The organism is uncultured Clostridium sp. (assembly GCF_900547735.1).
GTDB lineage: Bacteria > Bacillota > Clostridia > Lachnospirales > Lachnospiraceae > Otoolea.
Window position 1 is genome coordinate 1 of record NZ_URHZ01000046.1, and the last position, 42,896, is coordinate 42,896.

Consider the following 42,896-nt stretch of genomic DNA (forward strand, 5'->3'; position numbering starts at 1 on the left):
TTTTCTCCTGGATTCCCCCTCACCACAACCTACAAACCGGGACTGAAGACTCATAAATAACCTCCCACTCCCCCCGTCCGCCGTCTTACAGAGGCGTCCTCGCATCTCAACTAAATCATGCCCCGAACAGAAGCCCCACCGGCCCGGTAATAATTCCCGGAACCAGAATGAAAATACACAGCGCCACCGCAATCAGGATAATCCATGGAATCGACGCCTTTATAATCTTCTCAAGCGTCAGGCCGGTGACATTTTGGGCCGCGTACAGACACACTCCGACCGGAGGCGTAATCAGTCCGAAGGACAGGGTAATGACAAGGAACACCACGAAAAACAGCGGTGATACGCCTACGGAAATTACGGCCGGTAAAAGAATCGGAACCAGGATGTAGATAGCGGCCGTAGCATCCATGAACATTCCCACGAGAATCAGGAATGCATACAGGATAAACATAATGATAATACGGTTGTCGGAAACTCCAATAATCATATTGGCCACGCGGCTGGGAAGTCCGTCCATCTCAAATATCAGGGAGGCCGGTTTGGCTGTGATCGCCACAAACAGGATGGTACCTGTGGTCCTTGCATTTTTACAGATAATTCTCGGTATATCGCTCCACTTCAGATCCTTGTAAACATAGATGGAGACAAGGATTGTATAGCCCACGCCTATGGCCGCGCCCTCGGTCGGTGTATAGAATCCGGTGAACACGCCGCCCAGCAGGATAACCGGGGTGAGCAGGGCCGGTATGGCCGTGAGAAATGCCCTTCCCAACCGTTTCAGCTCAAATTTGGAGCGGTCTCCGATGCCGTGTTTCTTACAGTAGATAAAGTTGTATACCATGAAGATAAGTCCGATGATAATGCCGGGGATCAGGCCTGCAATCAGCGCCTGGCCGATTGATACATTGGCGGTGGAAGCCGCGACAATCATCAGGATACTGGGCGGAATAACGGAGGCCAGCATGGAGCCGGACAGGTTAATCGCCGTCGCATAGTCCTTTGGATATCCCTTCTTTGAGAGGGCGTTGATGCTCATTTTACCGATGGAAGCAATTGCTGCAACGGAAGAGCCAGACATTCCGGCAAAGAGCATATTAACCACTACCGAAACATGGCCGAGACCGCCGTAAATCCAGCCCACTCCGGCATCCGCCAGCTCATAAATCCTGTCTGCAACGCCTCCCTCGTCCATCAGGGAGCCGCAGAGGATGAACAGCGGAACCGCAACCATGATAAAGCTGTTCATCGACGTAAACATGGACTGCACCGCCATGCTCAGGGGCAGTTCCGACATTGTAATAATCGTGATAACGGAAGCCGCGCCCAGGGAGACTGCAATCGGCACTCCCAGAAACATCAGCACCATAAAGAGTACAAGAAGCACTAAACTCATGCCTGGTCACCCCCTTCTTTCACCTTCTCGGGAATCGATATGTTACCCCTGTATTCCAGGAAACTCTGGACCGTTCCGGCAATTCCCAGCACGCCGGAAAGCGGGACGCAGAAGCCTACAATCGTCATCGGTATGCGCAGGGCCGTTCCCATCTCATTCAGCATCTTCTGCTGCATTACCAGTTCCCACCCGTAAATGATCATGAATCCAAAGAATCCGATTACTATGACCGCATATAAAAGCTCACTGAACTTTTTAAGCCATTTCGGGCCCATATTTAAGAATAAAACAACTCTCGACGACTCTGCCTTATTGAAGCCGGACGCCAGGGCGATAAACATCATCCAGATAAACAGGTAACGCGTGGTTTCTTCTGTCCATGGGAACGGATGTGCCACCAAACGCCCTATAATCTGTGCCATGATTGTAAAAAACATGCCAATGAGTGCAACCCCAACAATAACATTCTCCAAAAAGTCAACGCAGTCAAAAAACTTATAAAGCGGTGATTTTTTCCGTTCCATTATGTAATCCCTCCGTTATGATACGCAGCCGTTTCCGTGCGTCACCCCCACAGCCCCGCATGTTATGCGGGCCATGGGACGTAACATCCTTCTGCCTTACTGTTTTCCACAGAACCCGGCGGTTGCGTTAAATAATTCATCATCCTCAATCAGTTCCTTGAATACCGGATAGCAGCTCTTGGAAATGTCAATAAATAGCTGACGGTTTTCAGAGGAAACCTCATTATATTCCATGCCGTTGTCAAGCAGTGTCTTAAGCGCTGTCTCGTCTTCTTTTGCCATAAAATCCACATTCCACTGCTGTACTTCTTCTCCTGCCTTTGTAAGGGCGTTTTTCTGCTCATCCGTCAGTTTGTCAAACTTTGCCGTGTTGAAGCCAACCAGCCATGCGTCCGCCATGTGATCCGTCTGGGAGATGTATTTCTGCACCTCGTAGAATTTGTTGGAATACGGTACATCAATCGGGTTTTCCTGGCCGTCCAGAGTCTTAAGCTGAAGGGCATTATAAACCTCGCTGAAGTTCATCGGTGTACAGGTTGCGCCGCATGCCTTGAAGAATTCCACATAGAGGGAGTTGTTCGGAACGCGGAGCACGAGTCCTTTTACATCGTCCGGCGTATTGACCGGGTGTTTGGAGTTTGTCACTTTTCTAAAGGATCTGGTCCAGCTTCCAACCGTGGTGATTCCCATCTCTGAAACGCTGTTCATCAGCCCTTTTCCTGTGTCGCTGTTTAAGTAGTCGAGAAGCTGTGTCTGATCGTCGAACATATAAGGTACTGAAATTACGTTGAATCCCGGGTTGAAGCTTGCGTATACGGAAGTTGCCAGGATAACCATATCAAGAGAACCTGCTGAAAGCTGTTTGATTCCTGCCGCCGTGTCTCCGCCGTAAAGGGAGCCGTTTCCTGAAATTGTAAATGTAAGTGTGCCGCCCGAATACTCTTCCGCACGTTTTGCGAATTCCTGTGCCGCCTGATAAATGTAAGAGGCCTCCGGATCCGGTACGCAGATTGTAATCTTGGTCGCCTCTGCGGATGCCTCTGCTTTGCTCTCCCCTGCCGGCGCCGATGTTGTTCCCTTGCTCTGACATCCTGTCAGTCCCATACATGCCATAGCTGCAGCTAAAACCACTGCTAAAATTTTTTTGCTCATAATGAACTCCTCCTCATTCCAGTTCTTACTGGTGTTACTGTTCTCTCTTTTTATTTGCTTTTATGAATCCCTGCGGGATTGTGCGGGCGGTCAGTATAAATTGCTGGTCACCCGGTAAAGATCTTTAATCTTCGGATATAATTCCGTGTATACACGGTATCCCCTCTCATAAACTTCATCGTTCTCATGGGAGGCCGTAACCACCCGGCAGACTTTTTTCTCCACCTTTTCCGACGCCTCATAGACATCCTTAAAGATACCGGCTCCGACGCCGCCCAGCAGAGCGGCTCCGATTGGCGCCATATCATTTAAGTCCAGGACTTTAATGTTTACCCCCATGATGTCCGCCTTAATCTGTGCCCAGACCTCGCTTTTGGCCCCTCCGCCGATGGATACGAATTCCCCGATACGTTTCCCCGTCACCCGTCCGGCTATGTCGGCCAGTTGGCGCAGCCCGTATCCGCAGCCTTCCATAATTGCACGGTTGAAGTCACTGCGCGTGGTCTGAAGGGAGATGCCGAAAAAGACGCCTCTGGCATACGGATCCCAGATCGGGCTCCTCTCCCCCAGCATGTAGGGCAGGAACACAAGGCCGCCGCAGCCCGGTTTTGATTTGGCCGCCTCCTCGTTCATCCTGATAAATACATCCTGATGGGTCAGTTCCGACTCATCCTGGAGATCCCGGCAGAATTCATCTTTGAACCACTGGTAAGCAGAGCCTGTATGCGACATTGCCCCCTGGTAGATCCAGGTGCCGTCCACCACGTGGCACCGGTTGATAAAACCATGGTCAAATTTAGGCTGATCCACGCAGACGGTCAGGACATTGGTGGTGCCCACCGACTCACAGACGTCGCCCGCTCCGGTCACGCCTACCGCCAGAGAGGCGCATGCCGTATCCCCGCCTCCAATCACGACCGGTATTCCTTCCCGAAGGCCCAGCCCGATTAAATCGCGGTTGATAAGCGTTCCCACCACATCCGTTGAGTGAAGGAGCGGAGGCAGTTTTTCGATATCGATTCCCACCTTGCCGCAGATATAGGAGGACCATTTAAATCCGCCCGTCGTCTCGAAAAAGTTACTGTAGGAAGCATTGGAATAGTCTATGGCAAAGTGTCCCGTCATCCGGTGGGCCATCAGTGTGTTGACATGGCCGAAGTACTTTGTTTTTGCATACTCTTCCGGCAGATTTCTCTTAATCCACAGCATGGACGTCCCCGATGTAGCTCCCGCCATGGCAGTATTGGCCGTTATCTCAAACAGCTTTTCACTGCCGACTGCTTCAAGAATCATCTCCGCCTCTTTGGTGCTCCTTCTGTCGGAATACAGAATCGGGTCCACCAGCACTTTTCCGTCTTCTCCGAATGCGGCAAGGCCGGGGCAGAGGCTTGAAATTCCGATTCCCGCAATCTGTGACAAATCAAGTCCCTTGCCCTCGGATACCAGTACCACGCATTTCAGAAAAGCGTTCCACATGTCCTCCGTATCGATCTGCTGAAAGTCCGGATTCGGTGTAATCAGGCGGTATGAACTTTTACTGATTCCCAGTACCCCGGCGTTTTCGTCGATCACCGCCACCTTTACGCTGGTGGTACCGACGTCAACGCCCAATAAGTATTTCCCCTCCATATACATTAACCTCTGTTTTTATTGTAGGCCGGAGATTTAGAAATCTCCGTAATTTTTGTCGTTCTCAAGCTGTGCCAGCAGCTCTTTTGCTTCTTTTACGCTGTAGCCGTTGTGAATCATATATCTCAGTGCAATAACAAGAGCCGTCACATCTTTATAGTCCCATACGAAACGTCCCATTGTAACGCCGCCTACGCCGCAGTCCATTGCTTCTCTCGTCATAACAAGGTAGTCGTCCAGTGTCTTGCATGCGTCGCCGCCCTGGATTACGACCCTGAAACTGGAAGGCACACAGGCAATTGCCTTTGCCATGCTGTCCGGATCTCCCGTATAAGTAGTCTTTACAATATCCATTCCGAGTTCGCAGGCGCTTCTTACGCAGTATGCGATGTTTTCCCATGCCGCTCTCTTGTCTGCCGGAACGCTCTCGCCCTTCGGATAAACATGGCCGATTAACGGCATTCCTTTTCTCATGCACTCTTCGGCGATTCTGCCGATTGCCTCGAACTGCTCGCCCTGGAAATCTCCCAGTGTCATGCAGCCCATGGAAACGGCGTCCGCACCCATGCGGATTGCTTCATCTACGGTACCGAAAATCGTATCCTTGGTCGGAGCTACCGGGGAGTAGTTGGAGATTTTCATCAGAATGGAAACCTTGCCTGCGTGCTGGTACATGCATCTCTCGGCAATTCCCTTTGTCATTGTCATTGCATCCGGTCTGCCGAGAATAATTTTATCAATGGCGGACTGGACATCCTGGATTCCCGTCATCGGTGCAATTCCCCTGGATGTGGCGTGGTCTACCGTGATTGCCATCATTTTGTTGCTCTTCTGGTTAACTAATCTGCTCATTCTTACTTCTTTTCCTAACATTGCCATAACTGTTTTCCTCCTGAAATCTTGCTTGATTTTACTGTTTGCTATTGTGATTTTTTTATTTTGATTTTTCTATTATGATTTTTCAGACACGCTCTAAGGCTCTATCATGACCTTCAATCCCTGGCCGCTCTTACAGTATTCAAATGCCTCTTTAAAGTCATCGAGTTTAAATGTATCCGTCGCTATTCTGTCAAGGTTGATCTTCTTATTTATAACCATATCGGCTGCCTCAAGGTAATCAATACGTTTGTATGCCGTGCTGCCGTTTACATTGATTTCGTTGTAGTGGATGGTGTTCACCTCTATCGTGCACTCGCCCGTACCCGCAAATCCTGCAAAAAGATTGACCGTTCCGCCCTTTCTGCAGAGCTTCAGCGTCGAATTCACCAGCGCCGGCACTCCGATTGCCATTACGATGACGTCCGCTCCCATGCCGTTTGTGGCATCCATAACGATTTTATGTAAATCCTCCGTTGTCGGGTCAACCGTCAGGTCGGCTCCCAAATCCAGGGCCGCTTTTCTTCTCATCTCGTTGGGCTCGCTGACAATCACCATCCTGGCGCCCGCTATTTTGGAAAGCTGCATATGCATCAGGCCGATTGGTCCGGCCCCTGCAATCAGGACCACGTCGTTAAAACCTGTCCCCGCATTCTTAAGACCTCTGATACAGCAGGCCAGCGGTTCAATCAGGGCGCCCGCCGTGTAGGAAACGTCCTCGGGTAATTTCACCACATTGCCGCTCTTCATCAGAATCTCAGGAAGGAGCACGTACTCTTCAAAACCGCCGTTAAACTCATATCCTATTGCTTTTCTGTTCATGCAGGCATTTTCCCTGCCTTCCAGACAGGCCGGACAGGAACCGCACGGTATCACGTTGGCAATGGAAACTCTGTCTCCGGCTTTAAAGCCTTCCACATCTTTTCCAACCTCGCAGATATCTCCGCACATCTCGTGGCCGACAACGGAAGGATACCTGATTCCCTTTGTCTTCGTGCCTGCGAAAATTCTCATGTCGGTTCCGCAGATAGCCGCCTTTTTCATCTTCAGGAGCATCTCGTGATCTCCGATTACCGGCTTTGCTATCTCTTCCGTCGCAAAGTCATTCGGTCCATGAAGAACTACTGCTTTCATTTTAACCCCTCCTATTTTGATTGTTTCCAAATTGGATTTTTTTGTAGTTTTATTACACTAGGATAATATCATACTTGTAATTTTATTTCAATATGTTTCATTAATTTTTGTAAGTTTATTTCAATTTTTGTTAATTTTATGGTATTAACAAGCTTGAACCGCTTTATAAAACGACACCTTATGTGCATTTTGCATATTTTTGTTTTTTGTTTTTTTGAGTGTCATTGAAATATTATTACAGTTTCTTTACAGGTATGTTCCGAAAATCCTGACAAATTATTTCAGAAAGGGCAATATGCTCCCAGCAATTCAAAAACCGGGCCGGATCGTCTGCATAAGCAGGCTGATCCAACCCGGTTTTCCCGTGCTGCCGTCTATATTAAATTTCAATCCCATACTTTCTGAGCCGGTAGGACAGGCTCTGTCTGCATATTCCCAGCGATTTTGCCGCATGGGATATGTTATTTCCATAGTACTCCAGAACCTGCCTGAGAAGCTGCGCCTCATAGTCTCCAATCAGATACTCCAGTTTCGTATGGTAAATATCGGTTCCCGGGCTTATCCTGACCGCCTCGGTCCCGGCGGCCGCCTTCTGCGTCAGATAGACGGGGATACATGATAAATGAATTTCCCCGCCCTCCATCACATTCATGGCATAGTCCAGCACATGATACAGTTCCCTCACATTTCCCGGCCAGTCATATCCCCGGAACAGCTCCATGACCTCATCCGAGACATGGGCGATGGTCTTGGCAAAATGACGGCGCTTCAGGCTGATATAATGTTCAATCAAAAGTTCCAAATCGCTGATTCTCTCCCTGAGCGGCGGTATGATAATCTGGACGGACGACAGGCGGTAGAATAAGTCTCTCCGCATTTTCCCTTCCTCAATCGCAGCGAAGGGATCTTCATTGCAGGAGGAGATGATCCGCACATCCGCATTGATTATCCTGCTGCCGCCGATTCTGCGGAACGCTCCCTCCTGTATCACCCTGAGTATCTTGGACTGCATCATCAGGCTCATGGAATTTAACTCATCCAGGAAGAGCGTTCCGCCATGAGCCTCCTCAAACAGTCCGGCGCGGTTCTCGCTGCCCGTGAACGCTCCCTTCGTCGTCCCGAAAAGCATGCTTTCTATCAGTGTCTCCGGCAGGGCCGCACAGTTCACCGCCACAAAATTTTCCCGGCTGCGCAGACTCTTCCGGTGAATGCTCTGGGCAAACATCTCCTTCCCCGTCCCGGTCTCTCCAATCAGAAGAATATTGCAGTCCAGCGGCGCGAACTTTTCAGCCAGCTCCACCGCATTGCGAAAGTTCCCGCTCTCTCCGATAATCTGCTCAAATGTATAGCCGGAAAGATGGGCCGAAGGATTTTTTCTGACGTACTCATCCAGGGCATCCGTCATTGCCTGGAACTCCTTTTTTCTCTTTTCAACCGTCACGGCATCCCTCTCAAAGAGGACCGCCCCCTCTATCTTCCCTCCGCAGGCCAACGGATAGGCCGAGTTGACCGTCGTGACATCGCCGGCCGATACGGAGGCAAAGGTGTCCACCCGGTTCTTTACGGGCGCCTTTACCTTCAGGCACGACAGAACGGCGCTTTTTTCTTCCTCCACCTTCCATATATCCAGCATGTGTTTTCCGATAATGTCCATCGAATCCGGTATGGTAGAAATTTTCCGGCTGTTCTCATTACAGTATAGAAGATACCCCTCCTGGTCATAGATCTGGATTCCCTCGTCAACCTCTTCAAACGCTTTTTCAAACAGCGCCTGCCGCCTGTCTCTCCTGGAAAAAAGCCATACCGTCTCACCGCCCGAGAGCGCAAGCTTCTGACAGGCGTAAGTCTCGCCGTCGATCTCCGTATCCTCCCGCCCGTCCGCGCCGGATTCCGGCCATATCTTCCTGAAGCTGTCCTTCCCGCCCGTTTTCCACTCATACCCATACCGTTCCCGGAGCACGGGATTATTCCAGAGTACCTCCACGACCTCCCCGTCCGGTCCGGTTACAAATGCAAAATCGTATATTCCCATGGCCGCCCCTCCTCTCAACACACTTTATCTTTCACCGAAGTCCACGATTTATCATCCGATATAGTGCCAGTCTACCACATTTTCAGGTTCCGCGACAGAGCAGATGCAAAATTTTTTAACAGTACGCAAAAAATATTAACAGTTTTTGTGTTAGAATATTTTGTTCATATCAGAATTTCCCTTGAAATACGGCCTTTCTGAAGTTGGCACAGTAATTGCTTATATAAAAAGCATAAACGTAATTAACAAACAGAGAGGAGAAATCAATGAAACCGATTGTAATGGGGGAAAAGATAACGATTGAGGACGTGGTAAATGCTGCCCGCCATCATTTCCCGGTGGAATTTTCGGAGGAATACTGCAGCCGCGTTGAGAAATGCCGCGGTTTTGTAGACAAATTCAGCAGGGAGGGGCAGGCTATTTACGGTCTGACAACCGGGCTGGGGGACAACTGGCGGAAATTTATTCCGGAGGAGGACCGCATTGCCATCCAGAGGAATAACATTCTGGCCCACACATGTTCCGTCGGCGAACCAGTCAACGAGGAATGCGCCAGAGCCATCATGTTTGTCATGCTGGCCCACTTCGGCAGCGGCCATACGGGAATCCGTCTTGAAACTTTAAATCTGCTGAAGGATATGCTAAATTATAATGTAATACCAAGGGTGCCGGGCCATGGCTCCGTCGGCTACGTCTCCCTGGAGGGACATATCGGCATGGTCATGATCGGAGAAGGCAAAGCCTGGTACCGGGGGAAGCTCCTGGACGGCGGAACCGCCCTGGCCGAAGCCGGCCTGAGGCCGACGGTCCTGTCTTCCAAGGAGGGGCTGACCATTATCTCCGGAACCACCTCGGTCACCGCCCTTGCGGCCCTGGCCCTCTATGACGCCGTAACCCTGACCCAAACCGGGGACATCGCGGCGGCCCTGACCCTGGAAGTCCTGAAGGGAAATCTGATGGCCATGGATCCCCGCATCATGGAGGCGCGGCCCCACCCCGATCAGGGATACACCGCCGCCAATATCAGAACAATCCTGAAGGACAGTCCCATTTTGGAGGCGTACAGAGGGCACAGGCTCCAGGACGCGCTTTCCGTCCGCTGCGTCCCACAGCTTCACGGGGCCGTCAAAAAATACATCAAGGACGGAATCGATGTCCTGAACATTGAGCTGAATTCCTCGGTGGATAACCCGCTCCTGTTTGAGCAGGAGGACGGAACTCCCATCGCGCTGATGGCCTGCAATGCAGACGGCACTTACCCGGGAATCACCTCGGATATCCTGCTGATCGGCATCACCGACATGTGCAAAATGGCCGCCAGCCGCATTGACCGGATGCTGAACCGGCTGGTCAGCGAGCTCCCCGCCTTTTTAAACAGGAATTCCGAATATAATAACGGCCTTATGATGATACAATACGCCGCGGCCGGTCTTCTGGGCGAACTGAGGATCCTGTCGCACCCGGCGGTCGTCGACAACCTGGTGACCTGCGCCAACCAGGAAGATTACGTCAATATGGGTTATAATGCGGCAAAAAAGGCATACGACGGCGTACATCTGGCAAAATATATCTGTGCCATTGAATTAATCTGCGGAGCGCAGGCCCTCGACTGCTACGACGGCCTGGAACCCGCCCCCGCAACAAAAGCCGTTTACAGCCTGCTGCGGAGCGTTGTCCCGGTAATGGAAAACGACTCGGCGCTGGAACCGTTCATGGAATCGGTCTCCTCACAGATTATAGGGCGCGGATATATCGACGCCGTGGAGAAAGTGACGGGGACGCTGCTGTTTTAATAATATGATTACATTAAGGAGGAACTCAATATGCTTACCGCAATTGATAACATTGTATTACTGGCATGTGTCGCAGGCGTCCTGCTGATCGGCAAGTACTTTTCAAAAACCTCGCAGAATATGGACAGCTTCTACCAGGCGAATAAATCCCTGCCCTGGTCCCTGGCCGTCGGCACCCTGGTTGCATCCTGGTACGGCGGGGCGGGCGTCATCGGAACGATCGGCTATTCCACCACAATGGGTATTTCCGCATTTTTCATCTGGTCCCTGTGCGTCCACATGACGCGGTTCCCGCTGGCCCTCTGGGTCGCTCCCAGGATTTCCATCAAGGTCAACACAACGATGACGGAGCTTTTAAACCGCTACTACGGCAGAGCCGCCTCTTTCATCGGAGCCATCGTCCTCGTGGTATCCTGTCTTTCCATTGCCGAGATCGCCGCCACCGGTTACGTCGGCGTGGCTGCGTGGAACATCAATAAATTTGTCGTCGCCTTCGGCGTGGTTCTGATAGCCACCGTCATCACCTGCCTCGGAGGGCTGATGGGCGTTGCCGTCACGGACATGATCTTTTTCTTCCTGATGATAGCCTGTGTAACGTCCGTATTTCCAAAGATCTTCTTCAGCGTGGGCGGTTTTGCGGGCATCGAAGCGTCGTTACATTCCGTCGCGCCCGAGGTGCTGACTCCGCTCGGAGGCACTCCCATCGGCAGGGCCATCTGTCTGATTGTACTTTGCATCAATGTATATAAGGATCCAGCATTCTATCAGCGTTTTACCGCCTCCAACTCGATAAAGACGGGAAAGCGCGCCATGCTGACCTGCCTTTCCATCTGGATTTCCTTTGATGTGGTGCTGATTTTTACAGGTATTATCCTGCGGGCTATGGATCCGTTCTCAACTGCTCAGCCGGAGGTCGCCTATGTGCAGTTAATCCTCTCCTACCTTCCGGCAGCCGTCCGCGGACTCTTCATCTTCGGCCTGATGGGAGCCATCATCTCGACCATTGACTCCTACTTTCTGATCGGCGGTGAGATTTTCTCCCGCGACATTATCGGAGCGTTCAGGAAAGAGCCCCTGACCGACAAGCAGAGTATCGGGATTACCAGAGTCTGCTGTATCGTATTCGGCGTCATCGGTCTGTTTACGGCATTTAAGTTTCCGCTGGTTTACGACGCATTCCTGTTTATCAACAGCCTCAGCATGTGCGGCCTCTTCGTCCCCGTCCTCGCCGCGATCATGTACAACGGCAAAAAGACAACCACGGCCGGCATCCTGAGTATGCTCACCGGCACGCTGTCCTGGATCTATTTCACCACATTCCCGGTATCCTGCGAACTGCTGGGAGGAACCGTCGACGCCCTGCTGATCGCCCTTCCCATTTCCTTTATCGGATATCTGATCGGAAACCGGTTCGGCAAGGTACTTTACATTGACAATGGAGGAAATTATGGAAAAATACAATAAAACCACCCCCGCGGCTCCCAATGCGGAAGACGACGGAAAGAAAACCCCCGAAGTAAATGAAGATATCCGCGTGGAATGGTTCGGCGCCGACGGATGCCTGATCCTGCTGTACCTCGTCCTTGCCGCCATGTACACTTACGGCATTCTCTGCCGCGTAGATATCATAGTCGGAGTGATTGCCCCGGGCATCGCGTTCGGCATTACCGCCGCTATCTTTGTCCGCTACTGTTTTGAGGTGTTCCATTTTACCAAAGGGGCAAAGAAGAACGGGAAATAGAAAAAATTATGGAAACATGCAGATTACCTTCCGGGGCTGATTTACCGCGGCCCGGTCCGGACGATACAGGAGGATGACAGAATGGAAATTATGGCTTTGCCGAAACTTATGACAGAGGAAGCAGCAATGGAAATCGCAGAAAAGCGGGGAAATTTTCTCGGCAGGCTGCTGCTGAAGGAAAAGAGGATTACATTGAAACTGATGTACCTTGAAAGCAAAGAAATCATTTACAATATGACCTATCAGTCCCTGCCTCTGATGAAAAAATCGCGTCTTTCATCAGGCGGGCCCCAGGCACAGAAAATCCGTATGATGGTCGAAGGCACCCGGTGCACTCCTGCCTTTCTGGACGAGCCGTTAAATACGGTCAAGGTACAAGTTGATGAGGAAGACCAGCTTCAAAATACGGCCTTTCCGGAACAGAAACTGATTGAAGAAGGCAAATACCTGGCCAGGCGCATGGTGCGCAGGCAGTCCGGCAGAAACGTCTGCATGGAAGCAGAGTCCATACATTCCGTTTACCGGCCTTATTATGTAGCTTTTTATGGGGATATGGTGGAGGGGACCCGCGTGCGGTATCTTCCGATCCCGGCGGACGGGAATGAAATCAGGAGAACATTTTAGGCTGGGAAAGAAAAATCCCGTTTATACCCCCTACCCGGTGTGTTAAGATAGTATTTAACAGACGGTTCTCCTGATTATGAACAGGACGTTCTCATCTGCATCAATTCCAGGAGAACCTGTACACCGGAGGGGTTTTATGAATCAAACAACGCTTATTATCTTTATTGCAGTTGTCACAATCTTTTGTTTTGCGGGTTCCGCTTTTATTTTAGCCTTTGTTTTCAGGCGTAAAAGGGAGCGTGAGCGAAAAATGAACAGCGGAATCATCCGCAGGGCGGGATGGACGGATCCCCGTCTGAAAGTGCGGCCCGGCCCTATGATTCTGTTCTGGCTTGTCTTCTACTGCGTCATCGGAGCCATCATCCTGTGGCAGGCCGGACGTGGGATACCCAACCGGTATTATGCGGACATCTCAGCCGTTCTTGTTCCGCCTGTGTTCCTCGCCATAGGCGCCGCCATGAAATACAGTTTTGACAAAAGACGGCGGCTTGCAACGGCCCCGGCCTCCGCAGAGGTGGTTTCCATTGAGAGAAAGGCGAGCAGCGATGGTCACGTTTCCTATGCTCCCGTATATGAGTTCTTTGCCGAGGGTTCCGTATTTAAGGTGACCTCGCCCTCCTCTTTCTCAAAAAGTCCTCTGAAGGCCGGAGACCATGTTGATCTCTTTTTTACACCGGATCTGCCGTCTTACATCTATGTTCCGGGCTATGAGAATCCTCCGACTCTGTTTATTGTTTATTTACACATAATCGGAATCCTGTTTCCCCTGATCGTACTGGCCGGCCCTGTTCTGAGACCGTGGCTGGAATAAGGCGTCAGCCGCTACCGGATTTGTTCCAGAATACTTGGGTCTTTAATCTTCGTATCTTCCGCAAACAGCAGTATCTTTGACAAAATCTCCGCCGTTTTCGGGTCATCGTCAATAAACGGAAGGAAGATACGTCCTCTCTGCTGTGAATGGACCGGTACGACAAAGAGCATGGCATTGCCCATCTGGTGGACGACGCCGCTTCCCAGGTGTACCGTGTACTGGCCCAGTTTTCCGTCGATAAAGGCGTGGCTGCCTTCCAGGCGCACATTTTTAATCTTAAACAGCTCCAGATTGCATTCCACAATGGCTTTTCTCATCTCAACGGTAGAGTGGCTGGTCTCCGGATCCACGCCTCCGGCATGGGCAACGCTGACCGCCAGATCCACATCCCTCATAACCTCACTGTAAAGCACATCGGGAATTTCCCTGATTTTGAGGGGCCTGAACGTTTTCCTGTCGGAGAACACCACCCACTCAAGGGTAGGAGCCTCCACGTCACTCGGTGAAAACCAGTCGGCCATCGCATAAATTCTGGCTACGATATTCTCTTTATAGTAAATCTTCTGCAGCCCATCCTCATAATCGGCAACCCAGCGGCGGCTCCGCAGCGCGCCTACCGTCTTCTGCGGCTGAATCTGATTGCCCGAGAACATCCTGGAATCATCCTTATCGAGTTCCTCCGTGAGTTTCACATACAGCTCGCGGAACACCTGCTTAAACGGCTGCTTTATCTGCCTGTCGAACAGCATCTTCTGGTATTCGTGCCAGTGCCCCTCCCTGTAGAGATCGGACGGGTGGGCAATCAGAATCTTCTCATCCGGTTTCAAAGGCGTTATGGCGCCGGACCAGTCCTCCAGCCCCTCCTCTTTCAGAAAGCCCAGCCGGATTCCCGCATCCGGATTTCCTCCGTCTCCTGCGGCGGCATCCTCTGCGGCCATCATCACAAGAGGCGTTACTATCGGCCTTACCACCGGATTCTTAGCCAGCTCCAAAAACTCCCACACCTCGAAGGACGTCCTGTCCTCCATGGCCTGTTCCATCATCTGTCTGGTGCGGCTGTACTGCTCCTTTAACTTCTTGTTGACCTCCTGATATTCCAGAACCATCTCATTTTTCTTATATTTTGCGGGGAGCGATTTGAGCAGTTTCCCGCCTTTACCGCACTGTAGACTGCTCTTGCCGTTTTCATCCACCAGGATCCTCAGTTCCACATCATCAAGGCGGTTCCAGTCAAAATAACGGTCCATCGTCTCTACCAGGCGGTTTTCCATCCTGAGCGTCAGGCGTGTCACATCCGTGAATCCCGCATTTACACTGAGGTTCTGAAGTGCCAGAGCCACGGCGCGTCCCTCACTGGCCCGGCGCTGCGCGCCGAATTTCCTGCTCTCCTTATGGAATTTCTGGATAAACTGGTAGCGGTCCAGGAGATCTTCTTCCCGTTTCTTTTTATCGCGTTCTGAGGTTTTCCCCCTGGCACTCTTTTCATTTCCAGCCAGTGGCAGGAGGCCGATGCTCATCAGCAGATCTTTATTTCTCTTATCCGTAATTTCCGCTTTCAGCGTCTCTTTATCCACTTTTCCGAGCGCAGCGTCGGCATACTTCCTGGCGCGGGCATGGGCCGCTCCCGTGGAGGAATACTTTGCCGCATCGTACAAAAGTTTAAATTCTTTGTCACCCAGTTTATCATAGGCCTCAAAAAACCAGTGAATGTCAAAGGCCCCGTCCCTCAGTTCCTCCGGAGTCAGGGGAGTGTATTTGGCAATCATGGATGTGGTAAATTCATCCAGACGTTCGCCGGTGTGGGCCATAAAGTAATAACATCCGCTCTGGAATCCCGGAAGTCCCAGGTACTCCTCCAAAAGCGGTATCCACTGCTGGGCATACATCGCCAGTTCCACCAGACGTTTTTTCGTGATATCCGTTCCCTTCAGCGCCTTTTTCAGATCCTTCGCCGTCTCTTCGGGTTTCGGACGGCACACTTTCAGCAGGTGGCTTAAAACCATCTTCCGGTCGCCGATATTGGAATAATATCCTCCGGCTCTCTGTAATGTCTCTTTGCCCAGCGCCGTCAGAATCTGAATCATCAAATCAATGCCGTAAATCGCACGAATCGAAGAGACGTATCCGGAAAACGGCGTCTCCTGCTCCCCGCGTTTTAACTCCACCTTAAGAACCAGAGGAACCGTCTCATGGTAAATCTCGTGCGCCAGCTTCATTGCCGGGATTTCATCCCCAATCTGGTCGAAGTGATATTTTCCGTCCACCGGCTTTATTACACCCTGCCCGAAGAATGCGTTCAGTTCTCCCACACGGGCATCCCTCGACGAAACGGCTCCTTTTTGCTCCACCGTGCTGACCGGTCCCAGCAGGCTCTTCATGTCCAGGAAACTGAATACGGATTTATAGAAAAGGTCCTTGTCCCAAATCCCCTTAACATAGCACTGTACATAGTCGGACAGGCCCAGATAGCCGGTCCTCCCCCTGTCGTAGCGGCGGAACTTTTCACTGTCTTTAATCTTTCTGTAGAATTCCTGAAGCTTAAAACGGAGCGTGAAGGCGCTTCCCCAGTCCTTTTCATCCACCAGGGACAGCCACCAGCGCATTTCCTCAAACACAGGGAGATCCGCGGCCCGTTTCGTATACTTTTCTTTCGTGCCGTTCCACGCTTTTTCCTCGCACTCGTACAGGGCATTGGATTTATCCAGGACAGAAAGGAACTTCGCCGTCCCGATAAGGCCAAAGCGGGCTTTGAGTCCGTCCGGCACAAACTGGGAATATAGTGTGTCAATTACCGTCCTGGCCTGCGCGCCGCATCTCAGTCCCTGAATCAGGTCCTTAAACGGCGGTTTCTTTATCAGGCCGCTGCCGAAAACCTTCTTATAGATCTCAATGTTCCTCTCATAAGGTCCTCTCTGGGCGCGGCACTTCTGATAAAGGTAAAGCTCCAGCAGCATTTCCGGGGTTTTAATTTCATTTCTGTAAAATTCTTCCCACATTTCCCGGAACGGCAGGGCATCCAGGGGTTTTGCATCGGGATCCCCGTGGATCCACCGGCAGTTTTCCAGCTTTGTGCCCAGAAGCATCTCCACGCCCCAGGCCGTTGTGTATTCCAGCTCTTTCTTTTCCTCGATCAGAGCATTTAACCGGTTCAGAATACGGATGCAGGCGCCTTCTCCATTTGCAAACAGCTTTGAGGCCTGTTTTTCATCTACGTCCACGGGCGGCAGAATCCATTCTTTGTCCGTATCGTAGAGCCCGTATCCAGGCGTGTTTAAGATATCCTGAGCTTCACTTTTCTCCCCCAGCAGTTCGCCGAGCAGCACCTGCTCGCGCCCCGTAGGCTCCGTGAGCTCCTGCAAAAGCGGTTTGACGGCGGGAAACTCCGCGGGCTGTTCTTTCTTTATTTGAAGAGCGAGGTCGAGAGCTCCCATGCGGCATTCTTCGGACCCGGTCTTAATCAGCCTGCCGACGGAGGCCTGCAGCGCGGCCGGTTCCTGCTTTCTGAGAAGTTTCAGCACTCCGGCCCTCCCCTTCTTATATTTCAGGTTTTGTTCGATCTTCAGGTAATCCTCCGCCGTCAGTTTCATATCCTCCACCAGAAGAAACGCCGACTGCATCGTGTACTCCTCCGGGTTGTGGAGCAGTTCAAAGAGGACGTCACGCCTTACCTGGGACTTCGGCCGGTACAACAGCACGCGGGCGGCCGCAGCGCGGGAAGCGCCGGACGAACTGCCCTGGCCGACCGTCGGGATCAGGCCCGCCGCCTCGTCCAGGTACGCCTCATCCTGCAGCATCCAGGCAATCAGGCACATCCTGACCGCAATGTCTGACTGTGTCATGGTTACACGGTACCAGGGAAAAATACACGGGTTTAAATCCAGCCCCTTTTTTGGGAGCCGCCCAAGAATATCCCGGAACAGGCCGTAAATCTTTCTGGCCTCCTCCTCATTCTCAAACAGATCGGTTACCGGCTTCACGTCCGGTTTTCTGACTTTGCCGTCGCGGAGCTGGAAATAGGATCTTTCGTCCTTCTCCTCGATCAGCGCCCGAAAATCGCCGTATGTATTGTCCATAAAGCCGGGCAGGAAACAGGCCACCAGTTCCAAATCCTCCGGCCAGCTTAAAATGGCCTCTTTTGCCGCTTTTCTCTTCAGATGTGCATACTGCAGGGAGCGGTTAAAATAGGAGGCCGTCATCTTCTGGTTCTTCGTTCCTTCCCGGATCAGTTTCTGCATCGCTTCGACCGCCCGGTCCGCGTCGTAGAATCCGAGCGCCCACAGACCGCAGCTAATCGCCACGGAATCGTTGCTTTCGAGCTGTTCCCTGCAAGCCGCCTCATCTCTCAGACAGCTCCCCATCAGACGCACCAGTTTCTCCGTAATGCGATCAATGCTTTTTTCATCGAAAATGCCGATCCAGGCGCTGACAGCCCGCTTGATGGAAGAATAGCGGACCAGATCATTTTCCTCAATTACCGCAAACAGGTGCAGGAATGCCTCGGGACGGCCGGCATCCATGGTTTCACAAACCGCCTGCCTCGCTCCCTCCTGAAGCCGCGCCGCCAAAAGAAATTTACCGAGCGCCTCATAAAGTCCGCTGCTTTTACTCATGACGATTCCGCGGATCAGTTCATGGCTGATCATCAGAGTGTTTCCTTCGCCCATCAGAATATCTTCCACGGCACGGATTATTTCCGCATCTCCCCGGTCAATTCCGGCCGCCAGTATTCCCGCGTAACTGAAACGCTCCGATCTGGCATGGTCGTAAATCTCCGGATCCACCTGCCCGGTCAGAACCCCGGCAAGCGATGCCCCATAAAAATCCAGCCTCGAATAGGCCCAGAGGAGCTGGATGCTCTGGAATACAAACGGCAGGTAGCTCTTTGAACGCACGCTGCGCCTGTACCATCCGGCCGTCATCTGGAACTGGTTCATCTGATCCAGGGCATAATAAAATTCTTCGGTCAGATGTTCCGGCACGCAGACCGCCACCAGTCCCCGAAGTTCACTTTTATAAAGCCCGCTGAGGGTTTCGTATCTGCCGCTCTGCAGTTGTTCCCTCATCCATCTCTGCGGTTCCTGGGGCACGGAATAATATGCCATTCCGGGAAGCAGTTGTTTCTCCCTGTCGGAAAGGGCGTGCGCCTTCGCCTTAGCCCCGTCGATCCAGTTTTCCGTCATTTTGCGTCTTGTCTGATATGTATAATCTGCCATCTAATCCTCCCTCTTCCTTACCAGCCCGACAGCATTGTAAGTCTTATGAATGTGAATACGGGTTCCCCTTCTCCGCCTGCTCCCCAGGGAACCGCCTGCTCCAGGCCGGTCAGTTCCTCCTCACCGGCAAACACGCGGTATATTCCGTCTTCAAAGCACTGTACCGCATTATCCACCGCCTTTTCAGGATCCGCGTCACTGCCTCCCCGGAGGCCGAAGGAAACCTTCCCCGCCGCGGCCTGTCCGCTGATTTCCTCCTTTGTCAGGTAAGAAAGTACCTGCCCCTCATCCTTCCGCTCGTTATACTGCCTTACGGAAAGACTCACCAGCTCCGTGAGAAGTTCCCGCACCGTGTCCGGCTTTCTTCCCAGTTCAAAAGGGACCGGACGCAGATCTTCTTTTTTCTGTTTTCCCGCCCTTTTCATCCTTGCATAGATTGTGTATGCCATATGACACCTCCCATAACAATTCTTATTACCAGTTTAACGTTAATGGAGGGAATAGACAAGCGGTTATCACAACTACTTTGTGTGGGTGGAGGGAGGAAGTAACAGTTCAGATAGGTCTGCGCATTTACTGCGCTGACCGTACAAAAAGGTAGTGGCAGCAAGCATTCGGCTCATCGCGCAGCGATTTCATTAGCCGAATGCCGTAACAGTTCATGCTGTCTGAACTGTTACGGGAGGAATGAGAACGCCGTCTTTCAGAGGTATCCTCTCTTCTTAACTTAAAAACTCAAACGCCGCCAGTGCCATTGCCCTGGTTGCCAGTTTGATATATGTTTCATCCACCATGAATTGTCCGCTGTGGGCCGGAGCGAAGTTCCCCGTACCAAGCTGCAGATAGCAGGAGGGCGCTTTTCGGGAATAAAAGCCGAAATCTTCGGCTGTCAGCGCCTGGCGGTTTCCCGTCAGCACAGCGGGCTCTGGAATCTGCTCCATGATTCCGCCGTAGAGTTCGGTAGTATACTTATCCATCAGCGACGTGACGAATTCTGTCAGGGGGCCGTCGTTGTATATGGCCGGATAGCCGGGATTGATGTCCACGTCGCATGTTCCGCCGGTGGCCGCCGCTATCCCCGCACAAATCTCCCGTATCTGGCGGAACATGACTTCCCTTGTCTCTTCTCTTGCGTTCCGCATCATGCAGAAGAGTTCGGCACGGTCGGCCACGATATTGCCTGCCCTGCCGCCGGAAATCCGGCCCACGTTCAGGGTCGACTGCTGCATGGGGCTTATGTTTCTCGACACAATGGTATTCAGCGCCATCACAATATTAGCGGCAATCTGGATTGCGTCGACTCCGTCCTGGGGCGCGGAGGAGTGAGCCGCTTTTCCGTGGACCGTGATATGGCAGCCGTCCGAGTAGGAGGTCAGATACCCGGTGCCAACCAGAAACTGTCCTGCTTCGGTCGGATTAACATGCAGTCCGAAGCAGGCATCCGGCAGTTCGTCCATCAGTCCCTGTTCTATCATTCTGCGGCCGCCTCCGCCCCGTTCTTCCCCCGGCTGAAATACGAGTTTTACCCGGCCAGACCAGAAGTCCTTCATTCTGTTGAGAATCTCTCCCACGGCCAGAAGGTTGGCCGTATGCACATCATGCCCGCAGGCGTGCATGATTCCTTCCTTTTCCGATTTAAAAGACAGTTCTGTCTCCTCACCGATGGGCAGCGCATCCATATCCGCCCGCAGCATCAGAAGTTTTCCCGGCCTGCCGCTGTCGATACACGCCACAATACCGGGTTCCACCGGGCTTTTCTCATAGGGTATTCCCATGCGTTTAAGCTCTTTTGCCACCAGTGCGCTCGTTTCGTACTCCTCAAAGGCCGTCTCGGGGTTCCGGTGAATCCTGCGCCGGATGGAGATTGTGTTGTTTTCCAGTTCATCTGAGAGTTTTATAATTCGTTCTATCGGCTCCATAAGCCATTACCTCCTGCTGCCAGTAATATTGTAGTAATCTTGTAATAATCAACAACGAAAAGTACGCTTCGCGAACTTTTCATTGCCACTCAATAAAAAGCGGGTGCCCATGTTCAGACATCCGCTTTTTTACAGATCGTTCAGGTTGTTTTCATCAACCTTTGTTGTCGGAATCCTCTGTCTAAATCATAGCAGGATTCCCTTCTCTTATGCAAGGGGTAATGGGTTCTAAGGGTAAAGGTTTCTAAGGATAAAGGATTCTGGGGGTAAAGGATTCTGGGAATAAAGCATTTCTCTCCCTAATACAGTCTGTTGTAAATCTCCAGAACCTGCTCCCGGTTTATCTCCACAAAATTATTGGCCATCAGCCTGCCCTGGTTTTCCATAACGGAGTCGGCAAATTCCACCAGTTTTTCACGCCGTACGCCGTATTCATGCAGGGCCTTTTTAGGCAGAAGAAATCCCAGCAGTTTTTCCAGTTCCTCATATACCTCCCCTTCCCGGCATTCCAAAATATCGGCCAGAAAACGGTTCAGCACTGCAATCTCCCCCTCCGTCCTTCGTTCCATATAGTGATTCATGACCCCTGTGAAAACAGCGTAGTTGGACTCCCCATGTGCAACGTGAAAAGCGGCTCCCAGAGGATAGCTCAGCGCATGGACCGCGGCGCAGCCTGCATTTCCGAATGCAATTCCGGCAAAGCAGCTTGCTGTCAGGAAATCGTCCGTCAGCTCTGTCCTGGCTCCCTCTCCTTCCGCGAGAATTTTTTTATATCCCTTCAGAATCATTTCCATTGCCCTATATCCGAAAAGCCGGGTAAACTCATTCCCCTTCGGGGACAGAGTCGACTCCACCGCATGGATCAAGGCGTCGATTGAGCTGGTTGCAAATACATAAGGCGGCAGCTTTTCCAACAGTTCCGGCACCAGCACTGCCCGATCCGCATACATTGCATCATTTGCCAGTCCCTTTTTCGTTCCTTTCGAGATTAAAGCAAGAATGGAGATATTGGTCATCTCGCTCCCCGTACCGCAGGTTGTAGGAACAAGTATCAGTTCCCTTGCCTTTTCGGGCCGGATTACGCCATCGTAAAGCTCCGAAACAGGAGTCAGCGTTTTCAGGGCAAACAGTTTTGCAATATCGATTACGGTTCCCCCGCCGATTCCAATAATACGTTTATACTCGCCTTTCCGGTCGCGGGCCATGGCCTCCACCATCTCATCCGACGGCTCTCCCGCGCCGTACCGTTCCTGATATAATACGTCGCAGTTCAGCTTCAGTTTTTCAAAATAAGGGCGGTAGACCGGTTCATTTGTGAGGATCAGATCGCCTTTTCCAAGTTCCAGACCGGCGGCAAATTCCTTTGCGGTCCTGTATTTGCAGATCGCCGGTCTTACTTTAAATTCTTCTATTGCTGCTTTCATACGCTCCTCCTGTCTCGTGTGTATTTTGTTCACACCTTTTGGGGCTCCGCTTTCTGTTTCCTCCCGGTTCTTTATTCACCTCTGCTGCCAGTCCCTGATTCCGCAGGAGTTACGCAAGGCCAATCTGAACCGCGATAAAAATGGCGGCAGCTCCGACTAAAAACCATACCATAAAAAGCGGAAGGATCCATTTCAGCCATTTGCTGTAAGGCACCTTAGCCACAACAATACATGACATTAAAAGGCTGGATGTCGGGAAAATAATATTGGTAAATCCATCTCCATACTGAAACGCCAGTACCGCCACCTGCCTGGTAAGACCCGCTATGTCGGCCATCGGAGCCATAAGCGGGATGACTATTGCCGCCTGGCCGGATGCTGAATTGACAAAAAAGTTAAACATCAGGTTTACAACATACATTCCAATAGCAGAAATGGACGGAGGCATGCACTTCAGCGGCTCGCTCATAAAATAAATGATCGTATGAATGATATTTCCATTTGTCATAATCACCGAAATTGTTGTTGCAAATCCTACAATCATACAGGCGAAAGAAACATTCTGTACTCCACTGATAAAGCTGTCCGAAATTGCCTCGTTATCCATACCTCCAATATACCCGGATATAATTCCAACCGCCAGCATGACCGCCGCCAGATGAGCCGTAGTCCAACCATAATTTAAAGAACCCACAATAAACACGATAAGGCCTGCCGTCATTGTCATAAGCACTGCAAAATGCCTCCCTGTAAAGGGGATATCTATTTCTTCCACCTCTTTCGGGAAATCGGTATTATCAAGAATGCTGCACTTTTTATCCTTCTGCACCCTCAACGCGTATCTCATCGTATATGCTACACTGATCACAAACAGAACCGCCACTACCGACGTCCTGAAACCCAGTCCCGAAAACATTTTAATCCCCGCCAGGGACTGGGCCAATCCCGTTGAGGTCGGTGCCAAAGGTGCGGCACAGAATCCGATATAATCTCCCAGAAAAACAATAGCCACACCGACCATGGGATCCATCTTCAGTTTCTTGGCGACCATCAGCCCCAACGGCATAAAGACGACCACAGCCGCTACTATCAGTCCCGTTGCTCCCAGAATTGTGAACAGAAGCATCATAACAGGAATAATCAAAATAGCCCTGTCCTGAAGCCGGTTAAATATCACAGAAAACAATGCGTCAAAGGCTCCCGTATCCGTAACTACTTTGATATTGCCTCCAACGAGAAACATCATAAAAATAATAGCCGCCTGGGACGTAAAGCCTTTGTGAAATGAAAGGAAAAAGTCCACAAGGCCGACCGGACTCTGTTCTACAAAATGAAATGAATCCGGATCTACAACCTGTCTGGTTCCCTCCGTTATAAATTCATACTGCCCCGCCGGAATCAAATAGGTCAGAAGTGCAACAATTACCGCCAGTACCATAATAATGGCAAACACTCCCGGCATTTTCAGTTTTTTTACACTGCTCATACCAACCGGTCCCCCTTTCGCTAAAAGTCATATCTGGCGAATAAATAAGACCAGTTACCGGGCTGCACAATCGGATAATCGCAATAGCCATAAACTACACCGTCAAACGGTGCTTTCACCTGTTCCACCTGATTGCCGAACAAATCCTTAACAATGGCCAGCACTTCTCCCTTTTTTACCTTTTCCTCCGGCTGCTTCACCGGAATATGGAAGCCTCCGAATTTTGCATAAATATAGGTTAAAGAATATTCCGAATCAATATATTCATCTAAACACCTCGGAGAGCCCTCCATCATATCCATTTCCCTAAGAACGGAGCAAATTCCCTCTGCTGCCCTGTTTATATTGATAAACCGCTCACTGTGGCGGCAGCTCTGGCTGCCAATTTCCACCGTGATGGAAGGAAGGCCCAGCTTATAGGATTCGCTCCGCATTGTTCCTGCAAAAGCTGAGTTTTTCCCGCCGTAGAGACATTTAAAACCAATTGCCTTTGCCATCCGGTGGGATATTTCCCCCGTTGCGTTTGATGGATCCTGATAACCGACCTGAGGCGTAACATACAGTACATTACCACCTCCGTGGAAAGAAATTAAAAAATCAGCTTTACTCAGCACATGATCCAGATAAAACTTTGCAATCCGCTGCGTAATGTAGGCATCCTCATTCCCCGGAAAAATCCGGTTCATATTACCATAAGAGTAATCCATATGATTTTCTCTTTTCCCATAGCTGAATGCCTCCAGATTCAGACCGGGAATTCCGATCCATGTTCCACGGAGTTCGGAAGTTTTCACTTCTTCAGCAAATTTTGAAATAGCCTCTGCTCCCTCGTACTCATCCCCATGCGTACAGGAATCCACCACGCATACTGGTCCGTCTTTTTCTCCGTTTACTATGATAACCGGTATCTTCACCCAACTGCAATCTGCTTTCTGCGTAATGGGAAGAAATCCATAAACCTTTTCTCCCCTTTTTGCCATTTCTGCTTCTAAGTCATATATTAACTTCTCTTCCATGATTTGTTCTCCCTGTTATTTATTATTTTCTCCATTTTCCGGAATAGGATTTTTGTATCTAAAGCATATTACAGAGTATTCTTTTCGTCAAATCGATGATTTTTACAGAGAAACGGGAATTTTATTCGATTTGATTGCTTTATATAAATTTTTTCTATATAATAGGATAAAATTCTTTATAACAGTGCTTTTTACATTGAATTTATCAGGAGAAAAAATGAACATTGAGAACATTCTATCTTTTATTTACGTCTATCAGTGCGGGAGCCTGCAAAAGGCCGCCGCAGAACTTTACATTACTCAGCCTACCATAACATCGCGGATTAAGGCTCTGGAAAGAGAACTGAACTGTACTCTTTTTGTGCGGAATAAAAATGGGGCAACCCTCACAGAGGACGGGAATACACTACTTCCCTACGCCCTTAACATTATCGAGAACTATAATAAGGCCAAAGCGGCTTTCAGTGCCGTTCCGTCACTGCTGACCGTCGGTTCCATCATGTCCGCCGCATCTTCCCTCCTACCGCAAATTGTCGGCACCCTGCACAGCAGAAATAAGCAGCTTTCCGTCAATGTTGTCACCAATTTCAGCGACACGCTCCTCTCCTGCGTATCAAATGATACCTGCGCTTTTGCTATTACAAGGACGTTTTCTGTTCTTCCGGAGGGTTTGACTGCAGTTCCGGTCTATCTCGATCCCGTTTCTCTCATCGTAGGTTCAAACCACCGTTTTCTTTCTCCGCGTTTTCGGGTCACAATGGAGGATATCGCCGCCGAGCCCCTGATTTGCTATGATCCCTCCTCTGACTTCTGGAAAAATATCCAGGCATTGTTTCGTGCTAACAATCTTCCTCTCAACGTAACCTTTTCCGTTGACAGTATGCAGGCCTGCAAATCCATGATCCTTCAAAAAGGGGGCGCATGTTTTATGCCGGAACTTTCCCTGGAGGATGAACTGGCTTCGGGAAAACTTACCCGTGCCGGTCTTTCATTTAATCTGAATGTGTACCGCACCCTGTGCCTGGTTTACAAGGAGAAAAACGCTTCAGAAATTACGGATTTTTTTGCAAGAGAACTGAGAAAAAGTTCTCCAATTCCGGTTACCGGATAAAATCCCAAACCGTACCGCATTTGCCATTCTGATAAGCGGCCGGCCACGGCCGTGATTTCCGGGAAATACCGCGCCTCAGATAACCCCATCCTCCTCAAGCCTTTCAATCTCTTCCCCCGTAAGTCCCAGCAGTTCCCGGTAAACCTCGCGGTTATGCTGCCCCAGCGCCGGGGGCACCCTGTATATATCCGGCTCTGTCTCAGACATTTTTACCACAGGCCCGTTCATCGTGATCGTACCGTAAGCGGGATGTTCCACCCGGCGTATTGCTTTCCTGTAAAGGAGCTGCTCGTCCCGGACCATCTCCTCGATTGTATTCACCCTCGCCGCCGGTATCCCATACAATTCACAGCATCGGAGGATCTCATCCATTTCCTTTGTTTTTGCCCACGCCTCCACCATCTCATCGCATTCCCTGATGTGACGGCACCGTCCTGCAAGCAGGCGGTATTCCGGGTCCGCAAGGACTTCTTCCCTGCCAATCATCTTGCACAAACCGGCAAAGGCCCCATCCTGACCCGCATGAATAAATGCCATCCTGCCGTCCTTTGTCCCATAAAAATTGGCGGGATAGGAAGCCCTGTCCTGGTTTCCGTTGCGTTTCATCACTTCCCCCAGTTCATAATAGTTGATCACCGCGGAATGCGTCAGTGAGCTGGCCGCATCAAGCAGGGATACATCCACCACCTGCCCTCTTCCGGTCCGCTGCCTTGCCTGAAGGGCGGCCAGAGTCCCGATCGCCCCATACAGCCCCGAGGTAAAATCACAGATATAAGTCCCTACCATCGTTGGCTTCCCATCCGGTTCTCCTGTGATATCCATCAGGCCGCTGATTGACTGGCCCACAGCATCAAAGCAGACACGGTTTTTATAAGGGCCGTCCTGACCGAATCCGGAGAGTCTCGTGATAATCAGCCGGGGATTTATTTTCAGCAGTTCCTCCGGAGCCAGTCCCATCTTTTCCAGCGTTCCCGCGCGGAAGTTTTCCACCAGCACATCGGCGCCTTCCAGAAGTCCGATGAGAATTCCATGTGCCTCCGGTTTCCTGAAATCCAGGGTGACGCTCCGTTTATTTCTGTTGTGGGTCATAAAATACGTGCTCTCACCGTTGAAATATGGTGCATAGCCCCTGGCCATATCCCCCTCGCCCTTTTTCTCTATCTTGATGACATCCGCGCCAAAGTCACCCAGGATCATGGAACAATGCGGTCCTGCAATCACTCTCGACAGGTCAATCACGCGTATGCCGTCCAATGCACCTTTCATAAGTACTTCCTCCCTGTTATTATCTCTCCTGTTATTACATTCCACGTTGCCATTTTAACCATCATTATTCCAACTGCTGTTATCTAAACCTCTAGTATCTAAACCTCTGTTCTCTATGCCTCTGTATTCCAAGCCTCTGTTACCTAAGCCTCTATTATCTCAACCTCTGTCATCTAAGCCCCTGTTTTCGCTCTCAGTTATCCCGCCTTCTCAACTTCCGTCTTCCCCGCCACCCGTCTGATAAGCGGCACCAGAAGCGGCGAAAGCAGAGAAATGGCCGCCACAATCAGAAGAACACAGGAAATCGGCCTGGTAAAAAAGATTGCGAAGCTTCCGTCCGAGATTGCCAGCGATTTTGACAGATTTGTCTCAATCTTGGTTCCCAGTATCAGCCCCAATATTACCGGCGGCATGGCAAAATCCAGCTTCAGAAGGATAAATCCGGCTATCCCCGCAATGATCATAAAATAAATATCGTTGATATTGTTATTGAGCGCATAGGTGCCGACAAAACAGAAAATAAACACAACCGGAGTCAGAATCACCGACGGGATGGAGGATATTTTCGCAAAAAGCTTCAGTCCTCCGTATCCCAGGAGGCACATCATAATATTGGCAAAAATCAGGCCGATAATGATGATGTAGACCTTCTCCGTCTGCTCTTTAAAAAGCAGCGGACCGGGAATAATTCCCTGCATCATCAGCGCGCCCAGCATGACCGCAGTTCCTGCGTCCCCCGGTATTCCCAGAGTGAGGAGCGGAATCAGCGCGCCACCCGAAACCGCGTTGTTGGCGGATTCCGGCGCCGCTATCCCCTCCGGAGCCCCCTTGCCGAATTCCGCCCTGTGTTTGCAGAAACGTTTTGCCTGTGTATATCCAAACCAGGAGGCAATGTCGCCGCCCGTTCCCGGTATTGCCCCAATGATGGTGCCGATCACACTGCACCCGAGGATCGTAGGAAACGTCCTCTTAATATCACTTTTGTTTGGAAGGACGTGATCGAGCTTCACCTTTCTCCCCACCGAAACGCTGTCCTCCCCGGACTGCATATTTTTAAGTCCCTGGGAAAAGGCATACAGCGCTATCAGAAGAGGCACAAAACTGATTCCGCCCGTCAGATACGCGCTGCCGAATGTAAAACGCGGCGTACCCGTGATGGCGTCGATTCCCACGGTTCCCAGGGCCAGCCCGATTACCGCTCCGATCAGCCCCTTAATCACCGACTTGGATGATATTCCCGTCACAATACTGATTCCAAACACTGCAATGGAAAAATACTCGGGAGAACCGAACTGAAGCGCCACTTTGGCCAGGAGAGGCGCGGTAAAAAACAGGGCCGCCGCACTGAACAGCCCCCCAAAGGTGGATGCCATAGTGGAGATTCCAAGAGCTCTTCCCGGCTGCCCCAGTTTATTCGCCATCGGATAACCGTCCAGACAGGTGGCGGCAGAATTGGCAGTTCCAGGTGTATTAATCAGAATTGCGGTGATTGAACCTCCATAAATACTGCCGCAAAAGATGCCGAGCAGCATCAAAAACCCCGAATTTCCGCCCAGGGAAAACGTAAAAGGCGTCATGATTGTCAGGGCCATAACCGATGAAAGTCCCGGCATGGCTCCTGCCGCGATTCCGACAAAGGTTCCCGCCAGCATGACAAGCAGGTTCAAAGGCTGAACCGCTTCCCCCAGCGCTGAAATAAAAAACTCCATTCTATCCCTCCTCTACATCAGAAAACCGCGCGGCAGTCCGATCTGCAGCAGCGCGACAAAGACCACATACACAAACAGGACTACCCCTGCCGTGATTACGAAAATCTTCTTTTTATTCCTCTCCCCAAACACCCACATACACGACGGTATAAAAAATGCAGCCCCGCAGAAAAATCCCAGGACCTTGATAAGAATGGCAAAAACCAGCAGAATTCCGCACATGCCATAGACGCGCCGCAGCCCCTCCGATTTAAAATCAATGGAAACCGGTTCCTCCTTACCGCACAGCGTTTCCACCGCGTAAGCCGCCGAAAGCAGTATCATCAGCACCCCCAGAACCCGCGGCCAGAATCCGGCTCCGATTTCAGACAGGCCATTATATTCAAATCCTCTGATTGACACGATCATCCCCACGCCAACCAGTGCAAAAACAGCCGCGGCAATCAAGTTATATTTCTTCATTCAGTCACCCCGCATTTTCAGTTTCGGGGCTGGAAATCCAGCCCCGTCCTATCCGGCACTCCGCAGGAACAGGTTATCCTGCCTGTCAGTCTTCCGCCAGTGATTTGTACAGCTCGTACTGTTCCTTTACAAAATCAAGCATCTCCTGCTCACTGCCAAAATCAGAGGCCTCCATATAGAAATTCTTTCTGGTCCCGGCAAACTTGTCGGAGGTGATCGCCTTTGCAATGGCATCCGACAGGAAGCTTTTGGCCTCATCCGGAATATCCTTCTTGGCAGCCATAAACACCCACACCGGTACCTTGATTCCATCCAGCTCCGGAAAACCTTCATTCCATGCAGGAACATCGGGCATGTAGCCGCTGCGCTCCGTACTCGTCACGGCAATGGCCTTGATCTCTCCGGCCTGGAGCTGTCCCATGGCTGCCGGTGTCGCACAGATAGCCGCCGGGATTTCCCCGCTCACCACCGCAATTACACTGGGAGCCGCACTGTCATAGGAGACCGACTTAAATTCCGTTCCCAGATGCCGGTTCAGGGCCTTTGTCGCAAGGTTTGGAATCGTTCCCGCGCCGCTGTCTCCAATCGCCACGCCGGGGTTTTCCTTGGCGTAAGCTACAAATTCTTCGAACGTCTGATACGGGGCATCCGCACGTACAATCAGGATGTTGATGTCATCCATGATACAGCCTAAAAGCGTAAAGTCCTCATAGGTAATATCCGTATTTCCCAGTACATTGTTTAAAATCAGGTCACAGTTTACCACGCCGATTGTGTATCCGTCGGATTCCTTTGATAAAAGCTGGCTCGTCCCCACGATCCCGCTGCCTCCGGCCACGTTGGAAACTACCATGTTCACGTTGGAAGGGAGCGTCTTTTCCGGAATTGCATCCAACATTCCGCGTATGGTCAAATCCGTTGTTCCTCCCGCCGAATACGGACATATTACCGTAACATTTTTGGACGGGTACCCCTTCGCCCCACATCCGGCGAGCGCCGCTGCCGCCAGTGCTGCCGCCATAACCGCTGCCGCCATTCTTTTTTTCATCATGTACCTTCTCCTCTCTATCTTATCTTCTTTTCAGTGTTACTTATTTAAAACGCCTCCGGCCACACCGAGTAGGAACCGTCCAGTTTTACTTCGACCATATATGGTTTCCCCGACTCCCTGGCCGCCTTAAAGGCATCCGGGATTTCCTCCGCCTTTCTGACGATGCATCCGTCCACCCCAAGGACTTTCGCCACTTCCAGATAATCGATATCCGGGAAATCCACCCCTGTATAACGGTTCTCCCCCATTTTATAAAGCTCCTCCTGGCGGATATTTCCATATGCCGAATCGTTGACCAGAAGAATGATAATCGGCAGGTTTTCCCTTCCGATTGTCTCTAAATCCCCCAATGTCATTCCCAGGGAACCGTCACCCAGAAGGGCAATCACCTCTTTCTCCGGACACGCCTCCTTACATCCGAGGGCAGCCCCCAGGGCAAATCCCATATTGCCGTAATTGACAGGTTTCATGTATGTGGTGTTTTTGGGAAATCTGGTCAGATGCGTCCAGGCTCCCGGATTGCCGGCGTCCACGACAAACACGCCACCCTCGCTGAGAACCTTTTCCAGTTCCATGTGTAGGGCGATGGGCGGTACGGGCGTCGCGGCGGTATCTGTAATGCTGCCGCTGTATACCTCTTTCGTCCATGCCTCCTTCCTTGCCAGGATCTCATTCAGGAAAGACGGATCCCCATGGTATCCCTCTTTCTCCAGGCAATCCAGGATTTTTTTGATGGAGCGCGCGGCATCTCCCAGCACCCCGACTTCCACCGGATAATGCCTGCCGATGCTCTCCGGTATAATGTCAAACTGGATTACATGTTTTGCAGAAATCTCCCAGCGGTTTGTGCTGATTGCAGTCAGGGAGGAACCGGCCACAATCACGCAGTCCGCCGATTCAATTGCCGTCCTGGCCACCCTGCTTCCATGCCTGGATCTGGGGCCTGCAAAGTTTTCAAATCCGCTGTCGACCGCGCCGATTCCATTATAGGTACAGACCACCGGGGCGCAGAGCCGCCTCGATAATTCCATGACTTCCCTTGATGCGCCGGCAAGTTTTACGCCGTTCCCCACCCAGATGCAAATCCTTTTATGCGCTTTCATCTCGTCCGCCGCACGCCGGATTGTCTCCTCGTTTGCCACCGGGTCCGCTTTGATACAATACTGCTCCGGCCGTTCGGGAACGTACTCCGCCCTCTGGCTCTCGATTACATCTCTGTATAGATCAACTACAACCGGCCCCGGTCTTCCGCTTTTTGCCACCCTGTATGCCTCGCGCATTGCCCACTGGATCGATGTGACGTCACGCACCGGAATGTATTTTTTGCAAATCCCGGTAAAGACCAGTTCGTGATCGCATTCCTGCGCATCTCCCTTGCCCGCATCCGGCAGGCGGTTCTGAAATATCAGCGCTATCACCGGGCTGGAATCCCTGAGCGCTCCCCCGATTCCCGTAATCAGGTTCGTGGCTCCCGGTCCCGTGGTGGCCAGGCAGATTCCCGGCTCCCCGGTCATCCTTCCCCAGCCGTCGGCCGCACAGGCCGCCCCATTTTCGTGTCTTGTGTGTACAAAGCGGATCGGCGTGTCCATAAGCGGATCGGTCACAAACAACGTCTGTCCACCCGGCACTCCGAACACCACTCTAGCTCCAAACTCCTCCAGAACCTTAACAACCAGTTCTCCTCCGCGTAACAGTTCTCCCATATTCTGCCCCTTTCTCATCTTCCGTCAGATTATACAACTGGCCCATCCTATTGCTGCGAGCCGGTTGTCGGAACTTCTTCTTACCCAGACTTCCAGTTCCACCTTTTTCCTTCCATCCTCCTCCGGATAGACTCCCGTCACAATTCCCGCCGCCTCAAACGGTTCAAACACCTTGATCGGTGCGATAAACTTGGCTCTCAGCCAGCCGTCCGTAAAAAAGTCTGCGCCAAAGGCGCGTGTCATTAGTTCCGTCAGCGTGCAGAAGAACTGCGCTCCCTGCACAATCGGGATTCTCAGGTTGCCGACTCTCGCCGTCTCCAGATTGTTATGAATATTGATGACAAATTCCCCCACTCTGGAAAATACCGCCGCCTGTTCTGCGGTTATTGTCTTTTTTAACGGCTCCAGCGCGTCGCCGCACTTCAAATCTTCCGGAACCTCCGCTACATATCTGGCGTTCTCCGGCACCTCACCACTCACTTTCTTATCCGGTGACGCCGATGCCCTGCCGGCAATATTGCCCGGAGTCGTCTGGAAAATCTCAACTCCCCGGTAACGTACGATCTCCCGGGCGTCTTCCCCCTTTACGCCTGCCTCCAGAACCACATACCCCTGTCCCCGTCGTTCATAGGCATCCGTATAAGCGCCTTCCAGCGTTACCACCTCGTTGAGTTTCGCCGGGTTCTTAAACCAGAGCTGGGCCTCGGTATGGAGCCCGATTACCTTGCTCCCGCGGTATGCCAGTGTAAAAAGCTGGACAATATCGTTCGTGAGAAGGCCCGCCTGTGCAATCCTCTCTTTTCCGAACGGATTCTCTTTTTCTTCCATTGACCAGGAAAGATAATCATCCAGTTCAAATGCATACCGTTTTATCTTATGGTCGTCGATTATCTCCTGTACCGGACCAAAATGTTCTGGAATTGTGATATTTTCGAATTTGGGTTCTTTCAGCCCTTCTTCCAAATCATCCGTTGTCTCTGCAAGTCTTGGATCTGTAATATCCCTCCATACATTATTTGTTTCCATTCGATTCCTCCCTTGAAAATGTATTTATATTGTATATAATATCCTCTTTTGTGCTCCGTGTAAATATACAATATTAATATATATATTTTTTGTTTTTGTGCAATATCGCCAATTTTGTTTTCTTTTTGTATTCATATAATTTTTAACCCAACCTTGCAAGCAGTGAGCTTGTATCTATATTGTATTTATATTATCACAACAAGTGTTTCGTTTTCCAATGGCCCGGAAAGCAATAGCCTCCGGCTCCGCGAACAAGCTGCCGCCTTCAAACAGCGCGGGCGCATAGCAGCATATTACACCTTCGCGTGAGCACGCATCCTGGCGGAGCGTTTTTCGATTCATAGGACGTAATTTCCTATGAATTAAAAAAGCTCTCTGTATCTTTTCATACAGGAGCTTTTAGATGCATTCCGGCGTTTTTGCCAGTCTTTCTTGATCTATATACTATATAATTTTTCCACCAATTCCCGTCTTTCCCTAAACTTTAAATACTCCGCACGGTATTGTTCCCTCTGCTTTCCGGTACCCTCAAACCGCTCCTTTTTGTGCGGCCTTCCTTCGGGCAGCTTTCCGTCCAGCATATACAGCGCCAGCATTGCACTTCCCGCCACCGTTGCTTCCGTCACCCCGGATCTCCGTACGGGAAGTCCGGTGATTTCCGACTTTATCGTAAGCCACAGGGGATTTAAGGCGCCTCCGCCGATGGCGGCTATCTCCGTGCATTCCGCTCCCATCTCCTTTGCCCGTTCAAGGATTTCCCGGCAGTCGTATCCGTTTGCCTCCATAATTCCGCGGAAAATATGTTCCGCCCTGTGTTCCCTGGTAAGTCCCACAATAGTTCCGACGCTCTCCGGATGCCAATAGGGCGCCCGCTCGCCGGCCAGGTTCGGCAGCACGGTCAGTCCGGAGCATCCAGGCTCCAGATGCTCCGCAAGCAGCGTCATCTCTTCCAGGCTTAACCGCTCCCCGATAATATGGTTCATGTACCAGTCAACCGTGCCTCCATACATTCCCATAGGCCCGCCAATCAGCCAGTATCCCGGAATTACATGGGGATTGACTATCAGTCCCCTGCTTTCCTTCGAACTCCACTGTTTTGCCACAAGAAATAATACATCTGTCGTGCCCATCACGCTCACCGCAGTTTTCTCCCGCACTCCTCCGGCTCCCAGAACGGCCGTGGAGCCGTCGCAGCTTCCCGTGACTACGGGAATTTCACCGGAAAATGCAAACTGCTCCGCCAGTTCCCGCTTCAATGTTCCCAGCCGCTCCCACGGTCTTCTCAGTCCCGGTAGTTTATCCGTATCGGCCTGAAAGATTTCCAGAAGTTTTTCGCTCCAGCCGCCTTTCCTGATATCGTACAGAAATGTATAACCGGCCGATGTATGATCGAGAGCCGTCCGCCCGCATAGCTTCATATTAATAAAATCCTTAAGCGAGGTTACCGATGCTATCATTCCGTAGAGCGCAGGCTGCTCCCGCCTCAGGCGGCGCAGCTTATAGGCCAGCCATTCCGGCGCAGGGGCTCTGCCGCAGATCCGGAATGCCTCATCCCCATCTATCAGAGGCGTCATCTCCTCGAACATTCTCTGCTCCCGGTGCATGTATGTATAGCAGGGCGTCAGCGCCCCTCCGTTGCTGTCCACCCCAACCCAGCCCACCAGGGCGGATACAGCAACGGCAGATATCGGATTCACTGCCAGCATCTCCCTGTTTTCTTCCGAAAGCTGTTTTATCATGCTGCGGATGAATTCCCATTCCACCTCGGCATCCATACAGATTCCTGCAGTGCGCTTCCGCTGCACCATGGACCGGATTTCCAGATCCTCTCCCGTCAGTACCGTCCTCACCGAGCTTGTTCCGATATCTACAACCAGTATCGTCCTCATCTCCAAACCTCCCGGGTTATATCTCCCTGAAAAGCGACATCGTCAGATTATATCTGTCACCTACATAAAAGCTCTCCGAATACTCCAGGCATTCCTCAGCTTCCGTATAGGCGATTCTTTTGACAAACAGCATGCTTGTCTGTGCCGGCAGCTCTAAAAGCGCGGTAATGCGGTATGTTGACATCACGGCCTGGATAACCTGATCCGCCCTCTTAATCCGTATCCCCATCTCCTGCTCAAGAATCCTGTACAGTGACTGGGATACGAGCCTGGCCGGTTCCAGCGCGCCGCACAGGCGCTCCGAAAGATAAAGTACCTGATAACAGAGCGGCTTTTCATTGGCATATCTGAGCCGTTCAATCTTTATCACTTTTTCGCCTTCCGGCAGCTTCATCTCCTCCGCCACCTCCGGCGGAGCCTCCATTATCTCGGAATTCAGGATAAAGGAGGTGCATTTTACCCCGATCTTTTCCATCTCCTCCTGAAGGCTGGTGAGATTGTTCACTTTCCTCGGCACCTTATCAAACTTCACCGTCGCCGTCTTGCCAAACCCCCGCTCCAGGACCTCCTCCTCTATCAGCTCTTCTATCGCTCTGCGGATGGTAACCCGGCTTGCATGATATTCTTCACAGAGCATTTTTTCGGTTGGGATCACTTCCCCCTTTTTCAGCTCCCCCTTACGGATCTGCTCCTTTATCCCTTCCTTCACCGTATAATATAAAGGCCCTTTTTTCTTACTGGTCGTCTCCATTGTCTCAGCTCCGCTCTTTTTTGTATTTTAATTGTATTATTTTATGTTTTAATGATAACAATACGGTATGACAATGTCAAGCTTTTCTTTATTTTACGGCAGCAATCAGGAGCAATCCGGTTACGTTTCACAGGCAATACCGAACTAAGCATTATTTATTTCCTGTGAAACGCACCGCCGGTCACCGCAGGCCGTTTGCCGGTCAGGGGGCGGACCAGCGGCAAAATACGTGCCCCGCAAAAGCATATTCTTTGGTATAAAAAAAGCGCTGTTCCCGGCAGTTCTGCAACTGTGGAGCAACGCTTTTATATCTTCAATCCTCTGTCCAATTCTCAATTTTTAAAAACCAAACCTGTTACTGCTGCATCACCGGCGGTTTGCTATCCTTACCGGAAAAATGAGGCGTCCGGCCCATCAGCTTCGGTTCCAGAGCCATTGCCGCCAGAAGCGCTGCTGCGCCGCCCGCAAGTTTCCCTGCGAGTACAGGCATTGTCAGCTCCGGCGCCGTACCGGCCGTGTAGGCCAGATGGTCACCGATGGCACAGGACGCGCAGACCATAAACGCCAGATTCATTATAATTCCCCTGTCATTCATTTCATCCAACAGGCCAAACGTCGGAATGCCGTTGGCAAGCGTCATAAAAAGCCCCGATACCGCCGCCTCATTGACGCCGCAGGCATCTCCCAATGCCGCAAAAAAACGGCCCAGAACACGCCGGAGCAGCGCAATTAGCGGAAAGGCGCCCGCCAGAAAAACCGCGATATTGCCAATTACCACAAATGCCTCTTCCATACTGCCCATGCCCGGTATCGGACAAAAACCGGTCAGCAGTCCGACCGCACCGATAACCAGTCCCGTACAGGAGAGCGCCGTCACCGCCCTGCCGAACCAGATAAAGGCGGGGATGAGTTTCTGTCCAAGGCATAAAAGCCCGGCCAGCAGGCTCCCCGAGACAAACAGGACCGGAATCAGGTTGCGAAGCACCAGCCGGACCGGAAATCCGGCGGCCAGCCCGCCGCAGAGGCATCCGATCGGCGCCGTTGCAATGCCTACAAGCAGTCCGTAAAGAACCGCGGGCTTCTGTCCTTCCTTTGCCACTCCGACGGCCATGGGAAACACAAACATCACGGTCGTTCCCATCATCGCCCCCACAATCCAGCCGCTGAAACGGCCCGCCGTGGGATCCAGCGCCATTTCCATGGCCAGGGGCGCAGCCCCCGCATCATTTGCAAGCAAAATTCCCGCCACCATGGACGGATCCACTCCTATCCGCTGAAACAGAGGGCCGAATACCGGCGTCAGGATTCCGGCCAGCACAGGAGCCAGCGCCATGAATCCGGCCATAAAAAGTATCAGGCGGCCGGCGGTCATAATGCCGTTTTCAAACTCTTTCCCGAGTCCGAATCTGCCGCCCAGAATCAAATCTACTGCTCCCACGGCCAAAGATACGGCCATGATCCATTTGATCAGAACATCAATCTGCATCGTTCCTTTCATCATCTGCTGAAAAAGCGCTGATACTGTCCTGAAGCTGCCGCAGGAGATCATTAAAGAGTTCCGTTCCGTTCTCTCCCAGGGGTTTGAGAACCGTCTTCCAATAGCGTTCCTGAGCCGTGAGGCTCTCCTCCGCCTTCAGCCGTCCCGCCTCCGTAAGGAATACCTTAAAATTCCTGCGGTTTGCCTCGTCGACCTCTTTCCGGATCATTCCTTCCAGCTCCAGTGTCCGAAGGCCGCGTGAAGCCGCCGCCGTGTCGAGGGAAAGCTTTGCCGCCAGCGCACACTGGTTCGTCCCTTCATTCCGGTAAAGACCGACAAGAAGAATCGATTTGACGGTTGTAAGACCTATTTTCTTTAATTCCTGTGCCAGATGTTCCCCCGATTTCCGATAAATCGAAGAGATGTACTTGCCGCATACTGCAGGATTTTGTTCCGCGTCTATTTTCATATCTAAAACTCCCAGCCTGTATTTAGTTGCGGCGGCTCAGCGCCTCCCACGGAATTTCTATAAAGTCACATTATAAAAGTCCTGTGGAAGTACAAACGGCCGAGCTGCCGCCTTTTGGTTTTCTTTTATTCTACCACTATATATACCACAATCCCGGCTCAAATGAAACACCAAGTTCATACGGCTGAAGCGCTGCATTCCTGTATTTAATTTGCAGATGTCCTTTCCGTCACTTTTATCATTCCTTTTTTGTACATAATACGGGCGGTGAGAATCGTCACCGGGATCATGACCAGCATAACATACCCCGAATTCTTCGCGAGGCCCTTTATCAGATAGCTGGCAGCCAGAACCAGGCAAAACGGCACGGCTGCAATTTTCATTTTTCCTTCCACCTTATAGTCTCCGGCATTCTTGTTGATAAATACGGATACCGCCATACTTCCGAACAGAGCCGGCATGATGTATTTTGTTGCCGTCATAACGGCCGGTGTTGTAAGGACGGGCTGAAGCGGTACCAGCAGAATAACGCCCAGGGCGACAATAACGGTTGTAACCATTCCCGACACACACATGGCGGCCATAGCCATCACATCGCCCCTCTCCGTTCCGGATACGGAATTCGTTGTCTCCATTGCGTTCAGGGCGCATGGGAACTTAATATTTGAAACATTTCCCATAATAGAAGCAATGTAACCGGCCGAACCCGTTATAGGGGTAAAGCTGATGACCTCCGAAAGGGCCGTCGGGATAAACAGGGCCAGCAGAGGGCCTGCCGTGGCCAGAATTTCGTTTATATTGAGTTTCACATGATATGTCATGCAAATCACGGTCGGTATCGCCAGCATGATAAGCATTGCCAGAATCGTTGCGATACGCCCGTATAGATGGGTTCCTTCAATGTAGGATCTGTTTTTTGCTGCGGTCTTTTCCATAATGCCCTCCTCTATATTCCCATATTCGTAAAACATACTGCCGCTACCATACCTGCTATCAGTGCAAAAGACATAATGAAATCGGCCAGCCAGCGGACTTTGTACTTAACTGCCGCCCAGGTCAGGAGGATGGTAAGACCTCCGCTGACAAGCGCCGTGAGGAACGGTATGATGCCTGCCGTCATCTGAAGCGGCAAAAATGTGGACATCATGGCGATTGTAAAACAACTGATCGACAGCGCTCCCCAGGCGCCGTTTTTATTACTGTAGCTGGCCGTCTGCATCTGGATCTTTTTTGTAAAAAAGATATTACAGACCATGCCGGCCATAATGCTGATGCTCATAACAAACATGATTGTACCCAGTGTGTTGACGTCTCCGGAACTGCCAAAAGCGGTCAGCGACTCATAGCCCGCTCCGGCCGCCGCCATGTCCGCAGCCATCAGCTCATAGCTGAGGGAACCGACTACGGAAAGACGGAACCAGGGCCAGGGCACTCCCAGAACGGGAGCCAGTGAAAAAAGGCCGATAATGACCGCCACCGAGGGTACAATGGAAAATACCGCCGCCCCGCGCATTGCCGAGGTGAATTCCGATTTTGAAATCCCAAGTTCAAACGCCCGCCTTTTCGCTCTCACATAAAAGAAAATACAGATACAGAAAACACATAAAATGCCTGCCGCCACCAGTGTATATAACAATTTGCCGTTCAGTACCTCAAGAATTCCCATATGAACGTTCCTCCCTATTCTTCTCCCAGTATATCAAACACCATGTTAATATGAAACAGCACCCCATATCCCAGCGCATTTAAATCTATGTAAAATCCGGGATTGTGAGGCACCGACTCCCTGGTCCCTTCCGCATGGCAGCCCAGCCATCCGATAGCTCCCGGCACCTCCTGGAAATAATAGCCCGCATCCTCTGAACCCATTGCAGGCCGCTCCATCAGCGTTCCCCGTCCTTCCCCGAACACTCTCGACGCAACTGCCGCCATACGTTCCGAAATTTCCGGCGCATTGACCGTCGGATCATATCCCTGCTGCCTTTCAAACTTCACATGGCAGCGGTGCGCGCTGCAGATTCCCTCTGCTATCTGCGGCAGGCGTTTGAACGTATACTCCCTGATTTTGTTGTCATACAGCCTGACGCCTCCTTCCACATGGATTTTGTCCGGAATCGCATTCCACACGGAATCCGTGTTAATTGTCCCTACCGACAGGGAACAGGAGTCGAGAGCCGAAAGTTCCCTGGATGGAAACGCATTAAATGCCGCCAAAACCGCGGCCAAAGCCCCAACTGGGTCAACCGCCGTCTCCGGAGATGAACCGTGCCCTCCTTTTCCGCAGATGTCCATTTTGAAGATATCGCTGGATGCCATGGCCCGTTCCCTGTGCACCGCCAGCGTCCCGGTCGGCAGGTCGGGGAATACATGGATAGCATAACAGCAGTCCGCTCCTTCAAGAGCGCCTTTCGCAATCATCGTGGCGGCGCCGCCCCGCTCACTGCCTCCGTCTGCCACAATTTCTGCCAGGCGTTCCGGCTGCATTCCCTCCTCCGCCGGCTGAAAAATGAGCCTTACGTTGCCGCAGAGCTTCTCTCTCTGCCCGGAGAGATACCCGGCAGCTCCAAGGAGCATTGCCACATGCGCGTCATGGCCGCAGGCATGCATCACTCCGTTACGGCAGGATTTGTAGGGCACATCCGCCTCCTCGGTCAGAGGGAGTGCATCCATATCGGCCCGGATGGCTACCGTTTTTCCCGGCCGGCTGCCGTAAATCGTGGCAATCACTCCGGTTCCGCCCGTCTGGCGCGCCTCGATACGGTATTCAGCCAGTTTGTCCAGAATAAATTTTGAAGTGTTGTACTCCTCAAATCCCAGCTCCGGATGCCGGTGAAGATATTTGTAAATTTCCTCAACCTCCCGACAAATCGCGGCAATCTCACCGATGGTCACTGGCCCGGTCTTGTCCGCCGCCCGGCCTTCCGCCATCCCTTCCATCGCGTCTTCCATCATCCCTCCCGTTGTTACTTCCGTCATCCTTTCCATTGTCTTTTCCATCTTTTCTTCTTTCATTCCACCCTCATCCTTCCTCTCATTTCAATTCCCAGCTCATCCCCGCTCCTATTCTTATTTCGTTCCTTGGGACTTCCTGCCCTCTGCGGCTTTTACAAATGCCTCCATCAGTCTCCTCTGTGCCGGATCCGTAAGAACCATTCCTTCGGGATGCCACTGAACACCCAGAGTAAAACCGGCCCTCCCCGGCATCTCCAGACATTCCGGGACACCCCGCCCGTCTGTCGCGGTAACCCGGAGCGTCGTGGCACATTTTCCGACACACTGGTGATGATACGAATTTACCGGAGCGCTGTCACCCACAAGTGAACGGATCCGTGTTCCTTCCTCCGTCACAATCGTATGGGTCGGCACCTGCATCTCCTGCTCCGGGAAAAAATGATTCCCTGTTTTCCCAATCTCCATATCCTGCACCAGCGTCCCTCCACAGGCTACATTCAGCAGTTGGCAGCCGCGGCAGATTCCCAGAACCGGTATATTACCGTCTGCAAGGAGCGTTTTCATCAGTTCCAGTTCCTGACGGTCCCTCTCCCGGACCACCGTGCCGACGGCTCCGTCCATCGCCTCCCCATAACTCAGCGGATTCATATCACAACCGCCCGAAAATATAATCCCATCCAAAAAGCGGGAATATTCCGTCCAGTCATCCCCATCGTCCAGAACCGGCAGCATCACCGGCACACCGCCTGCGGCCTGAACGGACGTGATATAATCCTGGGCGAGCATCTGCCACCGCTGGCCCTTCCCCCCAATATGCGTTTCCGTCCCCGCACGGTCATTCTTGACATAATTGACCGTTATTCCGATTATCGGTTTCATGTCTCCTCCTGTTTTTCATTTTATTGATTGTATCAATTGTTGATTTAATCAATAATTGATAATCACATAATATTACACATAGAATTAAAAGTCAAGAGGATTTTTCTGTGCATTTTATACAAGAACCTTATGTAAAATTTTTCAACTCATTTTTAGTGGGAAAAGTGGAAAAAAAGAAAAAAGATGCCGCATGGCCCTGAACGGGTTACTGTTCACTCGGGATGTATTCCGCGAGGTGTTTTCACGTGCTTTTTGTGAAAATCCCGAGTTTTGCGGCGCGATGCAACGAAAAGTGCGCGATGCGGTGTGAACAGCAACCTGAACCGGCCGGTTTTCTTAAAACCACGTGATTAACGTCTTGAAATATCATGCGGAAGATACTAGAATAAGGGGAAAAGAGCGCTGCCCGGGACAAAATTCTAATGAAAAAGCCTCCCGGCCCGCACTTCATACAAAAGAATAACAGGAAAAGAGAACGAACTATTATGAACACAAATCAGAAACATGCGTGGTGTTTCCGTATCCTTATCTACGTCATAGGAATGGTGGTATTGGCCGCCGGCATCACGCTGAATACCAAAACCGGTCTGGGAGTATCCCCGATCATCTCCATCCCATTTACCATCTCCTACATATGGAACCTGAATTTTGGAATGATGACCTTTGCGGTTTACTCCGTCTTCGTGGGTCTTCAATTTTTACTTAAGGGCAGCACCAGAACATGGCTGGATTTACTGCAGATTCCGGTCAGTTTCCTGTTCAGTATGCTTCTGGATCTGTTCAGTGATATCCTGAACATCACTTATCCCACCCTGTGGCAGAATCTCATTCTGCTTCTGGCGGCCATTGTCATTACCGCCCTGGGTGTCGTTATGACCGTTAATATGAAGCTGGTTCCCAACCCGGGCGACGGAATGGCCCAGGCAACCGGCTATGCCCTGCACCGCGGCGTCGGTTTCGGCAAGAACGTGCTCGACGGAGTCTGTGTCATTCTGTCCTCCCTCCTCGGCTATCTGGCCGCCGGAGAGATTGCGGCAATTGGGGTCGGTACCCTGCTGGCCATGGTCGGGGTGGGGCGGTTTATTGCGTTGTTTAATCACTTCTTGAAAAAGCCGATGGAAAAGATGGCGGGATTATAAAAAGCGGGGTTAATTGAGGAATGAGAACGCCGCCGGGACGGCCGGGGTTCGGGATGGTGAGAGGGAGGGTTATGAGTCTTCAGTCCCGTGCTGTAGGTTGTCGCGGGTGGGGAATCCGGGCAGAAAAAGTTCCTACGGGAAACGCTCGCGCTCTTTGGAGTACATAACGGACACTAACCTCGAAAAGACCTCGGTAAGTGCCGATGAACTCCCAGGTTCCCTTCGGAATCTTTTTCTCCCGG

General features: G+C 51.3%; 34 protein-coding genes. 7 read left to right on the top strand and 27 right to left on the bottom strand.

What is annotated here, in order from left to right; genetic code table 11:
• Nucleotides 1-115: 115 nt before the first annotated feature.
• The 7 genes from QZT18_RS14585 to QZT18_RS14615 form a co-directional block, all read right to left on the bottom strand.
• Nucleotides 116-1,396, bottom strand: coding sequence for a TRAP transporter large permease (locus QZT18_RS14585; protein ID WP_294148726.1), 1,281 nt, complete (start codon nucleotides 1,394-1,396; stop codon nucleotides 116-118).
• Nucleotides 1,393-1,920, bottom strand: coding sequence for a TRAP transporter small permease (locus tag QZT18_RS14590; protein ID WP_294148727.1), 528 nt, complete (start codon nucleotides 1,918-1,920; stop codon nucleotides 1,393-1,395). Before QZT18_RS14590 ends, QZT18_RS14585 begins: the two co-directional genes overlap by 4 nt.
• Nucleotides 1,921-2,016: 96 nt before the next feature.
• The gene (locus tag QZT18_RS14595; RefSeq protein WP_294148728.1) at nucleotides 2,017-3,072 is read right to left on the bottom strand and encodes a DctP family TRAP transporter solute-binding subunit; all 1,056 of its coding nucleotides are present in this window, start codon (nucleotides 3,070-3,072) and stop codon (nucleotides 2,017-2,019) included.
• Between the two features lie 90 nt (nucleotides 3,073-3,162).
• Complete coding sequence (locus QZT18_RS14600) at nucleotides 3,163-4,701, bottom strand: FGGY-family carbohydrate kinase (protein WP_294148729.1); 1,539 nt, start codon at nucleotides 4,699-4,701, stop codon at nucleotides 3,163-3,165.
• 36 nt (nucleotides 4,702-4,737) lie between these two features.
• Nucleotides 4,738-5,580, bottom strand: a complete 843-nt coding sequence (locus tag QZT18_RS14605; protein ID WP_125141687.1) for a class I fructose-bisphosphate aldolase — start codon at nucleotides 5,578-5,580, stop codon at nucleotides 4,738-4,740.
• Between the two features lie 93 nt (nucleotides 5,581-5,673).
• Nucleotides 5,674-6,711, bottom strand: a complete 1,038-nt coding sequence (locus QZT18_RS14610) for an alcohol dehydrogenase catalytic domain-containing protein (protein WP_294148730.1) — start codon at nucleotides 6,709-6,711, stop codon at nucleotides 5,674-5,676.
• Between the two features lie 379 nt (nucleotides 6,712-7,090).
• On the bottom strand, nucleotides 7,091-8,743 hold the full coding sequence (locus QZT18_RS14615; protein WP_294148731.1) for a sigma-54-dependent Fis family transcriptional regulator: 1,653 nt from the start codon (nucleotides 8,741-8,743) through the stop codon (nucleotides 7,091-7,093).
• Nucleotides 8,744-9,009: 266 nt separating this feature from the next.
• Here QZT18_RS14615 and QZT18_RS14620 point away from each other — a divergent pair, with 266 nt between their 5' ends.
• The 5 genes from QZT18_RS14620 to QZT18_RS14640 all read left to right on the top strand — a co-directional run bounded on the left by QZT18_RS14620 (nucleotide 9,010) and on the right by QZT18_RS14640 (nucleotide 13,712).
• A complete protein-coding gene (locus tag QZT18_RS14620; protein WP_294148732.1) occupies nucleotides 9,010-10,536 on the top strand; it encodes a histidine ammonia-lyase in 1,527 nt (508 codons plus the stop codon).
• 30 nt (nucleotides 10,537-10,566) lie between these two features.
• A complete protein-coding gene (locus QZT18_RS14625) occupies nucleotides 10,567-12,000 on the top strand; it encodes a sodium:solute symporter (protein ID WP_294148733.1) in 1,434 nt (477 codons plus the stop codon).
• Nucleotides 11,984-12,277, top strand: a complete 294-nt coding sequence (locus QZT18_RS14630; protein WP_294148734.1) for a hypothetical protein — start codon at nucleotides 11,984-11,986, stop codon at nucleotides 12,275-12,277. The genes QZT18_RS14625 and QZT18_RS14630 overlap by 17 nt, the downstream gene beginning before the upstream one ends.
• Nucleotides 12,278-12,358: 81 nt before the next feature.
• The gene (locus QZT18_RS14635) at nucleotides 12,359-12,901 is read left to right on the top strand and encodes a hypothetical protein (protein ID WP_294148735.1); all 543 of its coding nucleotides are present in this window, start codon (nucleotides 12,359-12,361) and stop codon (nucleotides 12,899-12,901) included.
• Nucleotides 12,902-13,037: 136 nt separating this feature from the next.
• Entirely contained in the window at nucleotides 13,038-13,712 is a 675-nt protein-coding gene (locus QZT18_RS14640; protein WP_294148736.1) for a DUF3592 domain-containing protein, read from the top strand.
• A gap of 11 nt (nucleotides 13,713-13,723) precedes the next feature.
• Here the strand turns inward: QZT18_RS14640 and QZT18_RS14645 are convergent, their stop codons facing one another.
• From QZT18_RS14645 to QZT18_RS14670, 6 genes are all read right to left on the bottom strand, one after another.
• The gene (locus QZT18_RS14645) at nucleotides 13,724-18,925 is read right to left on the bottom strand and encodes a DUF4132 domain-containing protein (protein WP_294148737.1); all 5,202 of its coding nucleotides are present in this window, start codon (nucleotides 18,923-18,925) and stop codon (nucleotides 13,724-13,726) included.
• A 17-nt stretch (nucleotides 18,926-18,942) separates the two neighbouring features.
• The gene (locus QZT18_RS14650; protein WP_294148738.1) at nucleotides 18,943-19,374 is read right to left on the bottom strand and encodes a hypothetical protein; all 432 of its coding nucleotides are present in this window, start codon (nucleotides 19,372-19,374) and stop codon (nucleotides 18,943-18,945) included.
• Between the two features lie 273 nt (nucleotides 19,375-19,647).
• Nucleotides 19,648-20,844, bottom strand: a complete 1,197-nt coding sequence (locus tag QZT18_RS14655; RefSeq protein ID WP_294148739.1) for a M20 family metallopeptidase — start codon at nucleotides 20,842-20,844, stop codon at nucleotides 19,648-19,650.
• A gap of 299 nt (nucleotides 20,845-21,143) precedes the next feature.
• A complete protein-coding gene (locus tag QZT18_RS14660; RefSeq protein WP_294148740.1) occupies nucleotides 21,144-22,268 on the bottom strand; it encodes a 4-hydroxybutyrate dehydrogenase in 1,125 nt (374 codons plus the stop codon).
• A gap of 109 nt (nucleotides 22,269-22,377) precedes the next feature.
• Entirely contained in the window at nucleotides 22,378-23,754 is a 1,377-nt protein-coding gene (locus QZT18_RS14665; protein ID WP_294148741.1) for a YfcC family protein, read from the bottom strand.
• Between the two features lie 20 nt (nucleotides 23,755-23,774).
• Complete coding sequence (locus QZT18_RS14670) at nucleotides 23,775-24,770, bottom strand: succinylglutamate desuccinylase/aspartoacylase family protein (protein ID WP_294148742.1); 996 nt, start codon at nucleotides 24,768-24,770, stop codon at nucleotides 23,775-23,777.
• Nucleotides 24,771-24,987: 217 nt separating this feature from the next.
• Here QZT18_RS14670 and QZT18_RS14675 point away from each other — a divergent pair, with 217 nt between their 5' ends.
• A complete protein-coding gene (locus QZT18_RS14675) occupies nucleotides 24,988-25,881 on the top strand; it encodes a LysR family transcriptional regulator (protein WP_294148743.1) in 894 nt (297 codons plus the stop codon).
• A gap of 75 nt (nucleotides 25,882-25,956) precedes the next feature.
• Here the strand turns inward: QZT18_RS14675 and QZT18_RS14680 are convergent, their stop codons facing one another.
• From QZT18_RS14680 to QZT18_RS14745, 14 genes are all read right to left on the bottom strand, one after another.
• Nucleotides 25,957-27,147 (bottom strand): CaiB/BaiF CoA-transferase family protein, encoded by a 1,191-nt coding sequence (locus tag QZT18_RS14680; RefSeq protein ID WP_294148744.1) that lies wholly within the window; start codon nucleotides 27,145-27,147, stop codon nucleotides 25,957-25,959.
• Nucleotides 27,148-27,344: 197 nt separating this feature from the next.
• The gene (locus QZT18_RS14685; RefSeq protein ID WP_294148745.1) at nucleotides 27,345-28,856 is read right to left on the bottom strand and encodes a tripartite tricarboxylate transporter permease; all 1,512 of its coding nucleotides are present in this window, start codon (nucleotides 28,854-28,856) and stop codon (nucleotides 27,345-27,347) included.
• Nucleotides 28,857-28,868: 12 nt separating this feature from the next.
• The gene (locus tag QZT18_RS14690) at nucleotides 28,869-29,318 is read right to left on the bottom strand and encodes a tripartite tricarboxylate transporter TctB family protein (protein WP_294148746.1); all 450 of its coding nucleotides are present in this window, start codon (nucleotides 29,316-29,318) and stop codon (nucleotides 28,869-28,871) included.
• 85 nt (nucleotides 29,319-29,403) lie between these two features.
• Nucleotides 29,404-30,369, bottom strand: coding sequence for a tripartite tricarboxylate transporter substrate binding protein (locus QZT18_RS14695; RefSeq protein WP_294148747.1), 966 nt, complete (start codon nucleotides 30,367-30,369; stop codon nucleotides 29,404-29,406).
• A 44-nt stretch (nucleotides 30,370-30,413) separates the two neighbouring features.
• A complete protein-coding gene (locus QZT18_RS14700; RefSeq protein WP_294148748.1) occupies nucleotides 30,414-32,072 on the bottom strand; it encodes a thiamine pyrophosphate-binding protein in 1,659 nt (552 codons plus the stop codon).
• A 24-nt stretch (nucleotides 32,073-32,096) separates the two neighbouring features.
• A complete protein-coding gene (locus QZT18_RS14705) occupies nucleotides 32,097-33,098 on the bottom strand; it encodes a hypothetical protein (protein WP_294148749.1) in 1,002 nt (333 codons plus the stop codon).
• Between the two features lie 437 nt (nucleotides 33,099-33,535).
• Complete coding sequence (locus tag QZT18_RS14710; RefSeq protein ID WP_294148750.1) at nucleotides 33,536-34,987, bottom strand: FGGY-family carbohydrate kinase; 1,452 nt, start codon at nucleotides 34,985-34,987, stop codon at nucleotides 33,536-33,538.
• A gap of 16 nt (nucleotides 34,988-35,003) precedes the next feature.
• Nucleotides 35,004-35,738: a GntR family transcriptional regulator gene (locus tag QZT18_RS14715; RefSeq protein WP_294148751.1), complete on the bottom strand. Its 735-nt coding sequence runs from the start codon at nucleotides 35,736-35,738 to the stop codon at nucleotides 35,004-35,006.
• A 355-nt stretch (nucleotides 35,739-36,093) separates the two neighbouring features.
• The gene (locus QZT18_RS14720; RefSeq protein WP_294148752.1) at nucleotides 36,094-37,224 is read right to left on the bottom strand and encodes an ethanolamine utilization protein EutH; all 1,131 of its coding nucleotides are present in this window, start codon (nucleotides 37,222-37,224) and stop codon (nucleotides 36,094-36,096) included.
• Entirely contained in the window at nucleotides 37,214-37,684 is a 471-nt protein-coding gene (locus QZT18_RS14725) for a MarR family winged helix-turn-helix transcriptional regulator (protein ID WP_294148753.1), read from the bottom strand. The genes QZT18_RS14720 and QZT18_RS14725 overlap by 11 nt, the downstream gene beginning before the upstream one ends.
• Before the next feature lie 206 nt (nucleotides 37,685-37,890).
• Nucleotides 37,891-38,619 (bottom strand): hypothetical protein, encoded by a 729-nt coding sequence (locus QZT18_RS14730; protein ID WP_294148754.1) that lies wholly within the window; start codon nucleotides 38,617-38,619, stop codon nucleotides 37,891-37,893.
• Nucleotides 38,620-38,630: 11 nt separating this feature from the next.
• Complete coding sequence (locus QZT18_RS14735) at nucleotides 38,631-39,350, bottom strand: DUF5058 family protein (protein ID WP_294148755.1); 720 nt, start codon at nucleotides 39,348-39,350, stop codon at nucleotides 38,631-38,633.
• 14 nt (nucleotides 39,351-39,364) lie between these two features.
• Entirely contained in the window at nucleotides 39,365-40,696 is a 1,332-nt protein-coding gene (locus QZT18_RS14740; RefSeq protein ID WP_294148756.1) for a M20 family metallopeptidase, read from the bottom strand.
• A 54-nt stretch (nucleotides 40,697-40,750) separates the two neighbouring features.
• Nucleotides 40,751-41,515 carry a gamma-glutamyl-gamma-aminobutyrate hydrolase family protein gene (locus QZT18_RS14745; RefSeq protein WP_294148757.1) on the bottom strand — a complete coding sequence of 255 codons (765 nt, stop codon included), beginning with the start codon at nucleotides 41,513-41,515 and terminating at the stop codon, nucleotides 40,751-40,753.
• Nucleotides 41,516-42,000: 485 nt separating this feature from the next.
• On the opposite strand from QZT18_RS14745, the gene QZT18_RS14750 reads away from it, so the two are divergent.
• A complete protein-coding gene (locus QZT18_RS14750; RefSeq protein WP_294148758.1) occupies nucleotides 42,001-42,654 on the top strand; it encodes a YitT family protein in 654 nt (217 codons plus the stop codon).
• Nucleotides 42,655-42,896 lie beyond the last annotated feature (242 nt).

Bases quoted from the DNA above. Each gene is read 5' to 3' on its own strand.
- QZT18_RS14630 (WP_294148734.1), top strand. From the start codon at position 11,984: ATGGAAAAATACAATAAAACCACCCCCGCGGCTCCCAATGCGGAAGAC.
- QZT18_RS14620 (WP_294148732.1), top strand. From the start codon at position 9,010: ATGAAACCGATTGTAATGGGGGAAAAGATAACGATTGAGGACGTGGTA.
- QZT18_RS14640 (WP_294148736.1), top strand. From the start codon at position 13,038: ATGAATCAAACAACGCTTATTATCTTTATTGCAGTTGTCACAATCTTT.
- QZT18_RS14610 (WP_294148730.1), bottom strand. From the start codon at position 6,711: ATGAAAGCAGTAGTTCTTCATGGACCGAATGACTTTGCGACGGAAGAG.
- QZT18_RS14585 (WP_294148726.1), bottom strand. From the start codon at position 1,396: ATGAGTTTAGTGCTTCTTGTACTCTTTATGGTGCTGATGTTTCTGGGA.
- QZT18_RS14605 (WP_125141687.1), bottom strand. From the start codon at position 5,580: ATGGCAATGTTAGGAAAAGAAGTAAGAATGAGCAGATTAGTTAACCAG.
- QZT18_RS14645 (WP_294148737.1), bottom strand. From the start codon at position 18,925: ATGGCAGATTATACATATCAGACAAGACGCAAAATGACGGAAAACTGG.
- QZT18_RS14730 (WP_294148754.1), bottom strand. From the start codon at position 38,619: ATGGAAAAGACCGCAGCAAAAAACAGATCCTACATTGAAGGAACCCAT.
- QZT18_RS14750 (WP_294148758.1), top strand. From the start codon at position 42,001: ATGAACACAAATCAGAAACATGCGTGGTGTTTCCGTATCCTTATCTAC.
- QZT18_RS14740 (WP_294148756.1), bottom strand. From the start codon at position 40,696: ATGAAAGAAGAAAAGATGGAAAAGACAATGGAAAGGATGACGGAAGTA.
- QZT18_RS14680 (WP_294148744.1), bottom strand. From the start codon at position 27,147: ATGAAAGGTGCATTGGACGGCATACGCGTGATTGACCTGTCGAGAGTG.
- QZT18_RS14695 (WP_294148747.1), bottom strand. From the start codon at position 30,369: ATGATGAAAAAAAGAATGGCGGCAGCGGTTATGGCGGCAGCACTGGCG.
- QZT18_RS14600 (WP_294148729.1), bottom strand. From the start codon at position 4,701: ATGGAGGGGAAATACTTATTGGGCGTTGACGTCGGTACCACCAGCGTA.
- QZT18_RS14705 (WP_294148749.1), bottom strand. From the start codon at position 33,098: ATGGAAACAAATAATGTATGGAGGGATATTACAGATCCAAGACTTGCA.
- QZT18_RS14625 (WP_294148733.1), top strand. From the start codon at position 10,567: ATGCTTACCGCAATTGATAACATTGTATTACTGGCATGTGTCGCAGGC.
- QZT18_RS14725 (WP_294148753.1), bottom strand. From the start codon at position 37,684: ATGAAAATAGACGCGGAACAAAATCCTGCAGTATGCGGCAAGTACATC.
- QZT18_RS14690 (WP_294148746.1), bottom strand. From the start codon at position 29,318: ATGAAGAAATATAACTTGATTGCCGCGGCTGTTTTTGCACTGGTTGGC.
- QZT18_RS14700 (WP_294148748.1), bottom strand. From the start codon at position 32,072: ATGGGAGAACTGTTACGCGGAGGAGAACTGGTTGTTAAGGTTCTGGAG.
- QZT18_RS14595 (WP_294148728.1), bottom strand. From the start codon at position 3,072: ATGAGCAAAAAAATTTTAGCAGTGGTTTTAGCTGCAGCTATGGCATGT.
- QZT18_RS14745 (WP_294148757.1), bottom strand. From the start codon at position 41,515: ATGAAACCGATAATCGGAATAACGGTCAATTATGTCAAGAATGACCGT.
- QZT18_RS14590 (WP_294148727.1), bottom strand. From the start codon at position 1,920: ATGGAACGGAAAAAATCACCGCTTTATAAGTTTTTTGACTGCGTTGAC.
- QZT18_RS14675 (WP_294148743.1), top strand. From the start codon at position 24,988: ATGAACATTGAGAACATTCTATCTTTTATTTACGTCTATCAGTGCGGG.
- QZT18_RS14635 (WP_294148735.1), top strand. From the start codon at position 12,359: ATGGAAATTATGGCTTTGCCGAAACTTATGACAGAGGAAGCAGCAATG.
- QZT18_RS14670 (WP_294148742.1), bottom strand. From the start codon at position 24,770: ATGGAAGAGAAGTTAATATATGACTTAGAAGCAGAAATGGCAAAAAGG.
- QZT18_RS14720 (WP_294148752.1), bottom strand. From the start codon at position 37,224: ATGCAGATTGATGTTCTGATCAAATGGATCATGGCCGTATCTTTGGCC.
- QZT18_RS14735 (WP_294148755.1), bottom strand. From the start codon at position 39,350: ATGGGAATTCTTGAGGTACTGAACGGCAAATTGTTATATACACTGGTG.
- QZT18_RS14660 (WP_294148740.1), bottom strand. From the start codon at position 22,268: ATGAAAGCAGCAATAGAAGAATTTAAAGTAAGACCGGCGATCTGCAAA.
- QZT18_RS14665 (WP_294148741.1), bottom strand. From the start codon at position 23,754: ATGAGCAGTGTAAAAAAACTGAAAATGCCGGGAGTGTTTGCCATTATT.
- QZT18_RS14685 (WP_294148745.1), bottom strand. From the start codon at position 28,856: ATGGAGTTTTTTATTTCAGCGCTGGGGGAAGCGGTTCAGCCTTTGAAC.
- QZT18_RS14715 (WP_294148751.1), bottom strand. From the start codon at position 35,738: ATGGAGACGACCAGTAAGAAAAAAGGGCCTTTATATTATACGGTGAAG.
- QZT18_RS14650 (WP_294148738.1), bottom strand. From the start codon at position 19,374: ATGGCATACACAATCTATGCAAGGATGAAAAGGGCGGGAAAACAGAAA.
- QZT18_RS14615 (WP_294148731.1), bottom strand. From the start codon at position 8,743: ATGGGAATATACGATTTTGCATTTGTAACCGGACCGGACGGGGAGGTC.
- QZT18_RS14710 (WP_294148750.1), bottom strand. From the start codon at position 34,987: ATGAGGACGATACTGGTTGTAGATATCGGAACAAGCTCGGTGAGGACG.
- QZT18_RS14655 (WP_294148739.1), bottom strand. From the start codon at position 20,844: ATGGAGCCGATAGAACGAATTATAAAACTCTCAGATGAACTGGAAAAC.